The 57,671-nt window shown below is 30.3% G+C and carries 46 protein-coding genes and 1 pseudogene (2 of these 47 cut by a window edge); 28 read left to right on the forward strand and 19 right to left on the reverse strand.

Translation table 11 applies throughout. The features are described from left to right. Together carB and rpmH are read right to left on the reverse strand one after the other, a co-directional pair. Nucleotides 1–2,090, reverse strand: partial view of a carbamoyl-phosphate synthase large subunit gene (gene carB, locus ACSHW5_RS00480; protein ID WP_435674134.1) — the 5' portion only. The gene continues 766 nt to the left of window position 1, outside the view; only the first 2,090 of its 2,856 coding nucleotides appear in the window; it begins with the start codon at nucleotides 2,088–2,090; the stop codon falls past the left edge of the window. A 108-nt stretch (nucleotides 2,091–2,198) separates the two neighbouring features. After that, nucleotides 2,199–2,360: a 50S ribosomal protein L34 gene (rpmH, locus tag ACSHW5_RS00485; RefSeq protein ID WP_435674135.1), complete on the reverse strand. Its 162-nt coding sequence runs from the start codon at nucleotides 2,358–2,360 to the stop codon at nucleotides 2,199–2,201. A 231-nt stretch (nucleotides 2,361–2,591) separates the two neighbouring features. Here rpmH and ACSHW5_RS00490 point away from each other — a divergent pair, with 231 nt between their 5' ends. Both ACSHW5_RS00490 and yidC read left to right on the forward strand, forming a co-directional pair. After that, nucleotides 2,592–4,211 (forward strand): CTP synthase, encoded by a 1,620-nt coding sequence (locus tag ACSHW5_RS00490; RefSeq protein ID WP_435674136.1) that lies wholly within the window; start codon nucleotides 2,592–2,594, stop codon nucleotides 4,209–4,211. A 153-nt stretch (nucleotides 4,212–4,364) separates the two neighbouring features. Further along, nucleotides 4,365–6,260, forward strand: coding sequence for a membrane protein insertase YidC (gene yidC, locus ACSHW5_RS00495; protein WP_435674137.1), 1,896 nt, complete (start codon nucleotides 4,365–4,367; stop codon nucleotides 6,258–6,260). 104 nt (nucleotides 6,261–6,364) lie between these two features. Here yidC and ACSHW5_RS00500 read toward each other — a convergent pair whose 3' ends face one another. Then, on the reverse strand, nucleotides 6,365–6,835 hold the full coding sequence (locus tag ACSHW5_RS00500) for a hypothetical protein (protein WP_435674138.1): 471 nt from the start codon (nucleotides 6,833–6,835) through the stop codon (nucleotides 6,365–6,367). A 102-nt stretch (nucleotides 6,836–6,937) separates the two neighbouring features. After that, nucleotides 6,938–8,254, reverse strand: a complete 1,317-nt coding sequence (gene rimO, locus ACSHW5_RS00505; RefSeq protein ID WP_435674139.1) for a 30S ribosomal protein S12 methylthiotransferase RimO — start codon at nucleotides 8,252–8,254, stop codon at nucleotides 6,938–6,940. Between the two features lie 233 nt (nucleotides 8,255–8,487). On the opposite strand from rimO, the gene ACSHW5_RS00510 reads away from it, so the two are divergent. The 3 genes from ACSHW5_RS00510 to ACSHW5_RS00520 all read left to right on the forward strand — a co-directional run bounded on the left by ACSHW5_RS00510 (nucleotide 8,488) and on the right by ACSHW5_RS00520 (nucleotide 10,809). Further along, nucleotides 8,488–9,573 (forward strand): serine hydrolase, encoded by a 1,086-nt coding sequence (locus ACSHW5_RS00510; RefSeq protein WP_435674140.1) that lies wholly within the window; start codon nucleotides 8,488–8,490, stop codon nucleotides 9,571–9,573. A 187-nt stretch (nucleotides 9,574–9,760) separates the two neighbouring features. Next, on the forward strand, nucleotides 9,761–10,222 hold the full coding sequence (locus ACSHW5_RS00515) for a mobile mystery protein A (RefSeq protein WP_435674141.1): 462 nt from the start codon (nucleotides 9,761–9,763) through the stop codon (nucleotides 10,220–10,222). Continuing rightward, nucleotides 10,213–10,809: a mobile mystery protein B gene (locus ACSHW5_RS00520; RefSeq protein WP_435674142.1), complete on the forward strand. Its 597-nt coding sequence runs from the start codon at nucleotides 10,213–10,215 to the stop codon at nucleotides 10,807–10,809. Before ACSHW5_RS00515 ends, ACSHW5_RS00520 begins: the two co-directional genes overlap by 10 nt. 254 nt (nucleotides 10,810–11,063) lie before the next feature. Here ACSHW5_RS00520 and ACSHW5_RS00525 read toward each other — a convergent pair whose 3' ends face one another. The 3 genes from ACSHW5_RS00525 to ACSHW5_RS00535 all read right to left on the reverse strand — a co-directional run bounded on the left by ACSHW5_RS00525 (nucleotide 11,064) and on the right by ACSHW5_RS00535 (nucleotide 15,975). Continuing rightward, nucleotides 11,064–14,078: a hypothetical protein gene (locus ACSHW5_RS00525; RefSeq protein ID WP_435674143.1), complete on the reverse strand. Its 3,015-nt coding sequence runs from the start codon at nucleotides 14,076–14,078 to the stop codon at nucleotides 11,064–11,066. A 133-nt stretch (nucleotides 14,079–14,211) separates the two neighbouring features. Further along, complete coding sequence (ftsY, locus tag ACSHW5_RS00530; RefSeq protein WP_435674144.1) at nucleotides 14,212–15,186, reverse strand: signal recognition particle-docking protein FtsY; 975 nt, start codon at nucleotides 15,184–15,186, stop codon at nucleotides 14,212–14,214. 222 nt (nucleotides 15,187–15,408) lie between these two features. Beyond that, nucleotides 15,409–15,975: an L-threonylcarbamoyladenylate synthase gene (locus ACSHW5_RS00535; RefSeq protein ID WP_435674145.1), complete on the reverse strand. Its 567-nt coding sequence runs from the start codon at nucleotides 15,973–15,975 to the stop codon at nucleotides 15,409–15,411. Nucleotides 15,976–16,140: 165 nt separating this feature from the next. Here ACSHW5_RS00535 and ACSHW5_RS00540 point away from each other — a divergent pair, with 165 nt between their 5' ends. Continuing rightward, nucleotides 16,141–16,944: an alpha-1,2-fucosyltransferase gene (locus ACSHW5_RS00540; RefSeq protein WP_435674146.1), complete on the forward strand. Its 804-nt coding sequence runs from the start codon at nucleotides 16,141–16,143 to the stop codon at nucleotides 16,942–16,944. Continuing rightward, nucleotides 16,941–17,684 (forward strand): glycosyltransferase family 25 protein, encoded by a 744-nt coding sequence (locus ACSHW5_RS00545; RefSeq protein ID WP_435674147.1) that lies wholly within the window; start codon nucleotides 16,941–16,943, stop codon nucleotides 17,682–17,684. The genes ACSHW5_RS00540 and ACSHW5_RS00545 overlap by 4 nt, the downstream gene beginning before the upstream one ends. On the opposite strand, the gene ACSHW5_RS00550 is transcribed toward ACSHW5_RS00545, so the two are convergent. Beyond that, nucleotides 17,681–18,436: a glycosyltransferase family 2 protein gene (locus tag ACSHW5_RS00550; protein ID WP_435674148.1), complete on the reverse strand. Its 756-nt coding sequence runs from the start codon at nucleotides 18,434–18,436 to the stop codon at nucleotides 17,681–17,683. The genes ACSHW5_RS00545 and ACSHW5_RS00550 overlap by 4 nt on opposite strands. 13 nt (nucleotides 18,437–18,449) lie before the next feature. Then, on the reverse strand, nucleotides 18,450–19,265 hold the full coding sequence (locus ACSHW5_RS00555) for a 2,3,4,5-tetrahydropyridine-2,6-dicarboxylate N-succinyltransferase (protein ID WP_435674149.1): 816 nt from the start codon (nucleotides 19,263–19,265) through the stop codon (nucleotides 18,450–18,452). Between the two features lie 205 nt (nucleotides 19,266–19,470). On the opposite strand from ACSHW5_RS00555, the gene ruvX reads away from it, so the two are divergent. The 4 genes from ruvX to mazG all read left to right on the forward strand — a co-directional run bounded on the left by ruvX (nucleotide 19,471) and on the right by mazG (nucleotide 22,090). Further along, nucleotides 19,471–19,878, forward strand: a complete 408-nt coding sequence (ruvX, locus tag ACSHW5_RS00560) for a Holliday junction resolvase RuvX (RefSeq protein ID WP_435674150.1) — start codon at nucleotides 19,471–19,473, stop codon at nucleotides 19,876–19,878. 313 nt (nucleotides 19,879–20,191) lie between these two features. Next, nucleotides 20,192–20,782 (forward strand): peptide deformylase, encoded by a 591-nt coding sequence (gene def / locus ACSHW5_RS00565; RefSeq protein WP_435674151.1) that lies wholly within the window; start codon nucleotides 20,192–20,194, stop codon nucleotides 20,780–20,782. Between the two features lie 16 nt (nucleotides 20,783–20,798). Next, nucleotides 20,799–21,239 (forward strand): DUF5606 family protein, encoded by a 441-nt coding sequence (locus ACSHW5_RS00570; RefSeq protein ID WP_435674152.1) that lies wholly within the window; start codon nucleotides 20,799–20,801, stop codon nucleotides 21,237–21,239. Nucleotides 21,240–21,310: 71 nt separating this feature from the next. Beyond that, nucleotides 21,311–22,090: a nucleoside triphosphate pyrophosphohydrolase gene (gene mazG / locus ACSHW5_RS00575; RefSeq protein ID WP_435674153.1), complete on the forward strand. Its 780-nt coding sequence runs from the start codon at nucleotides 21,311–21,313 to the stop codon at nucleotides 22,088–22,090. A 105-nt stretch (nucleotides 22,091–22,195) separates the two neighbouring features. On the opposite strand, the gene ACSHW5_RS00580 is transcribed toward mazG, so the two are convergent. Further along, nucleotides 22,196–22,957: an NAD(P)-binding domain-containing protein gene (locus tag ACSHW5_RS00580; RefSeq protein ID WP_435674154.1), complete on the reverse strand. Its 762-nt coding sequence runs from the start codon at nucleotides 22,955–22,957 to the stop codon at nucleotides 22,196–22,198. A gap of 109 nt (nucleotides 22,958–23,066) precedes the next feature. Here ACSHW5_RS00580 and ACSHW5_RS00585 point away from each other — a divergent pair, with 109 nt between their 5' ends. After that, nucleotides 23,067–23,594 carry a DUF2911 domain-containing protein gene (locus ACSHW5_RS00585; RefSeq protein WP_435674155.1) on the forward strand — a complete coding sequence of 176 codons (528 nt, stop codon included), beginning with the start codon at nucleotides 23,067–23,069 and terminating at the stop codon, nucleotides 23,592–23,594. A gap of 136 nt (nucleotides 23,595–23,730) precedes the next feature. On the opposite strand, the gene ACSHW5_RS00590 is transcribed toward ACSHW5_RS00585, so the two are convergent. The 3 genes from ACSHW5_RS00590 to ACSHW5_RS00600 all read right to left on the reverse strand — a co-directional run bounded on the left by ACSHW5_RS00590 (nucleotide 23,731) and on the right by ACSHW5_RS00600 (nucleotide 29,275). Continuing rightward, the gene (locus ACSHW5_RS00590) at nucleotides 23,731–24,705 is read right to left on the reverse strand and encodes a Gfo/Idh/MocA family protein (RefSeq protein WP_435674156.1); all 975 of its coding nucleotides are present in this window, start codon (nucleotides 24,703–24,705) and stop codon (nucleotides 23,731–23,733) included. Nucleotides 24,706–24,708: 3 nt separating this feature from the next. After that, a complete protein-coding gene (locus ACSHW5_RS00595) occupies nucleotides 24,709–26,433 on the reverse strand; it encodes a sodium:solute symporter family transporter (protein ID WP_435674157.1) in 1,725 nt (574 codons plus the stop codon). Nucleotides 26,434–26,767: 334 nt separating this feature from the next. Further along, nucleotides 26,768–29,275, reverse strand: coding sequence for a PIG-L family deacetylase (locus ACSHW5_RS00600; RefSeq protein WP_435674158.1), 2,508 nt, complete (start codon nucleotides 29,273–29,275; stop codon nucleotides 26,768–26,770). A gap of 267 nt (nucleotides 29,276–29,542) precedes the next feature. Here ACSHW5_RS00600 and dnaN point away from each other — a divergent pair, with 267 nt between their 5' ends. From dnaN to ACSHW5_RS00660, 12 genes and pseudogenes are all read left to right on the forward strand, one after another. Then, nucleotides 29,543–30,661, forward strand: coding sequence for a DNA polymerase III subunit beta (gene dnaN / locus ACSHW5_RS00605; protein WP_435674159.1), 1,119 nt, complete (start codon nucleotides 29,543–29,545; stop codon nucleotides 30,659–30,661). A 245-nt stretch (nucleotides 30,662–30,906) separates the two neighbouring features. Further along, nucleotides 30,907–31,524: a hypothetical protein gene (locus tag ACSHW5_RS00610; protein ID WP_435674160.1), complete on the forward strand. Its 618-nt coding sequence runs from the start codon at nucleotides 30,907–30,909 to the stop codon at nucleotides 31,522–31,524. After that, complete coding sequence (locus ACSHW5_RS00615; RefSeq protein ID WP_435674161.1) at nucleotides 31,524–34,283, forward strand: TonB-dependent receptor; 2,760 nt, start codon at nucleotides 31,524–31,526, stop codon at nucleotides 34,281–34,283. Before ACSHW5_RS00610 ends, ACSHW5_RS00615 begins: the two co-directional genes overlap by 1 nt. Before the next feature lie 8 nt (nucleotides 34,284–34,291). Beyond that, nucleotides 34,292–35,503, forward strand: coding sequence for a DUF4249 domain-containing protein (locus tag ACSHW5_RS00620; RefSeq protein WP_435674162.1), 1,212 nt, complete (start codon nucleotides 34,292–34,294; stop codon nucleotides 35,501–35,503). Between the two features lie 10 nt (nucleotides 35,504–35,513). Beyond that, nucleotides 35,514–37,241, forward strand: a complete 1,728-nt coding sequence (locus tag ACSHW5_RS00625) for a hypothetical protein (protein WP_435674163.1) — start codon at nucleotides 35,514–35,516, stop codon at nucleotides 37,239–37,241. A gap of 39 nt (nucleotides 37,242–37,280) precedes the next feature. Beyond that, the gene (locus tag ACSHW5_RS00630) at nucleotides 37,281–37,871 is read left to right on the forward strand and encodes an ACP phosphodiesterase (protein ID WP_435674164.1); all 591 of its coding nucleotides are present in this window, start codon (nucleotides 37,281–37,283) and stop codon (nucleotides 37,869–37,871) included. A gap of 207 nt (nucleotides 37,872–38,078) precedes the next feature. Then, nucleotides 38,079–41,269: pseudogene (locus tag ACSHW5_RS00635) on the forward strand (WD40/YVTN/BNR-like repeat-containing protein). Nucleotides 41,270–41,282: 13 nt separating this feature from the next. Continuing rightward, complete coding sequence (locus ACSHW5_RS00640) at nucleotides 41,283–43,202, forward strand: alpha/beta fold hydrolase (RefSeq protein WP_435674165.1); 1,920 nt, start codon at nucleotides 41,283–41,285, stop codon at nucleotides 43,200–43,202. 91 nt (nucleotides 43,203–43,293) lie between these two features. Then, a complete protein-coding gene (locus ACSHW5_RS00645; RefSeq protein ID WP_435674166.1) occupies nucleotides 43,294–43,974 on the forward strand; it encodes a DUF2490 domain-containing protein in 681 nt (226 codons plus the stop codon). Nucleotides 43,975–43,976: 2 nt separating this feature from the next. Beyond that, nucleotides 43,977–45,284 carry a DUF819 domain-containing protein gene (locus tag ACSHW5_RS00650; RefSeq protein WP_435674167.1) on the forward strand — a complete coding sequence of 436 codons (1,308 nt, stop codon included), beginning with the start codon at nucleotides 43,977–43,979 and terminating at the stop codon, nucleotides 45,282–45,284. Nucleotides 45,285–45,321: 37 nt separating this feature from the next. Continuing rightward, the gene (locus ACSHW5_RS00655; RefSeq protein WP_435674168.1) at nucleotides 45,322–46,026 is read left to right on the forward strand and encodes a DUF4369 domain-containing protein; all 705 of its coding nucleotides are present in this window, start codon (nucleotides 45,322–45,324) and stop codon (nucleotides 46,024–46,026) included. Nucleotides 46,027–46,154: 128 nt separating this feature from the next. Then, nucleotides 46,155–47,582 (forward strand): FAD binding domain-containing protein, encoded by a 1,428-nt coding sequence (locus ACSHW5_RS00660; RefSeq protein ID WP_435674169.1) that lies wholly within the window; start codon nucleotides 46,155–46,157, stop codon nucleotides 47,580–47,582. A 29-nt stretch (nucleotides 47,583–47,611) separates the two neighbouring features. On the opposite strand, the gene ACSHW5_RS00665 is transcribed toward ACSHW5_RS00660, so the two are convergent. Continuing rightward, nucleotides 47,612–48,349 (reverse strand): hypothetical protein, encoded by a 738-nt coding sequence (locus ACSHW5_RS00665; protein ID WP_435674170.1) that lies wholly within the window; start codon nucleotides 48,347–48,349, stop codon nucleotides 47,612–47,614. Nucleotides 48,350–48,883: 534 nt separating this feature from the next. Here ACSHW5_RS00665 and lysS point away from each other — a divergent pair. The 4 genes from lysS to ACSHW5_RS00685 all read left to right on the forward strand — a co-directional run bounded on the left by lysS (nucleotide 48,884) and on the right by ACSHW5_RS00685 (nucleotide 52,981). After that, the gene (lysS, locus tag ACSHW5_RS00670; protein WP_435674171.1) at nucleotides 48,884–50,578 is read left to right on the forward strand and encodes a lysine--tRNA ligase; all 1,695 of its coding nucleotides are present in this window, start codon (nucleotides 48,884–48,886) and stop codon (nucleotides 50,576–50,578) included. A gap of 397 nt (nucleotides 50,579–50,975) precedes the next feature. Further along, a complete protein-coding gene (locus ACSHW5_RS00675; RefSeq protein WP_435674172.1) occupies nucleotides 50,976–51,572 on the forward strand; it encodes a hypothetical protein in 597 nt (198 codons plus the stop codon). 107 nt (nucleotides 51,573–51,679) lie between these two features. Then, nucleotides 51,680–52,597: a glutaminase gene (locus tag ACSHW5_RS00680; protein ID WP_435674274.1), complete on the forward strand. Its 918-nt coding sequence runs from the start codon at nucleotides 51,680–51,682 to the stop codon at nucleotides 52,595–52,597. 3 nt (nucleotides 52,598–52,600) lie between these two features. Next, nucleotides 52,601–52,981 (forward strand): DUF423 domain-containing protein, encoded by a 381-nt coding sequence (locus tag ACSHW5_RS00685; protein WP_435674173.1) that lies wholly within the window; start codon nucleotides 52,601–52,603, stop codon nucleotides 52,979–52,981. 146 nt (nucleotides 52,982–53,127) lie between these two features. Here ACSHW5_RS00685 and ACSHW5_RS00690 read toward each other — a convergent pair whose 3' ends face one another. From ACSHW5_RS00690 to ACSHW5_RS00710, 5 genes are all read right to left on the reverse strand, one after another. Further along, nucleotides 53,128–53,448, reverse strand: a complete 321-nt coding sequence (locus tag ACSHW5_RS00690; protein ID WP_435674174.1) for a hypothetical protein — start codon at nucleotides 53,446–53,448, stop codon at nucleotides 53,128–53,130. 170 nt (nucleotides 53,449–53,618) lie between these two features. Beyond that, entirely contained in the window at nucleotides 53,619–57,002 is a 3,384-nt protein-coding gene (locus tag ACSHW5_RS00695) for a T9SS type A sorting domain-containing protein (RefSeq protein WP_435674175.1), read from the reverse strand. A 12-nt stretch (nucleotides 57,003–57,014) separates the two neighbouring features. After that, nucleotides 57,015–57,176, reverse strand: a complete 162-nt coding sequence (locus ACSHW5_RS00700; protein WP_435674176.1) for a hypothetical protein — start codon at nucleotides 57,174–57,176, stop codon at nucleotides 57,015–57,017. A 75-nt stretch (nucleotides 57,177–57,251) separates the two neighbouring features. Further along, complete coding sequence (locus tag ACSHW5_RS00705) at nucleotides 57,252–57,419, reverse strand: hypothetical protein (RefSeq protein WP_435674177.1); 168 nt, start codon at nucleotides 57,417–57,419, stop codon at nucleotides 57,252–57,254. A gap of 130 nt (nucleotides 57,420–57,549) precedes the next feature. Then, nucleotides 57,550–57,671, reverse strand: the 3' end of a protein-coding gene (locus tag ACSHW5_RS00710) for a sensor histidine kinase (RefSeq protein ID WP_435674178.1). 2,770 nt of this gene lie beyond the right edge of the window; only the last 122 of its 2,892 coding nucleotides appear in the window; its start codon lies off the right edge, out of view; its stop codon occupies nucleotides 57,550–57,552.

Consider the following 57,671-nt stretch of genomic DNA (forward strand, 5'->3'; position numbering starts at 1 on the left):
GGAATTTTATTATCTTTTAACATTGTTGAAAATCTTCCTCTATCTTCTGCGATATCTAGCGCTTCAAAAGAAGTTCCAATAATTTTAATTCCGTATTTAGTTAACTTCTCTGCTAACTTTAAAGCCGTTTGCCCACCTAATTGTACTATAACTCCTTCTGGTTTTTCATGACGAATAATATCATAAATATGTTCCCAAAAAACGGGTTCAAAGTATAATTTATCTGCGGTGTCAAAATCTGTAGAAACCGTTTCTGGATTACAGTTAATCATAATAGTTTCGTAACCACATTCTGCAGCGGCTAATACACCATGTACACAACAGTAGTCAAACTCAATTCCTTGACCAATTCTATTGGGTCCAGAACCTAAAACAATTATTTTCTTTTTATCAGTTACAATACTTTCGTTTGCAATTGTAATTTGCCCGTCTGCAGTTTCAATTTCGTTTTCGAAAGTTGAATAATAATAAGGAGTTTTTGCCTTAAATTCTGCGGCACAAGTATCTACTAATTTAAAAACACGTTGTACTTTTAATTCTTCTCTCTTAGTGTATACTTGACTTTCTAAACAATCTAGCATGTGTGCTATTTGTCTATCTCCATATCCTTTTTGCTTTGCTTCTAACAACAAATCTCTTTGAATAGTTTCTATGGTATATTTAGAAATTTCTTTTTGAAGTTGAAATAACTCTTCATATTGCTTTAAATACCACATGTCAATTTTTGTGATATCATGAATCTGACTTAGAGGAATTCCGATAGCAATTGCATCGTAAATAGCAAAAACACGGTCCCAACTTGCATTGGTTAATTTATCTATAATTTGGTTATAATTAGTGTAGCCTTTTCCATCTGCACCTAAACCATTTCTTTTAATTTCTAATGATTGCGTTGCTTTGTGTAATGCTTCTTGAAAAGAACGTCCAATACCCATTACCTCGCCAACAGACTTCATTTGCAAACCTAAAGTTCTGTCTGAACCTTCAAATTTATCAAAATTCCAACGCGGTATTTTTACAATTACATAATCTAAAGTTGGCTCAAATAAAGCTGATGTAGATTTTGTAATTCCGTTTTCTAATTCATCTAAGGTATAACCAATGGCTAATTTAGTAGCAACTTTTGCAATAGGATATCCTGTTGCTTTAGACGCTAACGCGGATGAACGAGAAACACGTGGATTAATTTCAATGGCAATAATATCTTCTTTTTCGTCTGGCGAAACTGCAAACTGCACATTACAACCGCCTTCAAAATCTCCAATAGAACGCATCATGTGAATTGCCATATCACGCATTTTCTGAAAAGTAGTATCAGAAAGTGTCATGGCAGGTGCTACAGTTAAAGAATCTCCGGTATGAATTCCCATCGGATCCATATTTTCGATAGAACAAATAATAACCACATTGTCATTTTTATCACGTAATAATTCTAATTCGTATTCTTTCCAGCCCATCATCGCTTTATCAATCATCACTTCATGTATAGGTGATGCTTCTAAACCTCTGCTTAATAATTCGTCAAAATCTTTTGGATCATATACTATAGAAGCACCAGCGCCACCTAAAGTATATGAAGAACGAATTACTAATGGAAAACCAAATTCTTGAGCAATTTCTTTTCCTTTTAAGAAAGAAGTAGCTGTTGCTTGAGGCGCCATAGGCACATCAATCTTTATCATTAACTCTCTAAATTGTTCTCTATCTTCTGTTATATTAATGGCATCTATATCTACACCAATTAATTTTACATTAAAATCTTCCCAAATTCCTTTGTCATCTGCTTCAATACAAAGATTTAATGCAGTTTGCCCACCCATTGTTGGTAAAACAGCATCAATTTGCGGATGTTCTTTTAAAATTTGAATGATTGATTTTGTTGTTAAAGGCAACAGATAAATATGATCAGCCATAGAAGGGTCTGTCATAATTGTTGCAGGATTAGAATTGATTAATATCGTTTCTATTCCATCTTCTCTTAAAGAACGTAAGGATTGTGAACCAGAATAGTCAAATTCACATGCTTGTCCAATAACAATTGGTCCAGATCCGATAATTAAAACTGATTTGAGGTCTTTTCTTTTTGGCATTGTAACTTGTTGTATTTTATGAGTTTGTAATAATAATTGGGACTTAGATATAAAAAAAGGTGTTACTAAAAATTAGTAACACCTTAATTATTAACAAAATGTTAATCATTATCTTTTATGTCTTGATTCTGAAGATACAGAAACTTTCTTTCTTCCTTTAGCTCTTCTTCTAGCCAACACTTTTCTTCCATTAGCAGAAGCCATTCTTTCCATGAAACCGTGTTTGTTTCTTCTCTTTCTCTTTGATGGTTGGTACGTTCTTTTTGGCATTATTCTGTATTTTTAAATGTCTTCTTTATTATTTTGTTTTTTTTAACAATTTTTACCTCGTTAAAAGCGTGGGCAAATATACAACTGTTTTTATTTATAGCAAATACTATTTATAAAAAAAATGAAAATATTTTAACCGAAGGCAAAAGTAAACATTTTTTAATTATTTTATACTTTTTTTATTTGCAATAAAATCTAGTATTAGTACTTTTGCGCAAACCTAAAAACACCATGCACAATACTAAATACGTTTTTGTAACAGGAGGCGTAACTTCATCACTAGGAAAGGGAATAATAGCGGCATCTTTAGCTAAATTACTACAAGAAAGAGGGTTTTCTGTAACCATCCAAAAACTAGACCCATACATTAATATAGACCCAGGAACATTAAACCCATACGAGCATGGAGAATGTTATGTTACGGATGATGGTGCCGAAACCGATTTAGATTTAGGGCATTATGAGCGTTATTTAAACATTCCTACTAGTCAAGCGAACAATGTAACTACAGGTAGAATTTATCAATCTGTAATTAATAAGGAGCGTAAAGGAGAGTTTTTAGGAAAAACGGTTCAAGTAATTCCGCATATTACTGATGAAATTAAACGTAGAATTCAAATTTTAGGTGAAACTGGTGATTATGATATTGTAATTACAGAAATAGGCGGCACCGTTGGTGATATAGAATCTTTGCCTTATGTAGAGTCTGTGCGTCAAATGTTATGGGAAAAAGGAAATGAAAACGCAATTGTTATTCATTTAACATTGGTACCTTTTTTAGCAGCGGCAGGTGAATTAAAAACAAAACCTACACAGCATTCTGTAAAAATGTTAATGCAAAGTGGTGTAAGCCCAGATATTTTAGTGTGTAGAACAGAACATGAAATTTCAGATGATATTAAACGTAAATTAGCATTGTTCTGTAATGTTAAAAAAGAAGACGTTATACAATCTATAGATGCAGAAACTATTTATGATGTTCCTAATTTAATGTTAGAACAAGGTTTAGATACTGTTGTTTTAAATAAATTAAAACTTTCTTCTAAGGGAGAACCTGAATTAAAAGTTTGGAACAACTTCTTACAAAAACATAAAAACCCAAAACACGAAGTAGAAATTGCTTTAATTGGTAAATATATAGAACTACAAGATTCTTATAAATCTATTACAGAAGCTTTTATTCATGCAGGTTCTACGCATGAAACAAAAGTAAAAGTACGTTGGGTACATTCAGAAAGTTTAACTCCTAAAAATGCTGAGAAAAAACTATTAGGTGTTCATGGTATATTGGTAGCTCCTGGTTTTGGAGATAGAGGAATTGAAGGTAAAATTAGAGCTGTAAAATATGCTAGAGAAAACAACATTCCTTTTTTCGGAATTTGTTTAGGTATGCAAATGGCTGTTATTGAATTTGCAAGAAATGTGCTAAATTTAGAAAATGCCAGTTCTACTGAAATGAACAAAAGCACTAAAAATCCGGTTATTAATTTAATGGAAAGTCAAAAAAATGTTACCGATAAAGGTGGTACCATGCGTTTGGGAGCTTGGGATTGTGAACTAAAAAAAGGTTCTAAAGTGTTTAAAGCATACAATTCTGAATTGATAAGCGAACGTCACAGACACCGTTTTGAATTTAATAATGATTATTTAGCGCAAATTGAAAGCGCAGGAATGAAAGCAACAGGTTTTAACCCAAAAACAGGATTGGTAGAAGTTGTAGAAGTTTCTTCGCACCCATGGTTTGTAGGTGTACAATATCACCCAGAATATAAAAGTACCGTGCTAAAACCACATCCATTGTTTGTAGATTTTATAAAAGCAGCACTGAAATATTCAAAATTAAAAGTTTAATAATCAAGAATGAAAGCGGAATACTATTTGAACTAGTATAAGCTATTATATTAATCGCGGTAAAATCAATATTAAAACTGCTTTTTAACTACATTTGTCGCTTTTTTATCAAGGATTATTCTTGATATTATGACAAATTGACATTTAACAAACATGGAACAAAAAAAATTCGATTACAATACTTTTATTGGAATGATTTTATTAGGAGGACTTCTATTATACTGGATGAACACCAATAAACCAGATGAAGTAATCTCAGATACAGCTACAAATGAAATAGTTGTAGACTCTACAAAAAACATAAACACAGCTAATGCTATTAAAACTGCAACTCCAGATTTTGCTAATGATTCACTAAAACAAGTTGCTTTTACCAATAAATTAGGCATTCTTGGTTATAGTGCAATGCACGGTAAAGAAGGCGTTTCTGTTTTAGAAAATAATTTAGTAAAATTAACTATTGATAATAAAGGAGGTCAAATTATTGAAGCCTTAATTAAGAATTATAAAACGCATGATTCTTTACCTTTATATATGATAAAAGACAAGAACTCTTCTTTTAACATTAATTTTGGAACAACAGACAACCGCATTTTAAACACCACAGATTTACTTTTTGAACCAACCTTAACTAAGAATGGGGAAAACCAAGTATTGTCTATGAAATTAAAAGCTTCTGAAACAAAATACTTAGAATATAGATATGAAATTAAACCAAATAACTATATGGTTGGTTTTACTGTTAAATCGCAAGGTTATAACAACATTATCAATTCTTCTAACCCTATTAATTTAGATTGGACTTTAGACGGTTATAGACATGAAAAAAGTCTAAAAACCGAAAACACCATGTATACGCATTACTATTACAAAGCAGATGGTGATGTAGATTATATAAATGCTGGTAAGTCTGATATTGTAAATAAGGTTGATTGGGTTTCTTATAAACAACAATTCTTTTCATCTATTTTATTAACAGATACTCCTTTTGACAACGCTACCATTGCTGCTACAGATTTAGTGAAGAATGAAGAAATTGATAGTATATATACCAAGAAATTTGAGTTAAAAACACCTTTAGCTTTAGCAAACGGAGAATTAAATTATAATATGAAATGGTTTTACGGACCAAGTGATTATAATTTATTAAAAACCTTTAAAGAAACAGATTTAGACGAAACGGCAGATTTAGGTTGGGGAATATTCGGTTTCTTAAACAGAACTGTTTTTTATCCTGTTTTTAATTTCTTAAAAGGATTTTTATCTAACTACGGATTAATTATTATTTTAATGACCATTGTTGTTAGAATTATCATGTCTCCGTTAGTGTATAAATCTTATTTATCTAGTGCAAAAATGAAGGTTATTAGACCTGAATTAACTGCTTTAAATGATAAATATCCAGGAAAAGAAAATGCAATGAAGCGCCAGCAAGAAACCATGGCAATTCAGCGAAAAGCTGGAGTTAGCATGATGTCTGGTTGTATACCTGCTTTATTACAAATGCCTGTTTTCTTTGCATTGTTTAAATTTTTTCCAACAAACATTGCATTAAGACAAGAAAGTTTTTTATGGGCGCCAGATTTATCTTCTTATGATACTATATTTACATTGCCTTTTAAAATTCCTTTTTATGGAGATCATGTAAGTTTATTTCCAATTTTGGCTTCTGTTGCCATTTTCTTTTATATGAAAATGAACCAAAGTCAACAAGCAAATATGCAGCCACCAACGCAAGAAGGAATGCCAGATATGGGAAAAATGATGAAGTATATGATTTACTTCTCTCCTATTATGATGTTATTTTTCTTCAACAACTATGCAAGTAGTTTAAGTTTGTATTACTTTATTTCTAACTTATTAACCATTGCAATAATGTTGGTTATTAAAAATTATGTGATTGATGAAGATAAAATTCATGCACAAATAGAAGAAAACAAAAAGAAACCAGAAAAAGCAAAAAGTAAATTCAGACAAAGAATTGACACTGCAATGAAGCAAGCGCAAGAACAACAAGCGCAACAAGCAAAACAAAAGAAAAGCAAATAACTAGTTAAATTTGTATTGAATTACTATTTTAATTTAAAAACCGAAACTTAATTGTTTCGGTTTTTAAATTATGAAGATTTATTATGTTTTTTTATAAGTCCTTTTTAAAAATTAAAATGAATCCCTACCATTGGTTCTACTGCGCCAGCACCACCAGAGCCATATTTTACTTGTGCAAGTAAACCAAAACTTTCGCCTAGCTCATAAATTAATCCTCCACCAACATTAAAACCGGTATCGCTTACGGCGCCAAAACCGGTTACTTTTGTTGATAAAAAAGAAACTCCAGCCAATCCAAAATACTTTAAACTTTCATCTCCACCTAAATAATAACGTGCATCAAGATTTATAGCTGTTGAAGTAAAACCGCTTGGTGTAAAATAATAAGAAAAGCTAGGTGCTGCTGCCAAAGCTTCTGTAAATAGATACACTACACCTGCATTTGCCCCAATATCTGAGCCAGAAACAAGCGGATACGTTACACCTACAAAGCCTGAAAAATCTCCTTTTTCTTGTGCTAAAACAATACAAGAAAATAATAATGTAATTCCCAATACTAATTTTTTAAGTTTCATAATTTTATGTTTTTGGTTAATAAGGTATAATATTAACGTAAAAATGAAACAAAAAAAATACGGCGATTGCCGTATTTCTATCAATTTAAAATTTTATGCTTATTATTTTTTTACCGGAGTTCCATACAAATCATAATCTCCAGCTTCATGAATTTCTACCTCTATAAATTCTCCTATTTTTATATAATGTTCTTTTGCATCTACCAAAACATCATTATCTACGTCTGGTGAATCAGATTCTGTTCTTCCATAGAAATATTCTCCATCTTTTCTATCAAACAAACATGTAAACGTTTTTCCTATTTTTTGTTGATTCAATTCCCAAGAAATTTGAGATTGAACTTCCATAATTTCATTTACACGTTTAAATTTAACATCCGCAGGAACATCATCTTCTAAAACATACGCGCCAGTATTTTCTTCATGAGAATACTCAAATGCACCCAAACGTTCAAAACGCATTTCTTCTACCCAATCTTTTAATTCTTGAAACATTTCTTCTGTTTCTCCTGGATAACCCACAATTAACGTAGTTCTAATGGCCATTTCTGGAACTGCTTCTCTAAACTTATGAATTAATGCTGTTGTTTTTTCGTGTGTTGTACCTCGTTTCATAGATTTTAACAACTCAGTATTAATGTGCTGCAACGGAATATCTAAATAATTACACACTTTTGGCTCACGTTTCATTACATCTAAAACATCCATCGGAAAACCTGTAGGAAAAGCATAATGCATTCTAATCCATTCTATTCCTTCTACTTTTGCTAAGGCTTCTAATAATTGAGCTAATGCGCGTTTTTTATAAATATCTAATCCATAATAGGTTAAATCTTGTGCAATTAACATGATTTCTTTAATGCCTTTTTCTGCTAATTTAGTAGCTTCTGTTACAATATCTTCAATAGGCGTAGAAATATGTTTACCTCTCATTAAAGGTATGGCACAAAAAGAACAAGGTCTGTCGCAACCTTCTGCAATTTTTAAATATGCATAATGTTTTGGCGTAGTTGTTAAGCGTTCTCCTATTAACTCGTGCTTGTAATCTGCTTCTAAAACTTTTAATAAATTAGGCAAATCATGTGTACCAAAATACTGATCTACATTCGGAATTTCATTTTCTAAATCTGGCTTATAACGTTCACTTAAACAACCAGAAACAAAAACTTTGTCAATTTCACCAGCTTCTTTACGTTGTGCATAATGCAAAATAGTATCAATAGATTCTTCTTTGGCTTTTCCTATAAATCCACAGGTGTTTATGACAACAATGTTACCATCATCTTCAGGATCTTCATGTACCACATTTTTACCATTGGCTTTTAATTGTCCCATTAACACTTCACTGTCGTAAATATTTTTAGAACATCCTAAAGTAACAACGTTAATCTTATTTTTTTTGATGGTTTTTGTACGCATATTTATAGCTTTTCGCCTTTAGCGAATTCGCTTATGGCTGTAAATCTTGATTAATGTATGTTTCAATTTAATAAAATCAAAACGAGTGCAAAAATAACCTTTTCATTATTATTCTATCAATTTCTTTACTGATATTTTTTTTATTGTATTTTTACTTTAAACAATTGATTTTCAAATAGAATTTTTTAAACTTTTTGTGAAAAATGGGGTCTAACATTACAAATATCTTATCAATGAATTCATCCAAAGTATATTCGTTATTACTTTTATTTTTCTTAATATTTTCTTTTTGTTCAAAAAAAGATAATGAAGAAGAAATTATAGTAGTAGAGCCAACAGAAAAAATCTACTTTCCCTCTATAACAACCAATACTTGGGAAACAATTACTCCTGAAGATTTACAGTGGAACCTGAACAAAATTGAAGATTTAAAAACTTTTTTATCAGAAAAAAACACCAAAAGTTTTATAGTACTTTACAACGGAAAAATTGTGATAGAAGAATATTTTAACAATCACACCTCTACTTCTAATTGGTATTGGGCAAGTGCTGGCAAAACATTAACTTCTACCCTTTCCGGAATTGCACAAGACGAAAATCTTTTAAATATACATGATAAAGTTTCTGATTATTTAGGAACTGGTTGGACAAGCGCTACTTTGGAAAAAGAAAACTTAATTACCTGCAAAAACCTACTCTCTATGACTGCTGGTTTAGATGATTCTTTAGGTGATGATGTTTCTGCTGATAACTTAAAATACGTTGCTGATGCGGGCACACGTTGGGCATATCATAATGTGTATGTAAAAATGCAAGAGGTTGTTGCAAAAGCAAGCAATACAACTTGGACAAACTACTTCAACACCAAATTACGAGATAAAATTGGCATGAATGGCGTTTGGACAGATATAGGAAGTTTAAATGTTTATTGGAGTACAACAAGATCTATGGCGCGTTTTGGATTGCTAATTTCTGCCAACGGAAAATGGGAAAATACACAAATTGTTTCTGAAAACTTCATAAATGAAGCCACAAATACGTCTCAAAACATTAATAATTCGTATGGTTATTTTTGGTGGCTAAACGGAAAACCGAATTATCATTTACCACAAAGTCAGGCTCAATTTAATGGAGAATTAATACCAAATGCTCCGGCAGATCTTTTTTGTGCTTTGGGTAAAAATGACCAGAAAATATATGTTGTTCCCAGTAAAAAAATAGTAATAATTAGAATGGGAGAAGCAGCAGAAAACGTAAATTTTGCCTTGTCTAATTTTGATAACGATTTATGGGAAAAGATGAATGATGTGATTGAATAGAATTCTTTTTAAGTAAAACATTAAAACACCGTATAAACATTGGCTTTAGTTTACAAAAAGTATAAAAAGTAAACTAAAGTCTTTACTTTTTATACTTTTTGTAAACATATACCATTACTTTTAATTATATTTGTAAACACATACGTTTACAAATATTTTTTTTGTAAACAAAAAAGTTTACAAAAAAATGAGAAATAAGCAAAAACTTGTAATTGAGCAATTGGACAAAAAACTTCAACCATATTTTGAAACTAGAAAAGTACTAATTCCAGAACGTGGATGGGTAAGTACAATACGGACAGCACTAAATATGACAATGGCCCAACTTGGCGACAAATTAAATATAACAAGACAAGGTGTAAAAAAAATTGAGGAAAGCGAAGCTAATGGAAGGATAACACTCAATTCATTAAAAGATGTAGCTCATGCAATGGACTTAAAATTAGTATATGGATTAGTGCCAAAAGAAGGAACAATCAACGATTTAATACAAAGTAAAGCAGAGAAACTAGCTAGAAAAATTGTTTTAAGAACCCATCAAAATATGAAATTAGAGAATCAAGGAATTGGAGATGAAAAGATAGCTGAAACAATTAAAGAACTTGCTTATGAAATAAAAAGAGAAATGAAAAAATCATTATGGGATTAAAATTCGATTATAAAATTGGACAAACACCTTTAGATGAGAATGAAAAAGAAGGCCTTAAAATAAGTTCAATTTCTACTCAAGGAGAACTAGATGAATTTGAACAATTAAATATAGAAAAAGCAGTAGAATGGACTATTCATACAAGATTGAAACTTGAAAAAATTTTAACGGAAAAGTTTATAAAGGACTTGCATAAAAAAATGTATGGTGATGTTTGGAAATGGGCTGGCAAATTCCGAAACACTGAAAAAAACATTGGAATTCCAAGGATACAGATTGGAATTGAATTAAAAAACTTACTAGAAGACACCAAATATTGGATAGAAAATATAACTTTTTCTCATGAAGAAATAGCTATAAGATTTAAACATCGCCTAGTATCCATTCATTGTTTTCCCAATGGAAATGGAAGACACTCTAGAATAATGGCAGACATTATAATGGAATCAATATTTAAAAATGAAATATTTTCTTGGCATCAATCAAATATGGTTAAAGCTAACGAAACCAGAAGACAATATATAAAAGCCTTAAAAGAAGCTGATAATGGTAATTATACAACACTAATTGAATTTGCAAAAAACTAGTAATGATTAGAATTAGAGAAGCAGCAGAAAACGTAAATTTTGCCTTATCTAATTTTGATAACGATTTATGGGCTAAAATAAATGCGGTTATGGAATAGGAATATTCCAAAACGACACCCTCATAATACGAAAGAATCATATAGTTTTAATAAAACCACAAGAAATATTTATAATAATTAAAAATAGTTTTCTAAAAACATTACGTAAATTTAGGGAAGAGTAAGTATTTTTTAGAGCAACATAAAAAACTTATATTACAACAAACTCTGTGCAAAATCTTTTGAACTTTTTAACGGGTCTTTAAAATTAATAGTAAATTTTTCATCCAGAGGTTTTCCTGCAAAAGTACCTTTCATGCGCACTAAAATAGCACCTCCGTGTGCTGCATTTAATTTAGCTTCAAAATGTGCATAAGTAATATTCACAACACTTGTGGGACCGTTTTCTACAATCCATTTTGCAGCACCTAAAGTACCAACACCAACTATTTTTGCACCCTCAAGAATTCCTTTACCCGCAATCATTGCTGCATTAGCTGTTTCTTTAGAACCTATTAAAGCTACAATTCTAGGATCTGCATCTATTGGAGTTTTACTTCCTAAAGTATGCACTAAACCAACACTTTCTTCTGCAGCTTTTAAAGCAACTTTTGCTACTTCTCTATAACCTTGTTGCGTTACTTTAGCAGTTTCTTGAGTTGAAATAATAAAAGCTTGCTCTGTAAAATAAGGAGTGTATTTTAAAGCTAGCGCGGGCTTTTCAAAAACATTGGCGTTTGCAATTTCTTTCTTTTTTTTGGCTATTCCTGCATGAGCAGCATTTACTTTACGATTTATGCTATTAATATTATTAACAATATCATTAAAATGTTTTCTTTTTTCATTCACAACACTTTGTCTTGCGTTTTTAATATTATCCAAATCTCTTTTACGTTCTGCTTTAACCGTATTACGCATATTCGCAATATTGGTGTTTAAACTATTAAGTTTTAACTGCGCGTTAGAAATTTTATTTTGAGCTGTAGTAATATCTTGTTGTGTTTTTTTTGTAGCCTTATCAATTTCATCTGATGCGTGTTTTGTTAAATACTTCATAAAATCCTGCTCCATAGTAGCAGCAATTCTAAAACTTCCACCATCTTTAACTCTACTTCCCGTAACTTCTAATTTCGCATTAAAGACATTAAAGATTTTACCATTCATATACAAATCAAAACCTTTATCATTTAAGAGTAAATCGGTTTCAGAATTCAAGCCTAATAAAGTAGCAGAACCAGAAATTACCACTTTAGATTCAGTACTAGCTTTTGCTAAAATTCTAATAATTGGATCTTCTTTACCACGAGCTCCTTTAAGTTCAAAGAAAGGTAAGTGGCTTATTTTTTTAATGCCTGCTGTGGCATCAATACCTTCATAACCCACCTGAACATCTAATTTAGCACCTGCTATTTCACCAATATTAGCAGTTCCTTTTATTCTAAAACCAGGATCAAAATCTTTTTCCATAATTGTTAAAGGTCTTGCTGCAATTGTTAATCTTGCGTCTTCTAGATTCACATCTAAAATTGTTTTTCTAATATCTGAAGGAATTTTTCTTAATGTTTGTTGATCACAAAATTCTTCTAAAATTGCTTTTAAACTCACTCTATTAAAACCAGCATCAATAGCACTTTCTGATGGATTATTGGCATTTAAATAAACCAACAGATCTCCATTAAATTCTTTTATTTGTAATTCTCCTTTAATACCAATTTCTGGTAGCGGAATTGGTGTGGTTCTAAAACTTACCCCTAAAGTTGCCCCTAAATTTGCGATAGCGACTCCTTTTGCTCCAAAAGGGTCATTCCATTTTCCGTTCATTAAACCAGTTATAAAAATTGCTTGATCTGTGATGTCAACACCCATTTCTGCACTAAAAGCTAATACATCTTTATCTACTTTTACTTCAAGTACACCTCCCATAGAAATTTTAAAATTTGTTGGAGAGGGTTTTACTCTAAATAATACTTTTTTAAAAGTAGCAGATTTTCCTAAATTAATATTTGTATTTAATGCGCCTTCTAATAATAAATCAGATAATTTATTACTAACAACGGCCCTGATCATAACGGATTCTAAACCAATTAAATCGTCTAAGTTTGTTGGTTTTAAATCAAAGGCACCAATAAAATTAAAACCTCTACCAATACTACTTTCTCCTCCTAATTTCTTAAAAACATCTAAGTTCCCTTTAGATGATGAATAAGAAGATAAAACCAGTCCAAAATTTGTGATTTTTAAATCATCCAAAATTTTTAAATTAGGATCTATGTTTGCCATTTTAAAGTCAGAACTGGGACTAATTCCCACCATAAAACCTAATTTAGAACCTTGTTCAGGAGCAATTTTTAGTTGAAGTTCTCCTATTTTAGTTCCAGAAACAGCACCAATTCCTGTTAATGAAAATGATTTTTTTGAAGGTATAACAGTAAACGAAGAATTATTTATGTTTATATCAATCACTTTATCCGGCATTGGTAAAGTCCCAATGGAACCAACTACAGATTTTAAAACATTTGTAAGACTTAAATTTTCTAATTCACCTTTAAAAGCCCAATCTTCTGAAGAACTACCAACCGATGCAGTAGATTTTACAACTGTTGGTCCAATATTAAATTCACCCGTTAATGAAGCAGAAACCTTTGCACCACTTACAGGATTTTTAGTAGTAACTGTACCTATTATATTGTTAAAATTTAAAGGACTATTTTCTATAATTTTAAATCCATTAACAGTTGCAATACTGACTGAAATTTCTGAAGGTTTTTTACTATTTTCATCAAAAGAAATCGCAAAATTATCGAATGTAATATTCTTTTTCATCACTTTTGGAAACCAATTTTCTAAATCAGAATTTCCTTTTGTTAGTTTCTTAAACTGTCTAGAAGTGAACCCTTTTGAAGGGTTTAATAATCGTCCAGTAAGTGATTTAAGTTCTTTATTGGTATCAAAAATAACTTCTAATTTAATTTTAACCCTGTAAAGTACAAAGGTTCCAGTAAATAAAATTTCGTCGTTACTTTTAGTAGCATTAAAATCTTTAAAGTCTATTTTATTGCTTTTATAAATTGACGCTAACGATGTTTTTAATTTTTGAAGTAATTCATCATCTAAACTTATTTCTGAAGAAGGAATAGTGTGTTTAATAGTTGAAGTATCATGAAAAGCGAGAACATTTTTATTGTTTAAAAATAAAGTCAATAAAAAAAGTAGAATGTATTTTTGAGTCATTTTAAAAGTGTTTGATTTAGAGCAGGTTAGTACCAAAGCTAACATTAATTATTTAATAAATAAAAAAATGTAAAAAAAAAACTCCTTTTACAAGAGCGTAAAAGGAGTTTATATTTTGAAAAATTAAATAGTATTACTTAAAAAAAGAATCTACAAATTCGTATTTGTTAAAAACTTGTAAATCGTCTATGCCTTCTCCCACACCAATATATTTTACGGGTATTTTAAACTGATCTGAAATACCAATAACAACGCCGCCTTTGGCTGTACCGTCTAATTTTGTAACTGCTAATGAAGTAACTTCTGTTGCTAAGGTAAATTGTTTTGCTTGCTCAAAAGCATTTTGTCCTGTAGAACCGTCTAAAACTAACAAAACATCGTGTGGAGAATTGTCTACAACTTTTTGCATTACACGTTTTATTTTTGTCAACTCATTCATTAAATTAACCTTGTTATGCAATCTACCAGCGGTATCTATAATTACAACATCTGCATTTTGAGTTACCGCAGATTTTAAGGTATCAAACGCAACGGAAGCAGGATCAGAACCCATTTCTTGACGCACAATTGGTACATCAACTCTGTCTGCCCAAACTTGTAATTGATCTATTGCTGCTGCTCTAAAGGTATCTGCGGCACCTAAAACAACTTTTAATCCTTGTTTTTTAAATTGTGCTGCCAACTTACCAATGGTAGTTGTTTTTCCAACTCCGTTTACACCTACAACCATTAAAACATACGGCGTTTTATTTCCATTTTTATCAGCTGGTAAGTCTGGTATTGTAAATTCAGTTTCATTGCCAACATTGGTTTCAGAAAGTAAACCTGCAATTTCTTCTCTAAGAATTCTATTTAATTCATCTGTACCCACATATTTGTCTTTGGCAACTCTGGCTTCAATTCTATCAATAACTTTAAGAGTTGTATTTACACCAACGTCTGAAGCTACTAAAACTTCTTCTAAATTGTCTAAAACAGCATCATCTACTTTAGATTTTCCTGCAACGGCTTTAGAAAGCTTGTCAAAGAAATTAGTTTTTGTCTTTTCTAATCCTTTGTCTAAGGTTTCTTTTTTATCTTTTGAAAATATTTTTTTAAAAAAACTCATTTTTATATTTTATACTAAATAACAGTACGCTAAAAAACGTGCCATTGTTTGGGTTTGGTCAAATTGTCATTAAAGTTGCCCGCGTTAGGGATTGAAATGGCATCCTTTTTTGTTTTTTTTACAAAAAAGATACAATGGAAAGCCCGACCTTTAGGTAACGCCCAAAAATACATAATTCTACGTTCATAGAAAAGTGCCGTTAAAAGTACAAATTACACCTGGTTACGCTCTTAAAACAATAAGGTTTTCTCCATCAATTTTTAAAATAGTAGATGATTTTGTAGCAATTGTATCTTCTTCTAAATTTACCACATAATGTACGCCTTTTAAAATAATATCACTAATTTCTGAGAAAGATTTTGGCGTGGGCGTTTCACTAACATTTGCCGATGTAGAAACAATAGGTTTGCCAAATTTTTTAATTAATTTTCTACAAAAATCATGTTGTACAATTCGTATTGCAATGGTATGATCTTCTGCAATGGTGTTTTTTGCAAATCCCTTTGGATTCTTGTAAATTATGGTGGTGGGTTGGTTTGATGATTTTAAAATATCTAAAGCTTTTTTAGGTACGGAAACATATTTTTTTAACATATGTACAGAACTTACCAAAACTATTAAACTCTTACTTTCTACTCTGTTTTTTAATTTAAAAATTGATGAAACTGCGTCATAATTTGTGGCATCGCAACCCAAACCCCATACAGTATCTGTAGGATATAAAATAGTTTTTCCGTCCTTTAAATATTGATTTGCTTTTGCAATTTCTGAACCTATTTTTGTTTTCAAAAGGTTGAATTTAGAATTAGTACAACAATTATTTGTATTTTTACAACTTGTGGTGTGTGGCCAAAATATGGTTAAATTGAAACTATTTATTTTTTACTAAAATTAGCCTATTTTAAACCAAACACTAAGTGCAAAAATAGTATTTTCAAAAAGAATAAACCTATAATGATTGTTGTTAGAATTCTTGGTGGCTTGGGAAACCAAATGTTTCAATATGCTTATGCAAAAGCGTTGTCTAAAAAAGGTTATGAGGTACAATTAGATATTTCTGCTTTTAAGAAATATAAATTACATGGTGGTTATCAGCTAGATAAATATAAAATAAATTTAGAAACTGCGAATCCATTGGCTATTTTTTTAGGCAAAATTGGGCTTAAAAAGAATCTAAAAGAAAAAAGTTTACTTTTTGATAAAAAAATGACTTCCTTAAAAGGAAATGAATATACCAAAGGTTATTTTCAGACAGAAAAGTATTTTAAAAAAATAAGGGCAATTTTATTAACTGAATTTGTTTTAAAAAATGAGCTAGCTACTTCTACAAAAGAAATTTCTAAAGAGATTTTATCCTTAGAAAACACCTGTTCTTTACATATTAGAAGGGGTGATTATGTTTCTGATAAAAAAGCAAATAGTGTACACGGAACTTGCGATTTAACATATTATAAAAAAGCCATTGAAACCATTAATAAAAAATACAATAACACTCATTTTTATATTTTTTCTGATGATATTTCTTGGACTAAAGAAAATTTAACTATTGAAAATGCAACTTTTATAGACCATAAAACCATACCACATGAAGACATGTATTTAATGAGTTTATGCAAAAACAATATTACCGCAAATAGCAGTTTTTCTTGGTGGGGCGCATGGTTAAATAACAACAAAAACAAAACAGTAATTGCGCCAAAAACTTGGTTTGTAGAAAAAGAAAATGAAATTGTTGCTGCTAATTGGATACAACTATGAGTTCTTACAAAGTATATTATATAAACCTAGACAAAAGTACTGATAGAAAAGACTTTATGGAGAATCAATTTAAAAAATTGAATATTCCTATTGAAAGAATTAGCGCTATTTATGGCAAAGAATTAGATGCAGAAATCTTAAGAAAAGAGAAAAAAAAGCACAATGTTTTTGCCCATTTTCCGTTGCCTAATAATGGTGAAATAGGCATTTGCCTAACACACTTTAAACTTTGGGATTACCTTGCCAAACAACCTGAAGATTTTTCTATTATTTTAGAAGATGATGCTTTAGTACATGAAGATTTTTTTAAAGATTTAGATTATTTGCTAGCACAAATTACTGTGGATGATTTTTTAGATATTTCTGGTAAAAAAGGATTTTTTACATTCGAAAAAAAAGAACTTATTACCACTTATGTAATTCCGCCTGTGTTAATGATTGGACAAATTATTGGTAAAAATGCTGCTAAAAAATTATCCGACAATTTAAGTGATTATTATGCGCCAATTGATGTTATGAAACAGGATGTTTACAAACATAAAGTAAAGCTGTTTTCTACCAATAAGCAGTATGTAAAAAGCATTGATAAACAAATGGGAGGTAGTACAATTCAGCAAAACAACATGATTATTTGGAAAAAAGTGGCCCGAGAAATTATGCGTCCTTTTTGGCAAATAATTACGCTCTTTACGTTTAAATTACACCGATGTATAAAGAATTATGTTTTTTACAAAAACTAATTTTCATTAATTCCTTTATTTAACAACCACAGTTTTATATATCTTGTATACACGCCATAAGCTTGGGTTTTTGCAAAAATATATCCTGGAAAGCCATCTAAAAAACCTAGTCTAATAAAATAATGAATTATAAATCTTGCCGGTGGTTTTACTAAGATGTGAAATAAATTTACTTTTTTCCCTTTGGCAAAATATTCTTTCCCTCTTAAAGCACCATAATGATTCATTTTAGAAATATAATGATCATAGTTTTTGTAAGAATAATGTTCAATTTTATTTTTAAAAAAGCCTAATTTACCTTTTGTAGCAATTGTTTCATGCACCAAACCTGCATATCTACAATGTTCTTTTAAAAATAAACGTACCACTTTATCTCTTTGGCAACCGCCATAATTAATCTTTTTACCACAAAAATAAAAGCTTCTTCTTACATAAAACCCAACAAAATCTTTTGGATTTTTAACTGCCTCTAAAATTTCTTGTTTCACTTCTGGAGTTACCCGCTCATCAGCATCTAAAATATAAATCCAATTATGGGTTGCTAAATCAATGGCAAAGTTTTTTTGAGAAGAAAAATCATCAAACCTACGTTTGATGATTTTTACTTGTAACTTCTCTGCAATCTTTAATGTTTTATCTTTACTGTAAGAATCTATTACAATAATTTCATCTGCAAAACTTACAGACTTTATAGCATCAGCAATATGAATCTCTTCATTTAAAGTTGGTATTATTGCAGTAATTTTGGTCATAAAGTTATTTTCTCTAAACAGCTACATCATATTCACGCAAAGCATCGTTTAAAGATGTTTTTTTGTTGGTACTTTCTTTTCTTTTTCCAATGATTAACGCACAAGGTACATTGTACTCTCCAGCTGCAAATTTTTTGGTATAACTACCAGGAATTACTACAGATCTTGCAGGAACTATACCTTTCATTTCTATAGGTTCATCACCAGTAACATCAATAATTTTAGTACTCATTGTTAAGACAACGTTTGCGCCTAAAACTGCTTCTTTTTCTACTCTTACACCTTCTACAACAATACATCTAGAGCCAATAAAAGCGCCATCTTCTATAATTACCGGCGCCGCTTGTAACGGTTCTAAAACACCACCAATACCAACACCACCAGAAAGGTGTACGTTTTTACCAATTTGTGCACAAGAACCCACTGTTGCCCAAGTATCTACCATTGTTCCTTCATCTACATAAGCACCAATATTTACATAACTTGGCATTAAAATAGTACCCGGAGAAAGATAAGATCCTTTACGAGCAGATGCACCAGGCACTACACGAACTCCTTGTGCAGCATAATCTGTTTTTAAAGGCATTTTATCATGATATTCAAAAATACCAGCTTCTAAAGTTACCATTTTCTGAATAGGAAAATACAAAACAACTGCTTTTTTTACCCATTCATTTACTTGCCAACCACCTTCAATTGGTTCTGCAACTCTTAATTCTCCTTTGTCTAATAAATCTATAACTTCTCTAATGGTCTTTATTGTAGTTTCTTCTTTCAATAATTCACGATTATCCCAAGCAGATTCAATAATTTTTCTAATATCTTTCATTCTAAAATTTAATTTCAGCAAATATAAATCTATCTATAAAAACTAAAGCGAATATACATTTTTTAAACATATTATCTATACTTGTTTAAATTCTTAAAACATCCTATAATTACAATTCAATCACTCTTTTAACTTATTGATATTATTTAAGTTAATACTTCATTATTAAAATTTAACCCTTATTTTTGCAAACAAATTAATAATTTTGGGAAGAATTTTAGCAATTGATTACGGTAAAAAAAGAACAGGAATAGCTGTTTCAGACGAAATGAAAATTATTGCTTCTGGTTTAACAACGGTTCTAACAGATGATTTATTACTTTTTTTGAAAGAATATATTTCAAAAGAAAATGTAGAATTATTTTTGATAGGACAACCAAAACAAATGAATAATACCGATAGTGAAAGCGAAGTACTTATTCTTACTTTTATGAAAAAATTATCGAAAGAAATTCCTCAAATTCCAATACAAAGAGTTGACGAGCGTTTTACCTCCAAAATGGCTTTTCAAACAATGATTGATAGCGGCATAAAAAAGAAAAAACGCAGAAACAAAGAATTGGTTGATGAAATAAGTGCCACCATAATTTTGCAATCTTATTTATATAACTAAATTAAAAACGTGCAATAAAAAGCACTTATAGTTACTTTAAACACCTAAAAAAAGAAAACTTTACATAAATATTGCATACTTAATTATATCGCGTATTTTAAAATAATAGAATTTTTTAATTGCTTTTTTTATTTTCAAAAATAAGTCATTGAAAAAGTTATATCTCTAAAATATTTATAAGAATGCTACCTAAAGTTTTTTTTAAAATAGTAGTAACATAATTTTTATTGAAAAATTAACAATAAAATTACCAAATCTAATTTTATCCTTTTTAATTAAAATCAGTACTTTTGCAAAACTTAAAAATAAAGAAATGATATTACCAATTGTAGCTTACGGCGATCCTGTTTTACGCAAAGTTTGCAAAAAGATAGATGCAGATTTCCCTAAATTAGATTTGCTAATTGCAAACATGAGAGAAACCATGTACAACGCGTCTGGTGTTGGTTTAGCAGCGCCACAAATTGGCAAACCTATTCGTTTATTTATCATAGACGCTTCGCCTTTTGGAGAAGATGAAGATTTTTCGGAAGAAGATAGAGAAATCTTAAAAAACTTTAATAGAGTTTTTATTAACGCACAAATTCTTACAGAAGAAGGAGATGAATGGGTTTTTAATGAAGGTTGTTTAAGTATTCCTGATATTAGAGAGGATGTTTTTAGACAAGAAAAAGTGCACATTGAATATGAAGATGAAAATTTCGAAAAACATACTGAAGTGCTAACAGGAATTGCTGCCAGAGTTTTTCAACATGAATATGACCATATTGAAGGAATATTATTTACAGACAAATTGTCTACTTTGAAAAAAAGAATTCTCAAAAAAAAATTAGAAAACATTTCTAAAGGGAAAATAAATGCAGATTATAGAATGCGTTTTCCTAAATTAAAAAATAAAAAATAAGTATTTAAAAAAACATATGGAATTTAACAAAATAATTGCCGTTACCGGTAAACCAGGTTTATACCAAGTAGTGTCTCAATCTAAAAACGCTATCATTGTAGAAGCTTTAGCAGACAAAAAAAGATTAGCTATAAACACTACACAAAATGTAAGTTTACTAGAAAACATTGCTATTTACACTTATGAAGAAGAAGTGCCTTTATTAAAAGTTTTTAAAATTATTGCAGATAAAACAGCAGGTAAAGAGGCTCTTTCTCACAAAGAAAATGGTAAAAAACTAGAAACTTTCTTTACGGAAATATTACCAGATTATGATGAAGAAAGAGTGTACACTTCTAATATTAAAAAAGTTATTCAATGGTTTAACATTTTAATAAAAGCTGGTTTAGACTTTTCTAAAATAGAAGCAACAGCTACTGAAAAGATTGAAGAAGAAGTTGAAAGTGAAAATAAATAGTTTTAAATAACCACGTTTAACTTGAAAACTTTGTAAGTCTGAAACTGAGAAATTTTGAAACTCAATAAAAAATGAATACTAGAAAAGATCAGTTAGCTGCTTTTAACCGTTTGTTAGATATTATGGATGAACTTCGAGAGAAGTGTCCGTGGGATAAAAAACAAACACTAGAAAGTTTGCGCCATTTAACCATAGAAGAAACCTATGAATTGGCTGATGCTATTTTAGATAATGACTTACAAGAAATAAAAAAAGAATTAGGCGATGTGCTTTTGCACATCGTTTTTTATGCTAAAATTGGAAGTGAGAAAAAAGCTTTTGATATTGCAGATGTTGCCAATGCTATTTCCGACAAATTAATAGACAGACATCCTCATATTTATGGCGATGTAAAAGTTAAAAATGAAGAAGATGTTAAACGTAATTGGGAACAATTAAAACTAAAAGAAGGAAATAATTCTGTCTTAGAAGGCGTTCCTAAAGGTTTACCTGCTTTGGTAAAAGCAAATAGAATTCAAGATAAAGTTGCTGGAGTTGGTTTTGATTGGGAAAAACCAGAACACGTTTGGGAAAAAGTACAAGAAGAACTTACAGAACTTAACGAAGAAATTAAAAAAGGCAATAAAGAAAACACCGAAAAAGAGTTTGGCGATGTCCTTTTTTCTATGATTAATTACGCTCGTTTTATTGATGTAAATCCAGAAAATGCATTAGAAAAAACGAATAGAAAATTTATAAATCGCTTTCAATATTTAGAAACAGCTGCTAAAAAAGAAGGCAAAGAACTTTCTGAAATGACGCTTGCTGAAATGGATGTTTATTGGGAAAATTCTAAAAAATTTTTTAAATAAACCTTTAGTTACCAGAATTCAAAAGAGTTTTTTTTTATTATTCCCATCCTATTTTTTATGTAGTAAAGTATGTAAAAATTCTTATGCACTATCAAGATTTGAAACTTAAAAAGAAAGTAAATCATCATGAATAAAAGTATAACCTAAATGCTCTTGTATTTTTTTAGAGCTAATAATTTTCCATTCATAAACCTCATTAGTTTCAAATTCAGGAATTTCAAAATCGCTACTTAATTTTGCTAGCGTATAAAATTCTCTTCTTGTTGGATGATGATTAGAACAAGCATTAAAAGTTTCATTCCAACAATTTTGATTGATGACTTCATGAATAATTTCTATACAATCTTCTTTGTGAATCATATTTACAAATCCTTTTGGCTGTGGAATTTTTCGTCCGTTTTTAAACCAATTTGCAGGTTGTCTAACATCTCCAAACAAACCAGCAAAACGAATTATTGTGGTTTCAAAAAAAGTATTCTCTCTAAATAAATTTTCAATTTCTGTTAAAGGAGTTTTTAACACTTCATCTTCTTCTGTCATTACTTTATTTAACCTACCATACACAGAAGTAGAACTAATAAAAATTACTTTTTGAATCTCAGAGTTTTCGATTTGAGAAATTAAGTTTTCAAATCCGTCTACATCTTTAGAAGTAATTGCAATAATTAAAATATCAGCATACAAGAAGTCATCATATTCTTCAAAATCAGAAATATTAACAAGATAGGGCGCTATAGTATTCATTTCCAACAGTTCTAATTTTTCTTCACTTGTAGTAGATCCTTTTACAGCAAAGCCTTCATCCAAAAGAGAAATTGCCAAAGATTTTCCTAACCAACCACAACCTAAAATACTTACATTTTTCATTTAAAACTTGTCTTAATTTCAACAAAGATACAATCCATTAATTTAAGATTTTGTTAACAATTCTCATTTTTTGAAATCGTAAATTTATCAAAAATAAAACCATAAAAACATGAAAAATTTATTACTAAGCTTATTTGTAGTTGCCATCTCTTTCTCTACAACTGCGCAAAAAAAAATACCTGCAAGTCCGTCTCAAAAAGTTGAACAAACTGTAGGTTTATCAACAATAACTGTAGAATATTCTAGACCAGGAGTAAAAGACAGAACCATTTTTGGAGATTTAGTTCCTTTTGGAAAAGTTTGGAGAACGGGTGCAAATCAAAATACAAAAATAACTTTTAGCTCAGATGTAACTGTTGCAGATGTTACATTAAAAGCGGGAACTTATGCGATATACACAATACCAAACAAAGAATCTTGGGATGTTATTTTTTATACAGACGCTACAAATTGGGGAAATCCGAAAGAATGGGATGAAGCTAAAGTTGCAGTAAAAGTTTCTGCGGAAGTATACCCAGTTCCTGACACTATTGAAACATTTACAATTTTATTTGATGACTTAAAAAATACAAGTGCAGTTTTAGGTTTCCTTTGGGAAAGCACGTATGTTGGTGTACAAATTAATGTGACTAACTAAATTACAAAATATATAGTATTTAAAAATCTCAAGTGAAAGCTTGAGATTTTTTTGTTTAAATAAGAGATGTTTTTAATTTATTTATGAAATAAAAAACACAAACTGCTAAACTCAAAATATTCTTAAATTAAACAATTTAAGAATACTCTAAACCAATAATACATCTTACTTTATCTAAGGTTTTCATCAAGTTTTTAGAGAACTCAAAAGTCATAATATCACTTTCTTTTTTATCTTCTCTTAAAAGATTATTAAAGTGTTCAGTTTCAAAATTATAACCAATGGTTTTGTAACCGAAATCGATAATTTCTTCTTTACCATTTTCAAAAACTGTTACTGTTGAAGGCGCATGAAATTGTTTGTTTATTTTTACTGTTGCTTTTTCAAAAATATAAACAGCTTCTGTTGGAGTTTCTGATAACAAGCTACTTTTTAAGACCGCTTTTGCATTCTTATAATTAAAAACCATGTTGCATTCAGCATCTGCTCCGTTTTCAAAAAAAGTTGCATTTGCTTCTATATTTTCTGGATTTCCTAAAGTAGCCAAAGCAGCAAAAATTGGATAAATTCCAATGTCTAATAAACTTCCTCCTCCAACTTCTTTTTTAAAAACTCTGCTATTTTCATCATATAAAGGATAAAAACCAAAATCTGCTTCCAAGCTTTTAATTTTTCCAAATTTTTCACTTTTAACAAGCTCTAAAACGTAGTTAAAATGTGGCAAAAAAAACGTCCATAAAGCTTCCATTAACAAGACATTATTTTCTTTTGCAACTGTTATCATTTCGGTAACCTCTTTCAAATTCATTGCAAAAGGTTTTTCACATAAAACTGCTTTTTTATGTTGCAAACAAAGAATAGTATGTTCTTTATGAAAACTATGTGGAGTTGCAATATAAACAGCATCTACATCAGCATCTTTTGCCAAAGCTTCATAAGAATTATATGCTTTTTTCGACTTGAATTTCTTTGCAAATTCATCAGCATTCTTTTGACTTCTAGAAGCAACAGCAACTAATTCTGTGTTTTCTATAGTGGCTAAATCTGTTGCAAATTTGTTGGCAATTTTTCCAAGACCAATAATTCCCCAACGTATGTTTTTCTTTTTCATAATTTACTCAATTCCTATTGTTTTTAAATTTTCACTCGTATTGTCATTTGAAGGAATAAAAAACTGCAATATAATTGCGATTCCCATCACCAAAGCACATCCTAATAAGTTCAGCCATAAATACGGCAACCAATCAAGTAAAAATACGATAATAATTAAGGCTTGAGTTATTAATGCTGCTACAAAAACTGCATTTCCTGTAACAAATTTAACAAAAAACGCCAACAAGAAAATACCTAAAACATTTCCGTAGAAAATAGACCCAATAATGTTTACCAACTGAATTAAATTATCAAATAAATTAGCTACACAGGCCACAGAAATAGCAATAATTCCCCAAGCAAGCGTAAACCATTTAGATGCTTTTACATAATGCTCTTCACTTTTATCATCCTTCACATTGCGCTTGTATAAATCAATGGCAGTGGTACTTGCCAAAGCATTTAATTCTGACGCTGTAGAAGACATTGCTGCCGATAAAATTACCGCCAACAAAAGACCTATTAATCCTCTTGGCAAATTGTTTAAAATAAAATGAATAAACACATAATCTTTATCATTAGATTCTATTTTTTTTATCGATTTTTCATTCACTTTTTGAATGATTTCTTTTGCGGATTCTTTTAAAGCTAAATCTCTTTTGTTTAATTCCTGAATTCGTTCTTTTTCTTCAACTTGAAATCCATCAGAAAACAACAATCTTTTATCATTTTCTATAATTGTATGTTCTTTTTCTAATTCTTGATAAGCTGCCACAAATTCAGAATTCTGAACAGCATCATTTGCTGTAGGATTAAAATTTAAAGGCGATGCATTAAACTGATAAAAAACAAACACCATTACCCCTATTAATAGAATAAAAAACTGCATTGGCACTTTTAACAATCCGTTAAAAATTAACCCCAACTGACTTTCTCTAACAGATTTTCCAGACAAATAACGTTGCACCTGACTTTGGTCTGTACCAAAATAGGATAACATTAAAAATGTACCACCTAAAATACCTGTCCAAACGGTGTATCTATTACTTAAATCGAAAGAAAAATCTAGCACTTTCATTTTATCACTTGCTCCTGCAATTTCTAATGCATTGGTAAAAGTAATATTTTCTGGAAGTTGACTCATAATCATAAAAAATGCGATGAGCATTCCTATAAAAATAATTATCATTTGTTGTTTCTGAGTTACGTTTACCGCCTTTGTTCCTCCAGAAACTGTATAAATAATCACCAAAAAACCAATGATAATATTTAACGTTAGTAAATCCCAATCTAACACCGCGCTTAGAATAATTGCTGGCGCAAAAATGGTAATTCCTGCCGCCAAGCCACGTTGAATTAAAAATAAAATTGCCGCTAAACTTCTTGTTTTTAAATCGAATCTTCCTTCTAAAAACTCGTACGCTGTGTATACTTTTAATTTGTGATAAATGGGGATAAAAACCACGCAAATAATAATCATTGCAATGGGCAAACCGAAATAAAATTGCACAAACCCCATTCCGCTATGAAACGCTTGTCCTGGTGTTGATAAAAAGGTAATTGCACTGGCCTGAGTTGCCATTACAGACAAACCAATAGTCCACCATTTAGAGTCATTTCCTCCTTTAATATAATCGGTAACATTGTCGTTTTTTCTGGTTACATACGTACCATAGGCAACAATAAAAATAAGGGTTATAGATAGAATAATCCAATCTATATAATGTAATTTACTTGCAATTTCCATGGCTTAAACAGTAAAATAATTTGTAATAAAATAAAACGCAATTATGTAAATAACATTTGCTATTAAAACCAATGAATATTCTTTTTTCCAACTATATTTTTGTCCTTTCAAATTCTCTTTTTTTTTGAAGCTATTTCCTGCTTTCCACTATATCTTTTTTCTTCTGTTCTCGATGAAAATTTGCAAAAAAGCAAATTCACTCGAACTGACAGAAAAAAGGATGCCGTTTCAATCAGGGCTATAACTGTTTGCTAACTCAATATTATCACGTAAAATAAAGCAATCTTTACCATTGGCTATGAGATTGCTTTGTTCTTAGTAATGACAAAATTTGTTATTCTGAAACTTTGTTACTTTCTTTTCCTACAGACAACATATTTGCAAATAATTTATACGCTCCAGAAACTCCAGCCGGCAATTCTCTAAAGAAACTTAAACCTGTATAAATATAATTTCCTTGTCCATACTTTGCTATTAACAAACTACCATTTTTAGCAGATTCTCCTTTATCATGCATAGATAAAACTGGGGTAAACGCTTTATCCCAAGAATTTGGAAAATACAAACCACGTTCTTGTACCCAACCTTTAAAATCTTCATCAGTAATTTTATTAGGGAAATTTAAAAGCGAATGCTCTGCTTCTAAAACAGTAACCTCTGCAAATTCATCTGTAACTCTATCTCTAGAAAGATTTAAAGAAAAAGGTGCGGCAACATCTACACCTCTATTGGTATTGTATTGCACAATCATATTACCTCCTTTTTCTACATATTCTAGTAAAAATTTTTGTTTAAATTTTAATTCATCAACCACATTATAAGCCCTAATTCCTAAAACAATGGCGTCATATTTTAATAAATTTTTACCATTAATTTCTAAGGGATTTATATTCTCTACGGTATAACCAATCTGTCGTAAACTTTCTGGAACAACATCTCCTGCGCCTTTAATATATCCAATTTTATTACCTACTTTTTTAATATTTAAACGCACAATTTTTGCTTCAGAATTTAACAAAACAGATTGTTTAGGAATGTGATTGTAATGAATCTCTACCAATTCTTTGGTATAGCTTTTTCCACTAGAAATTGCTAGAACTTCTAACTTTCCTTCTGATGGATTTTTTGGTGGAGTTACTAAAAATGTTACCGTTTGTTTATCCTTTTTCTGAGCAATATTAAACGGAATTTCTTTAGGCGTTACCGTCCAATTTTCAGGAACCTTTAAACTCACTTTTCCATTCACATAACTTGCTCCTGCCCTAATTTCTACAAAAATACTTTTAGGGATGCTATCTGAAAAAATAAGTACTTTGTTTTTTATTTTTGTTGTTATTTGTGGCAACACTTCAAAAGGTTCATAAATTTCTCCTTGATCTCTTTCTGCATATCTCATTACAACGTTCTTTGAAATGGTAATAGGCAAGTAATTTACAACAAGGTTAAAATCTATTTTTACCGTTCTTGGGGTTTCTGGTTTCCCAATTAATTCTTGATTATCTACAGTATACATTCCTAAAGAAGGTTCTTTTTTTAACCAATAAGGATCTGTAAATTCATCTGTTTTTAGTAAAATAGTTTCTTTGAAGTTCAATTTTTTATTCGGTTTTAATTCAAAACCTTTAAAGATGGTGTTTTTATCAAGCGTAGTTGTTATTGAAGTCAACATCATTTGATAATCACTTCTATTTAGTACTTCAAAATTTACAGCAATATTAGAATTTGGTGTTCCGGAAGCACTTATTGCAGAAACTTCTATATACAAACCTATACAGGCTTCAATAATTTCTTTTATTTGTTTTGTTTTTATTGTTCGCCAATGAACATCTTCTAAATCTTTAATTAATTGATAGGCATTCATTAATTTTGGCAAATGCTTAAACGGGTTTACAAAATCGAAATTCTGCTCTATTTCATATAAAATATCACCAATTTCGCCTCCATTTTCTAAACGATTCCAGGTAGTATTTATTCCAGAAAAAATATCATTTTTATCTTTAGGCTCGTCTCCTTTTAAAAACTCAACATATTCCATTTCCTCTCCTCTTGTAGACAATCTACCAAAACCTTGACATAAATGTTGGCTACTTGCCAAAGAAGCCAATTCATTATTAGAAACTCCTTTTAGCGGATAATAGACACCAATATCAAATTTTGTAAAATTTTTAGTAGCTTCTTTAAACGCCGTCTCTCTACCTCTAAAAAACCAAGAAGACGTATTCTGAAAAAGTCTTTTTGGCGCCCATGTTGCTGTATATTCTAGTTGCGTTGCATACTTTGTAGAATCTTTAGCCAAATCAAAAGCGGCTACACTTAAAATTGCAGAAGCGGTATGATGCCCGTGTGTTGTACCTGGAGTTCTATGATCAAATCTATTGATAATTACATCTGGTTTAAAGGTTCTAATAGCCCAAACAACATCACTTAAAACTTCTTCTTTATTCCAAATTTCTAAGGTTTCATCTGGATGTTTAGAATATCCAAAATCATTAGCTCTTGTAAATAGTTGCTCTCCTCCATCTACGCTTCTTGCCGCTAATAATTCTTGAGTTCTAATTACGCCTAACAATTCTCTAATTTCCGGACCTATTAAATTCTGACCTCCGTCTCCTCTTGTTAATGACAAATAACCTGTTCTAGCTTTTACATGGTTTGCTAAATAAGCAATTAATCTAGTGTTTTCATCATCCGGATGCGCTGCTATATACAATGCTGTTCCTAAGAAATTTAGCTTTTGAATTTTCTCATAAATCTGATTAGAGGTTAATTTTTGAGGTTTTTGAGCGAATACTGAAACAGACATCAATAAAAACGTTGCAGTAGCAAGTAAAAATTTCTTCATATATATAAATTAATCAAATCTTGTTAGGCTGAACGCAGTCTAAACCTTGTATAAACCTCTCGACTGCGCCCGAGGATACAATCTTTAACAAAAATAGAGATTGATATAAAAACAAATGTAGTTTTTTATCAGGTTCCTTATAGATTGTTAACATAATTATAACGTTTTAAAACTCATCAACAAAATGCTTATAACCTGTTAATAAATTAATTTTTAAAGTCACTTATTTAGAATATATTTGTAAAACAAACTAAGAAAAAATATTACATGAAATTTATTGTATCTAGTTCGCAATTATTAAAACAATTACAAGTTTTAGGAGGCGTTATAAATAGCAACAACACATTACCAATTTTAGATAACTTTTTGTTTGAATTATCTGAAAATCAACTAAAAGTTTCAGCATCAGATTTAGAGACAACAATGAGTTCTGTAGTAGATGTAGAAAGTGATAGTTCTGGTTCTATTGCTGTGTCTGCACGTTTATTATTAGATACTTTAAAAACGTTTCCAGACCAACCTTTAACCTTTAAAACAGAAGGTGACAACGCTATAGAAATTAGTTCTAATCAAGGAAAATATGACATGGCTTATTTTGGTGGAGATGAATTTCCGAAAGCGGTTTCTTTACCATCACCAAGCAAAACTATTGTACCTGCAGGTATTTTAGGAACTGCTATTTCTAAAACAATTTTTGCTGCCGGAAACGACGATTTGCGCCCAGTAATGAGCGGTGTGTTTTTTCAATTTAGTTCACAAAATTTAACTTTTGTTGCAACAGATGCGCATAAATTAGTAAAATATTCTAGAACAGATGTTACTGCAGATCAAACGGCAGAATTTATTATGCCAAAAAAACCTTTAAATTTATTAAAAGGAATTTTAGGGGGTTCTGATAGCGAAGTTACTATTGAATATAATGACGCAAATGCAAAGTTTACATTTGATAATATTGTTTTAGTTTGTCGTTTAATTGATGGAAAATATCCTAATTACGAAGCTGTTATTCCTAAAGAAAATCCTAATAAATTAACTGTTGATAGAGCTTCTTTCTTAAACTCTGTAAGACGTGTTTCTATTTTCTCTAGTAAAACAACGCATCAAATTCGTTTAAAAATGGCAGGAACAGAATTAAACATTTCTGCAGAAGATATAGATTTCTCTAACAAAGCAGACGAACGTTTGAGTTGTGATTATCAAGGTGATGATATGCAAATTGGTTTTAACTCTCGTTTTTTAAGCGAAATGTTAAACAACCTAAGCTCTAACGAAGTTTTAATTGAAATGTCTTTGCCAAATAGAGCAGGAATTTTAACACCTATTGATGGTACCGATGAAGGAGAACAAGTTACCATGTTAGTAATGCCTGTAATGTTAAATAGTTAATACACGCAGTATAAAGTAACTATTAAAATTCTATACCTTTCTTGTAATATCAAGAATTTATCATATTTAAAAAACCACAATTGGTTCTAGAGCAATTCTAGAATTAATTGTGGTTTTTTGTTTACATTTACTCATACAAATTTCAACACTTCTTTATGAATTAAAGAAATACACCAATTGTATATTGCATGAAAAAAATCACTCTTTTTTGTTTGCTATATTCAGCAACTTTTTTTTCACAAAATGTGACAAATAAAGAAGCTTTTATATGGTTAGACTCCATGATAGGTAAACATAACTTACCCATAAATAATGGCGTAATTTATATAGAACAGTACAGAACTCTTAAAGACAATCATCATTTTTTAATAGACCATAATTTTCATAATGGAGACGTTGAATATGACGGACAAACGTATTACAATATTCCTATAAAATATGATGTTTTTGAGGATAATCTTATTGTAAAGATACCTTCGGTAAATGAAAATTATCCGTTGGTTTTAGCCAAAGAAAAAATTAGTGCATTCTATTTAAATAGTAATTCTTTCATAAATACTAAGGAAAACGGTTTTATGAGTCAACTCTCTAAATACAAAGACTTTATTCTTTATAAAAAATATTTTAAAAAAAGGTTGAGCAAAACTTCTACGAGGTTTTCTTATCATAAATTTATACCAGAAAACACGTATTTTATAGGTAAGAACGATGTCTATACCAATATCAATAAGAAAAAATATTGGTTGCAATTATTCCCAAATAAAAAAAACATCATACGGGGTTATTTTAAAGAAAACGCTCAGAAACTAGAACATAAGCCAGATGCTTTTATGATTGAATTGCTAAAAAAATGCATGAACTAATGAAGAAAATAATACTACTTATCTTTCTCTTTTTAAGTGTCAAATTTTATGCTCAAGAAAAAGAAAAAATCACTATAAAGTTTAACAACTTAACCCAATTAGAAGCTATTAAATTCATAGAAAATACTACAAAGTATAGATTCTTTTTTATTGATAAATGGGTAGATAAAAAGACTACTATCAATTTTAATTTTACAGACAGTTCTATCTCTAAAATTTTAGATACTCTTTTTGAAAACACCAATCTAAATTATTATATCATAAACAATGTAGACATCATTTTAACACAAAATAGCTTGATTTATGAGAGCGTTTATCAAGAAAATTTAGACACTATTACTACTAATAAAAATAATTTTGATGATAAAAAAACTGTTCCTTTACTTTTATCAACAAATACACCTAACAATGCTACTGATACAAAAACAGTTAAAATTGGTAAAGAAAACCATCATGCTAAGCAAAAAAATTACACACTTTCTGGTACCGTAAAAAATGGGATTACCTCAGAAACAATTCCAAATTTAGTTTTATTTGTTAGAGATAAAAACCTACATACTACTACAGATAAAAATGGTAAATTTACATTTAGCCTCCCTTATGGCGCCAATAGTATAGAAACTATTTTATCTGGAATACAAAAAACGAAAACCAAGGTAATTATGTACGGAAACGGTACATATAACTTTATAGTAAATGAAGTTGCTGAACAATTAGAAGGCATTGAAATAGCCTCTAACGCTAGAAAAAATATTACAAGTACAGAAACTGGTATTACACAAATTAAGGCAGAAGACATAAAAACAATTCCGCAAGTTCTTGGAGAAAGAGATATTTTAAAAATAGCAACTACTTTACCAGGTATACAAAGTGCTGGTGAAGGTGTAGACGGTGTAAACGTTAGGGGCGGAAAGTCTGATCAGAATTTATTTCTTTTAGATAAAAGTGTATTGTACAATCCCACCCATTTTTTAGGGTTATTTTCTGCTGTAAACCCTTTTACTACGGATAATTTAAAAGTTTACAAAGGCAATATTCCCGCTGAATTTGGTGGCAGAATATCTTCCGTTTTTGATATTACTACCAAAGACAATGATGCTAAAAAGTTTACCGGAGAAGCCTCTATTGGGCCAGTAACTAGCAATCTTAGTATAGAAACACCCGTTATAAAAGAAAAATCTACTTTGTTATTTGCTGTAAGAAACACGTATTCTAACTGGTTGTTAAAAGCATTAAATGATAAAAATCTAAAAAATAGTAGTGCTTCTTTTTTTGACTTGAATGCCAAATACAAACATCATATCAACAAAAATAATATTGTTAGAATTTCTGGTTATTATAGTAAAGATAAATACAGTATTGCTTCAGACACAACAAACGCTTATGGTAATAAAATTTTAGCCATAGATTGGGCTCATACATTTAATAACAAAAGTTCTGGAAATCTGCTGCTGTCTAACAGTAACTATTCCTTTAATATCGATTTAGACGGAGATGCCAATAATAATTTTACCTTAAAATATGTTATTGATGAAGTTAATTTAAAGTTGAAAATGAAATACCTATATTCTAAAGAGCATAAATTAGATTATGGTATTGCTTCTAAATTATACAATGTAAAACCAGGAAGTAAAAATCCGAAAGGAAATAATTCTATTATTACCCCGTTTAGCGTACAAAAAGAAAGAGCTATAGAAAATGCTATATTTATTACAGATAATTACACTATTTCTAAAAAATTAGCCATCAGTTTAGGCGCACGTTATACGCTCTTTTCTGCTTTAGGCAACTCTACACAAAGAACTTATGCTGCCAATAATCCTAAAAGTGATGCTACTGTAATTAGCATTCAAGAATATGAAAATAATGAAATTTATAAAACCTATAACGGATTAAGTTTTCGATTTTCTTCTAGATATTCTATTAATGAAGACTTGTCTGTAAAAGCAAGTTTTAACAACTCATATCAATTTATTCATCGTCTTACCAACAACACTTCTGCTTCACCCACAGATACCTGGAAACTGTCTGATTTAAACATTAAACCACAAGAATCTGTACAAGCATCTATCGGAATTTATAAAAACATCAATGAAAATAATTATGAATTTAGTGTAGAAAGCTATTACAAAACTTATAAAAATATTCTTGATTATAAAGTGGGAGCAGCTTTTTTATTAAATGAATATATAGAAACGGAAGTGCTTCAAGGTCCAGGAAAATCTTATGGAATTGAATTGTTAGCAAGAAAAAACAAAGGAAATTTAAACGGTTGGATAAGTTATAGCTACTCTAGGTCTTTTTTAAAACTAGACAGTAATTTTTTAGAAGAAAGAGTAAATAATGGCAACTATTTTCCTACCAGTTATGACAAACCACATGATTTTAACCTTATTACAAATTACAAGTTAACAAAAAGATTTAGTCTTTCTGCTAATTTTGCTTACCAAACAGGAAGGCCAATTACTTACCCAACCGGAAAATATATTTTACAAGGAAATGAGTATTTACTTTATAGTGATAGAAATAAATTTAGAATTCCAGATTATTATAGATTGGATGTAGGTTTAAATATAGAAGGAAATCATAAAATAAAAAAAGTTGGTCACAGTTTTTGGAACATTTCGGTTTACAATCTCTTGGGTAGAAACAACCCAAATGCTATCTTTTTTGTTACAGAAAACGGCAAAGTACAAGCCTACCAAAGTAGCATATTTTCAAAACCAATTCCAACCATTACGTATAACTTCAAATTTTAAAGAAACTTATGAAAACAATAAAATTACTTTTCTTTTTAATCATTCTTACAGGAGTAAACAGTTGTGTAGAACCCATTGAAATTAATAACATTACCTACGAAAACTTTTTAGTTGTTGAAGGCAATCTTACCAATGAATTAAAAAACCATACGATAAAACTATCTAGAACTTTTTCTATAGAAGAAACCCAAACAAATCCAGAAACAAACGCTTCTGTACTAGTAAAAGATAACAATGGCAGTACATTTATATATTCAGAAACTACACCTGGCGTGTATACATCTACACTACTTTTTAAAGCCGAAGTTGAAAAATTATATACTTTAGAAATTACCACTAAAAACGGAAATACCTACCACTCTACGCCACAAAAAATTGTAGGTTTTAGTGAAATTGAATCTGTTGAGTCTAAAAAAATAACAAAACCAAATGGAGATGAAGGAATTGGAATTTTTGTAAAAAGCAACAATTCTACTGATGGCGCCAATTATTATAGATACACGTATGAAGAAACCTATAAAATTATTGCCCCAGAATGGTCTCCTTTAAAATTAGAAATTGTTTCTAACACGCCAAGATATAAAGTTAAAACAGTTTTAAAAAACAATACAGATGGTCAAGTTTGTTACAAAACAATTAATGGTACCAATATTGTACAAACAGAAACTTTTTCTCTTTCGGAAAACAAAGTAGATTTAAATGTGAGATTTCTAGATAAAAATGATTTTATTATTTCTCATAGATACAGCATGTTATTAACACAACACGTAGCATCTTTTGAAGCCTATTCTTACTATAAAACTCTTGATAAAATATCTACTTCACAGGGTACATTTACTCAAAATCAACCGGGTCTTTTGTCTGGAAATATTATTTCAGACACCAATATTAACGATAAAGTTTTAGGTTATTTTGATGTAACAACTGTTTCTAAAAAAAGAATGTTTTTTAATTATGCAGACTATTTTCCGAACAATGTTGTTGATTATATTGAAGAATGCGTGTTTATAAATCCTTTGCTAGAAGACCCAAATGATCCTTTTGAAGGCACATCTCCACTAATAGATGAAATAAATAGAGGCAATTATCTCTATAACCAAATATATGAGCCACCACCGCTTACCATTAGACCTTTTGGTCCATACTTATTGGTTGCAAAAGTATGTGGAGATTGTAGAGTTTTGGGAGATGGAAATAAACCACCTTTTTGGGTAGATTAAAAAAAGAATTATGAAATTTAAAACAATTGTCTTTTTTGCTTTTTTGATGTGTTGCAAATCCTTTTTAGGTCAAATCAAAATATCTGATCAAGCGTACAATGTATATCAAAATATAGCTCAAGAAAAAATATACATTCACACCAATTCTAATTTTTTGTTAACAGGAGAAACTTTAACCTATAAAGTATATTGTTTAAAGTATGACTCAAATTTATTTAGTAATTTTAGTAAAATAGCCTATTTAGAACTGATCAATTCTGATAAACAAAGTGTTTTAAAACAAAAAATTAATTTAGAGAAAAGTGTTGGTTTTGGCGATGCTTTTATTCCTACAAACTTGGCATCCGGCAACTATAAATTAATTGCCTATACAACTTGGATGAAAAATAAAAATTATTTTTTTGAAGAATCTATCAACATTATAAATCCATTTATTGATAAAATAATTGCAGAAACCAGTAAAAACACAAAAAATACTGAGTCAGATTCGAAAAAAAACATACCTACTTACACCGCTAACAATGGCCTTTTAAAAACAAACAAAACACAATATTCTAAAAGAGAACAAGTACATATTAAGGTTAGTGAAAATTTTAAAAATAGCATTTCTGGTGACTTTTCACTATCTGTTCGAAAAATAATGCCCAACTTCTCCACTAAAAAAACAAATCCCTTAAATTTTAATCAACCAAAAAACAATCAAAATACAGCGAATCAGAACACTGAAAATAACGTCTTTTTCCCGGAATTAAGAGGAGAACTCATACAAGGAAAAATTGTTGCACTTACTAATTACATCTCACTAGAAAACATACCAATAAGTTTATCAATCATTCAAAAAAACGGTATTTACAAAATAGTAAACACCAATAAAAAAGGTGAATTCTACTTTAATCTTCCTGAAGAATATTCATCAAACAAAGCCATTATTCAAATTTTGAATAAGCATAAAAATAGCTTTAAAATAATTATTTCAGAGCCCAATCCCGTAAATTTAGATGCTTTAAAATTTACAGCTATTCATACAAATCAAGAAATAAATAAAAGCATTAAAGAACGTGCTATTTATGTGCAAATAGAAAATGGATACAACGAATTAAACAAAGACACTATTCTACCTAGCAGACATGTAGTTTCACCATTCAAAAACCACTTAATAATCTATAATTTAAACGATTACACACGTTTTAAAACCGTAAAAGAAACTATTGTAGAAGTTGTTAAAAACACATGGATAACAAAAGAAGCAGACAACTATACATTTCATGTAAGAGATATTGATTTACTTACCAATTATGATAATAAACCCCTTGTTTTAATTGATGGTTATACTGTTTACAATCACAACGAATTGGTAAATCTTAATCCAAAAAAAATAAAACAAATTGCTATTGTTAGAAATAAATACAAACACAACACCAACATTTATCAAGGTGTTATTTCAGTAAAAACCTTTGAAGGAAATTTTACTCCAGACCCCAATGAAAACTCAGTATCTGTTGCTCTTGAAAAACCTTTACCAAGAAAAAAATATTTTTTAAAAAATTATAATCAAAGCAATTTTAAAAGAATTCCAGATTATAGAACGCAACTTTATTGGAATCCAACCATCAACCTAAAAGAGGAAAATATTTCTTTTTTCACTTCAGATGTTACAGGAAATTTTGAAATAGTTTTAGAAGGTTTTTCTGAGAATGGAAATCCTATGTATGAGAAAATATTTTTTACAGTACAATAAAGTAAATTGCAATTAGGTTTTTTGTTTACTTTTACCTTCATGAATTTTCTAGCTCATTTATATTTATCACAAAACAATAAAAATATTATGATTGGTAATTTTATTGCAGATCATATAAGAGGTAATAATTACGAAAGGTTTTCTAAAGAAATTCAGCAAGGTATTTTCTTACATAGAGAAATAGATACATTTACAGATGCTCATCAAATTGTAAGAAAAAGTAAAAGACGATTACACGAACGCTACCGGCATTATGATGGCGTTATTATTGATATTTTTTACGATTATTTCTTAGCAAAAAACTGGGCAAACTATTCTACAATTCCCTTGGATGTTTACGCAAATTCCGTTTATAATTTATTTGATGAAATTAAAATGGAATTGCCAATAAAATCTCAAAACTTTATCAAATACATGATTGAGTATAATATTCTTTTCAATTACAAATACAAAGATGGTATTGAAAAAGTTTTAAATGGGATGAATCATAGAACAAAAGGAAAATCTCAAATGAATTTAGCAATTGAAGATTTGCGCAATTTAGAGGTTGAGTTTCAAGAAGATTTTACACTCTTTTTTGATGATTTAAAAGCGTTTACAAATAAAAAGTTAGCAGAAATGCGTCATTAAATTAACTTTTATGTACACAAAAGATATTTTTATGAGTTTTACTTTCATCCACATAAAAACAGACAATTCTACCTACAATTAAGATACATTTCATAAATGAATACCATTTTTTTTCCTGATTGCTAATAGTAAGAATGCTTCCTAGATTTTTATTTTTGATTTTTATAATTTGTATATTACTCCCTACTACTATAAAAACCAAACTCAATGAAAAAATTATGTACCCTACTTTTTTTGTGTGCTACTTCCCTACTCTTTTCGCAAGAGTTTTCTATGGACATCTTAAAAAACATGAAACCAAGAAATATTGGTCCAGGAGGAATGTCTGGACGAGTAACTGCAATTGATGTTGTAGAAACAAATACTGCAATAATGTATGTTGGTACTGCTTCTGGTGGTATTTGGAAATCTACTTCTGGCGGAATTACTTGGTCTCCAATTTTCGAAAAAGAACTAACAGCTTCTATTGGCGCTGTGGCCATACAACAATCTAACCCAAGTGTTATTTGGGCAGGAACAGGAGAAGGAAACCCAAGAAATAGTTTAAACGGAGGTTTCGGAATTTACAAATCTTTAGATGCTGGTAAAACTTGGAAATCTATGGGATTGGAAAAAACAAGACATATACACAGAGTTATTATACACCCTACAAACCCAGAAATTGTGTATGTTGGTGCCATTGGTTCTCCTTGGGGAGAGCACAAAGAACGTGGCGTTTATAAAACAATGGATGGTGGAAAATCTTGGAAACAAATTTTATTTACCAACATAAAATCTGGAGCTGCAGATTTAATTATGGATCCAACAAATCCTAATAAAATAATTGCCACCATGTGGGAACACAAACGAGACCCTTGGTTTTTTAAATCTGGAGGAAAAGGAAGTGGTCTTTACATAACGCATGATGGAGGCGAAAATTGGAAACAAATTACAGAAAAAGAAGGTTTTCCAAAAGGTGAATTGGGTAGAATTGGCGTTGCAATTGCGCCTAATAATCCAGCTATAATGTATGCCTTGGTGGAAGCCAAGAAAAATGCATTGTATAAAAGTGAAGATGGTGGTTTTAATTGGAAAAAAATAAACGACAAACCCGGAATTGGAAATAGACCATTTTATTATTCAGAAATTTATGTAGATCCTGAGAATGAAAATAGAATTTACACGGTGTTCACCTATATAAATGTATCGGAAGATGGTGGTAAAAACTTCAAACAATTAATGCCTGCTTACGGCGTAGATAATGGTGTTCATCCAGATCATCATGCTTGGTGGATTCATCCTAAAAACGGTAAATTTATGATTGATGGTAATGATGGAGGATTAAATATTACCAAAGACGGAGGAAAATCTTGGCGCTTTATTGGCAACTTACCGGTGGCTCAATTTTATCACATAAATGTGGATCATGAATTTCCATACAATGTGTATGGAGGCATGCAAGATAATGGTTCTTGGAGAGGTCCCGCCTATGTTTGGAAAGCACAGGGAATTAGAAATTCTTATTGGCAAGAAATTAGTTTTGGTGATGGTTTTGATGTGGTTCCCGATAAAGAAAACTCTCGTTACGGTTGGTCTATGAGTCAACAAGGTTCTGTGAGTAGATATGATTGGAAAACTGGAAATAATTATGGTGTAAAACCTACACATAAAGATGCCTCTATAAAATTACGTTTTAACTGGAATGCCGCTATCAACATAGACCCTTTTAATTCTTCTACACTATATTTTGGTAGTCAATTTGTTCATAAATCAACAGATAAAGGGTTAACATGGCATGTAATTTCTCCTGATTTATCTACCAACAATCCAGAAAAATTAAAACAAGCAGAAAGTGGTGGTTTAACTATGGATGCAACAGGTGCAGAAAATCATTGTACAATTTTAGTGATAGAACCTACCGTTTTAGAAAAAGTTGTTTTGTGGGCGGCAACTGATGACGGACAAGTACACATTACAAAAAATGGAGGAACAAGCTGGACAAATGTTGCAAAAAACATAAAAGATTTACCAGAAAATAGTTGGATTACACAAATAAAAGCATCCAACAAAAACAAAGGAGAAGCCTTATTAGTGGCCAATGATTATAGACGATTTAATTATACGCCGTATGCTTATAGAACTAAAAATTATGGTAAAACCTGGCAAAGAATTGTAAATGAAAATAATGTACAAAGTTATGCTTTGTGTATAATTGAAGACCCAATAAATAGCAACTTATTGTTTTTAGGAACAGATGATGGTTTGTACATTTCTATAAATGCAGGACAAACTTGGACAAAATGGACACAAGGTTTTCCTACAGTTCCTGTTAAAGATTTGGTTATTCATCCAAGAGAACACGATTTAATAATTGGAACCTTTGGACGAGCTGCTTGGGTTTTAGATGATATTAGACCTTTAAGAGACATTGCAAACGGAAATATTACAGCAAAAAAATTACATCTGTTTGAACCTCCTACAGCCTATCAAAGTGCATATCAACAACCAACAGGAAGTAGATTTGGTGCTGATGCCATGTATCAAGGAGAGAATAGAAAAAGCGGTGCAATTATTTCTTACTATATACAAACGCCTCTTAGTGATAAAAAAGAAGAAAAAAATGATGATGAAAATGATGAAACGCTAAAAAAAGTAAAGAATAATGCTAAAAAAAGTGATTCTATAAAACTTGAAATATTTGATGGAAAAAGACTCATTAGAACCTTAAAATTCAAAACCCCAAAAGAGAACGGAATACATAAAACAACATGGCATTTAAGAGAAAAAGGAGTTGCAAGGCCATCAAGAAAGAGTACAAAATCTAACAAAGAACCTTCTGGAATTTTAGTAAAACCTGGCATTTACACTCTAAAAATGACTTTTGATAAAGTTATTTCCGAACAAAAAATAAAAGTAGCATTTGATCCAAGATTAGAAATTTCTGATGAAGCTATCAATCAAAAATATGAAGCCAGTAAAGAATTAGAAAAGTATCAAGAGAAAATTACCGCTATTGTAAAACAATTGGTAGAAAGTAAAAATACTGCAGAAATTATTAAAACGCAATTAACAAAAGAAGACCAGAAAAAATACACATCAGAAATAAAAGCGTCATCAGAAATCATTAAAAAAATTGATACTTTAATTGCAATTTATTTAGGCAAGGTTGATAAAAGACAAGGAATAACAAGAAACCCAGAAGTTACCGTAACCCAACGTTTTCGCTAGCACAACGCTATGTTAATTCTAGATTTGGAACGCAAACAGCCACAGAAACTCAATTAACAAATCAGTTTAAAAATGCATTTCATAAGGCCGTTTCTGAGACAAATTTATTTTTCAGTAAAAATTGGTTAACTTACAAAGCAACTACAGAGAATATACAAATATCTCATTTCAAAGAAATTAACCAGTTTTAAACTAAAAAAAGCTATGAAAAAACTACTAGTATTACTCTCAATTTCCTTATTGATAATTGGCTGTAAATCAGAAAAAAAAAATGCTAAAGAAATTTCAAGTACCCTCAAAGAATATTCCATTGAACAAATAATGGACAATGAAAGTGTTTTTGGTGGAAGTTTTTCTTTTGATAAGTCTAAATTATTAGTAACAAGTAACCGTTCTGGAATTTATAATATGTATACTGTTTCTACTTCAGACGGAACTTTTACACCTGTTACAGCGTCTGATAGCACTTCTGTTTGGGCAACTTCATTTTTCCCTAATGATAACAGAATATTGTTTAACAAAGACAATAATGGCGATGAAATTGACCATCTTTTTGTAAAAAACACAGATGGTAGTATCAAAGAATTAACGCCAGATAAAGGTGCTAAAGCTGGTTTTTATGGTTGGTCTAAAGATCAAAAAAGCTTTTATTATGCATCCAACAAAAGAGACAAACGTTTTATGGATATTTATGAAATGGAAATAGAAAACTTTACCTCTAAAGTAATTTATGAAAATAAAGAAGGTTATGATGTTTCTGCAATTTCTAACAACAAAAACATTTTAGCATTAAGCAAAGTTATTAATACAAATGATTCCGATCTATTTTTGTTTAACAGAACTACTAAAAAAACTACAAAAATAAATAAAACACAAAGTAGTAATTCTGGTTCAAGTTTTTCTATGAACGACAAAGAATTCTATTATACCACGGATGCAGATGGTGAATTTAACACTTTAATGAAGTATCATATTCAGTCTGAAAACATAGAAAAAGTACTGCAAAAAAAATGGGATGTTACTGGATGTAATTTTACAGAGAATGGAAAATACAGAGTTACCTACATAAATGAAGATGCAAAAAATGCAATTGAAGTTTATGATATTGCAGCAGGTAAAAACATAGAATTACCAAATGTTGAAGGCAAAAGTATTACCAACGTAGGTTTTTCTAGAGATGAAACAATGATGCGTTTTTATGCAGGTGGTTCTCATACGCCATCAAACTTGTATGTATATGATTTAGAATCTAAAAAACAAACACAATTATCTGATGTTTTAAATAATGAAATTGATCCTTCTCACATGGTAAATGCAGAAGTAATTCGTTTCCCTTCTTTCGATGGAGTTATCATTCCTGCAATTTATTATGTACCACATCAAGCAGCTGCAAATAATAAAGTTCCTGCATTGGTTTGGGTTCATGGTGGTCCTGGAGGTCAAACTAGACAAAATTTTTCATCAACAATTCAATATTTAGTAAATCATGGTTATGCCGTTTTAGCTGTAAACAACAGAGGTAGTAGTGGTTATGGAAAAACTTTTTTTCAAATGGACGATTTAAACCACGGAGAAAAAGATTTACAAGATTGTATTGAAGGCAAAAATTGGTTAGCAAAACAACCAAATATTGATAGTGAAAAAATAGGAATTATTGGTGGTTCTTATGGTGGTTATATGACCATGGCCGCCCTAACTTTTGCTCCAGAAGAATTTGCTGTTGGTGTAAATCTATTTGGAGTTACTAATTGGATGCGTACTTTAAAAAGCATTCCTCCTTATTGGGAATCTTTCAGAGAAGCTTTATACAAAGAATTAGGAGATCCTTTTTCTGCAGATTCTGTTCGTTTAAAAGAGATTTCGCCTTTATTTCATACTGATAAAGTAACCAAACCCTTAATTGTTTTACAAGGCACAAAAGACCCTAGAGTTTTACAAATAGAATCTGATGAAATTGTTGCCGGAGTTAAAAAAAATGGGGTTCCTGTAGAATATGTTTTATTTGAAGATGAAGGTCATGGTTTTGTAAAAAAGGAAAATCAAATTGAATCTAACAGCAGAATTTTAAAATTTTTAGATAAATATTTAAAGAAAGAAGTACCTTTAAAAAAAGGTGATTTATAATAAGTACAAGAATCATAAACTTAAAAAATCCTTTGTAAAGATTACAAAGGATTTTTTATTTTAATACTTTAGCACAAATAATATATTTAGTATGCAAAAAATAAGTTTGCTTTTGTGTTTTTGTCTATTTTACTTAAATATTCAAGCGCAAAAAGCCGCAAAAGATCAATTAGGAACTTGGTATATGTACAATGCATCTCATAAAATCTCTAATAAATTTGCCTTAAAAACAATGGCGCATTTTAGATATTATGAAATTGCAAGCGAGTTTCAACAAGAAATATATAGACTTGGTGTAAATTACACCTTTAACCCAAAAACAAATTTAACGGTAGGAACTAGTTATTCTACTGGCGATTTAGAATATGATGCTTCTTCTGTAGGTTTGTATGAATATCGATTTTATGAAGATTTGAATTTAAAAACTACGTGGGGCAAGTTTAAGGCAAGTCATCGTATTCGGTTAGAACATCGTTTTATTCATAAAGATATTACTATTGATCAAACAAGAAATTGGGTACGTTATAATTTGAATGTTAATTATCCGCTTTCAAAAAAGTGGAGCGCTTACATCTTTAACGAATTATTTATAAATCTAGACAGAGCCAAAAGGTTTGCTCAAAACTGGACAGGAACTGGTTTTCTGTGTAAATTGAATAAAAACATCAAACTAAAAATGGGCTATTTTCAAATAAAATCTTCAACAGTAGTGCTTAAAAGACTGCAATTAGGTGCAATAATACATACAGACTTTACTAAAAAAACTTTTTAAATATGAATGAACCAATTTTTACAAACGATGCTATTGTTTTTGGAATTTTAATGCTTTCCTTAGGATTTGTATTTTACACAGAAAATATAAAATCTGGTTTTTGGCCTAAATTTTATAAAATTATTCCAGGTTTATTTATGGCATATTTTATACCTGCAATTTTTACAACTTCTGGCATTATTTCCCCAGAATGGGAAACCACAAACTCCTTAGGAGAAGTTGTGAGCGGAAACTCTCAATTGTATTATGTATCTAGTCGTTTTTTATTACCAGCAGCATTAGTTTTAATGACCTTAAGCATTGATTTAAAAGCAATTTTTAACCTAGGTTCTAAAGCATTAATTATGTTTTTTACCGGAACTGTAGGAATTATAATTGGAGGACCCATTGCCATTTTATTAATCTCAATTTTCTCTCCAGATACGGTTGGCGGCGCAGATTTTGATGCCGTTTGGCGTGGACTTTCTACCTTAGCAGGAAGTTGGATTGGCGGTGGTGCAAACCAAACGGCCATGTTAGAAATATACCAATACAATCCGCAAAAATATGGAGGAATGGTTTTTGTTGATATTGTAGTTGCCAATGTTTGGATGGCAATTTTATTAATAGGAATTGGTAAAAAAGATAAGATAGATAAATGGCTTGGTGCAGATACTTCTGCCATTGAAGATTTAAAAAAGAAAGTATCAGAATTTTCTCAAAAAGTAAAAAGAAATCCTACCCTATCAGATTTAATGATAATGTTGGCTATTGCTTTTGGAACCGTTGGTTTTGGACATTTTGCTTCTGGTTTTTTAAGTACTTTTTTTAGTAATTTAGTTACAAAAATTGAATCTGAAACTTGGAGAAACATCTTTACGTTTTTAGGTTCTAGTTTCTTCTGGTTGATAAGTATTTCTACAATTATTGCTATTATTTTATCCTTTACAAAAGCAAAAAATTACGAAGGAGCGGGCGCCAGTAAATTAGGTAGTGTTTTTATTTACATCTTAGTAGCTTCTATAGGAATGAAAATGGATTTGGCTATGATTTTTGACAACTTAGGTTTAATTGCTATAGGCTTTGTATGGATGTCTATTCATGCAGGGTTGTTAATTTTAGTTGCAAAGTTAATTAAAGCACCCTATTTCTTTTTGGCAGTTGGTAGTCAAGCAAATGTTGGTGGTGCAGCTTCTGCCCCAATTGTAGCACAAGCTTTTCATCCTTCATTAGCCACAGTAGGAGTTTTATTGGCTGTTTTTGGGTATGCAATTGGTACGGTTGGTGCAATTTTGTGTACTATTTTAATGGAAATATCATCAAAAATTTAAATAAAAAATAGCATATTTGCACAAAAAATATAGATTTATGAAAAAAATCATAACCCTTTTAGTACTCTCAATTTTAATTGCCGCATGTTCTTCTAAAAAGGAAGGAAACATGATTGTAAATGGGCAAATTAAAGGCCTTAAAAAAGGGACTTTATACCTACAAAAAATGAAAGACACCTTATTAGTGTCTGTAGATTCTGTTGCTTTATTAGGAAATGATACATTTGTTTTAACGGATAATGTAGATTCACCTGTGTTGTATTATTTAACTTTTGATGGAAATACAACCAACAAAAGAATACTCTTTTTTGGTGAACAAGGTAGCATTACCATTAATGATAAAGTAGAACAATTTGGTTTTAATCCTGAAATTATTGGTTCTAAAAATCAAGAAATTTTAGACAATTATAAAGAATATAGTCAAAGATTTCAAAATGAACGTCTAGAGTTTATGAAAAAAGATTTTGATGCAAAAAAAGCGAAAGATCTAGAATTGGTAAAACAATTAGAATTAGACTACCAAAAACTAGCGAGAAGAAGAGTGCTATTTACTACGAACTATGCTATTAATAATGCAGGATTTGAAGCTTCGCCATATATTGCACTTACAGAAATGTATGATGCTAGTTTAAAAATGTTAGATACCGTAAACAATTCTTTTACAGCAGACATTAAAAAATCTGAATACGGTATACGTTTTCAAGAATATCTTGATAATATTAAAAAGAATGAAGAAAAATAATTTTCCGTTTTTCTTAAACGATACTAAACCATTGTAAAAGCAATGGTTTTTTTGTATCCTAAAGTTTTTCTACAGACAAAATAAGGTATTTAAAATGAATACTTTTTTTTGTATCTTGCTATTCAGCTATGATACAATTTATACTCAATAACACCCAGATAACTACTTCTGAAAATGCAGGCATAACGTTGTTAGATTTTATTAGAGAGCAACAACAACTTAAAGGTACAAAAATTGGCTGTAGAGAAGGAGATTGTGGTGCTTGTACTGTATTGGTTGGAGAATTAAACGGAAACACCATACAGTACCAAAGTATTACTTCGTGTATTTCTCCTTTAGGCAATGCACATGGCAAACATATTGTTAGTATTGAAGGAATCAACCTGTCAAAAAAATTAACCACTGTACAAAATGCAATGGCTCATAATTTTGCAACGCAATGTGGTTTTTGCACACCTGGTTTTGTGGTTTCCATGACAGGTTTTTCGCTTGAAACTTCAAAGGAGTTTCAAGGTGATAAAAAAGTATGTAATGATGCTATAAGCGGTAATATTTGCAGATGTACAGGTTATAAATCTATTGAAAAAGCAGGATTAGAAATTGAAGAAAAACTAACAAAAATAGATCAGGAAAATGCGATACAATGGTTAATTTCTGAAGGATTTATTCCCGATTATTTTGAAACTATTCCTGAAAAATTATTAGAACTTAAAAATAAAAATACTACATCTAAGAATAAAAAAGGAACTATTGTTGCCAACGGAACAGACTTGTATGTTAGACACGCAGACAGCTTATCTGAAAAAAAAGTACACTTAATTGCAGATAAAGATTTCTTAAAAGGAATTCATTTTAAAAATGAAACTTTTACAATTGGTGCTAACACAACGGTTACAGAATTATTAGAAAACACAGCACTAAGAAAGAATATTCCTAATTTAAAAGCCTTCATAAAACTAATTTCTTCTGAACAAATTAGAAACATGGGTACTTTGGGCGGTAATTTTGTAAACGCCTCTCCTATTGGAGATATGTCTATTTTCTTTTTAGCCTTAAATTCTAGTGTTACAATTCAGCATAAAAACGGGTCAGAAAGAACAATTCCTTTTCAAGAATTTCATCAAGATTATAAAAAATATGATTTGCAAAAAAAAGAAATTTTAAAATCGATTTCTTTTCAAAAATTGAATAAAAACACATTCTTTAACTTTGAGAAAGTGTGTAAAAGAACTCATTTAGATATTGCAAGCGTAAATTCTGCCGGAAAAATTGAAGTTGAAAATAACATAATTTTACAAGCACATTTTTCTTTAGGAGGCGTTGCTGCAATTCCTAAATACGTATCTAAAACCTGTGCTTTTTTAATAGGAAAAAGCGTAAATTCTGAAACTGTAAAAAATGCTGTAGCAATTTTACAATCAGAAATTTCACCCATTAGTGATGTTAGAGGAACAGAAACCTATAAACGTTTGCTTGCCAAACAATTGTTTTGGGCACATTTTATAGTTTGGTTTCCTCAGAAGATTAAGATTAAAGATTTGATAGTTTCAGTATAAATATTTTAATAATAAAAAATATTCTTTTTTTACTTTAACTGAAAATGAATATGATCATCATGTCTGACGGCTTTACAACCGTGAAACCTTACTTTTTGATGTTGAATATTCATTCTCGTTTTTAAATGAGGTTCTATAAATAATTTACCTATACTTTTTTGTTTCAAAATACTATTTACCAAATCTCTTGTTGCTGATTTTGAAAACCGAAGGTTTTTATTGCTTCCTAGCGTAATGTATTTGGTAAAATCGTATTGCCAGTTTCCTCGGTTTTTACAGACTTCACTTTGATTGTATTCCTTTTTTGTGGCCTCGGTAAAAACACCATATCCACTAACGGATGGCTTTTTATTGGTTATTTCTCCGTTGGAATTTTCATAAATTAGAGAAACATCAATTTTTTTGCCATCATTATGACTTATATGTGGTAAAAGTGGGAAATTATTAATGAATGGAAAATTAGCATCGAGATATACCAGTGTAATTCCGGGGTGTTGCTTTGCAAATTCTGTTGAAATTTGTTTCAGTGCTTTTTGAAGTTCTGGTTGTACATAGTTTCTGTTTGCTACTGTATAAAAGAAAGAATGTGCTTTTAAAAATGGGCTATCTTGTATTTTTTCTCGACCAAAAAAAGGTGCAACATACGGAAGAATTAAAAAAGTGGAAAAAAGATATAGACTGATAAAAACGAAACTCCTTTTTAATACTTTTTTTTTGGTTTTTTTATGAATCAACAAAAGTGATAGTACATATACAATGCCGCCCACTTGGGTTGTTATTGTTAAGAGAATGATTATAAAAATATGACTCAGTATTTTCAAAGGTGTTGTAGATAATTACGTAGGTAAATATAAGAAATACCTATCAAAAAAAGTTTAGCCCGGATTGAAATGGCATCCTTTTTATGGCTTACTGGTTTCAATAGCGTACGTAAATACTAAAAAAATGATAGGTAAAACAGCTGCTTACCTATATATTGCCCCATAAAAAGATATAATGGAAAGCCGGAAATAGCTTCTAAAAAACAATAGAATTAAGTAACTACCGAAAATATTGAGCATAAAAAAAAGCGTCCCGTTTCAGGGAAGCTTTCCATTGGTTAACAAAACCAAGACACTTTTACGAAAGTGCCAAAACAACACAACTAATACTGCTCTAACAAAAAGCAGTCTGCAAATATACAACGATTTCGTAAATCTGCAATCATTTCTTTTTATTTTATTAAAATCTGTAATTGTTTAGTAATTTTATTGATTGTATCTTTGCGCTCTTTATAAAAATCATCAATAATACTGTAGAAAATGCAATTATCAGAACAAGAAGTTGTACGTAGAGAAAAGTTAGGCAAATTACGTGCTTTGGGCATCAATCCTTATCCGGCAGATTTATATCCTGTAGATACGAATTCTAAGGAAATAAAAAAGGATTTTTCTGAAGGAAAAAGGGTAATTATTGCGGGTAGATTAATGTCTATAAATATTCAAGGAAAGGCTTCTTTTGCACAATTACAAGATGGAGAAGGTAGAATACAAGTGTATTTTAATAGAGATGAAATTTGCGCAGGCGAAGATAAAACCTTGTACAATGATGTTTTTAAAAAATTACTAGATTTAGGTGATTTTGTAGGAATTGAAGGCGAATTATTTACCACGAAAGTGGGTGAAAAAACAGTGCGTGTTAAAAACTTTACCTTGTTAAGTAAGTCTTTAAAACCATTGCCATTGCCTAAAGAAAAAGATGGTAAAATTTATGATGCTTTTACAGATCCTGAATTAAGATATAGACAACGTTATGCAGATTTAGTTGTAAATCCGCATGTGAAAGAAGTGTTTATTAAAAGAACAAAATTGTTTAATGCAATGCGTTCTTTCTTTAATGATGCTGGTTATTTTGAGGTTGAAACTCCGGTTTTACAACCCATTCCTGGTGGCGCTGCGGCAAGACCTTTTATTACACATCACAATTCTTTAGACATTCCGTTATACATGAGAATTGCAAATGAATTGTACTTAAAAAGACTAATTGTTGGTGGTTTTGATGGTGTGTATGAATTCTCTAAAAACTTTAGAAATGAAGGAATGGATAGAACGCATAATCCTGAATTTACAGCCATGGAAATCTATGTTTCTTACAAAGATTACAACTGGATGATGGATTTTGCAGAGCAACTTTTAGAACATTGTGCAATTGCTGTTAACGGAACTTCGGAAGCTACTTTTGGAGAACACAAAATAGACTTTAAAGCGCCTTATGCTAGAGTTACAATGGCAGATTCTATTAAACATTTTACTGGTTTTGATATTACTGGTAAAACAGAAGATGAAATTAGAACGGCTGCAAAAGGTATGAATATTCCTGTGGATGAAACTATGGGTAAAGGGAAATTAATTGATGAAATTTTTGGTGAAAAATGTGAAGGAAATTACATTCAGCCAACTTTTATTACAGATTATCCGAAAGAAATGTCTCCACTTTGTAAAGAACACAGAGACAACCCAGAATTAACAGAGCGTTTTGAGTTAATGGTTTGTGGTAAAGAAATTGCGAACGCATATTCTGAATTGAATGACCCAATTGACCAACGAGAGCGTTTTGAACACCAACTTAAATTGGCTCAAAAAGGTGATGATGAAGCTACTGAATTTATAGATGAAGATTTCTTAAGAGCATTAGAATACGGAATGCCGCCAACGTCTGGAATGGGAATTGGAATGGATCGTTTAATTATGTTTTTAACCAACAACCAATCTATACAAGAAGTTCTTTTCTTCCCTCAAATGAGACCAGAGAAAAAAGCCACAGCTGTTGAATTGAATGCTGATGAAAAAGCTGTTTTGGCAATTATAACCAAAGCTGAAAAGATAGATTTAAACGACTTAAAAATAAAGGCTGGTTTGTCTAACAAAAAATGGGATAAAACTATTAAAGGCTTAACAAAACATAAAGTTGCCAAAGTTTCTAAAACAGACGAAGGTTTGTTTGTAGAGCTTGTTTAAAATAAACTTGTTATTCTGAACTTGTTACAGAATTTTATTTAGAAATTATTAGAAAAGGAATTACAGCAATGTAGTTCCTTTTTTTTATGATGACTTTTAAATAACAAAATGAAAAATCAAGTAATATAGTATTCTGAAAAACTATTCTATTTAATGGATAAAAGAGTTAGGCTTTTTATTAGGATAGTATCTACTATTGATTAAATAAATTTAATAATAACATTATGTATTCTAGCTTAGAATATACCTGCACCTGCTAAAACCAATAAACAATTGTTTATGCATGCAACCCGCATACACACCCCAAAACAACTGCCATGTTATTAGCTAAATCATAAAAACCATAAAATATTTTGGCATTCCAATAAAAAAAGTACTTTTGCTAACAAAAAAACTTATGAAACTTAAAATCAATATTATAATTGTATTTTATCTTTTAATATTTAGCGCTCATGCTTCCGAAATTACTAAAAAATCAACATTTTTAGCATTTTCTTCTGTTAGTTCTGGAGTACTAGAAAGTCCTAATTTTACCAAATTTGAAACCATAAAAAGAGATACAACAGTAAAAAAATCTTTTTTAAAAAAAGTTTGGGGAAACACTTTAAAGTCTTCTATCACTTTTATGCCAGTTGCCACACACACTAAAGACCCAGACATATTTGGTGCTTGGTATACTGCGTATAATTATAAAAGTATTGAAGTTGCCGCATTTTCAAATTCTTATAGAGAATTAACTTTTGCTATCATATACAAAAGAATTATACCTATCTCTGAAAAATTTTCAATTTTATATGGCCTTGGAGCTATGTATGGATATCATGGTAGATTGAAAGATGTTGGAAATATACCCTTTAGAAACTCGTTTTTAATGACTGGAGAAATTAACCCAATTGCTGGCATTGAGTTAGATTATAAAATTTCAAAAAGATTTTCTTTACATTCTAATGTTACCCATGCTGTACTAGTTTATGGTGTGAGATATTTACTGTAAGTAAAAAGCTATTATTTTCTGAATTGCATGTTATTAAAAATTAAAATTATTTGTTGATGAAAGCTTATTTAAGTGAAACTACTACCCTTTTGTCTGAAGAAACCAATATGGAGAATTATAAAAAAATAATTAATGACATTTATTTAGAGATAAAAAACATTGATGATATTGGTAAAGTCGCTAGGTACATTCCAGAATTGGCAACGGTGTCTCCTGATAATTTTGGGGTATATATTACAACCATTCAAAAAGATTCTTTTGGAGTTGGAGATTGCGATAAAAAGTTTTCTATACAAAGTATTTCTAAGGTTTTATCACTAACATTGGCCTACCGATTTGAAGGAATAAAACTATGGGACCGTGTAGATGTAGAACCTTCTGGAAACCCTTTTAATTCTTTATTGCAATTAGAAGCAGATCTTGGAAAACCTAGAAATCCGTTTATAAATTCTGGAGCCATTGTAGTGTGTGATGTTTTGGTAAGTCACCTTAAAAATCCGAAAAAAGATTTTTTAGACTTCTGTAGAGAAATTGCCAACAATCCTACTCTAAATTACAATGAGAAAGTAGCAGAATCGGAAAAAATTACGGGTTATAGAAATATTGCACTCTGTAATTTTATAAAGTCATTTGGAAATATTAAAAATAACGTAGAAGATGTTTTAGATTTTTATTTTCATATCTGCTCTTTAGAAATGAGTTGTAAAGAGCTCTCTGAAATAGCACTTTTTTTAGCGAATGATAATTTTACCACCCATAAGGGTAACAAAGTACTTACCAATAGCCAAGCAAAAAGAGTAAATGCAATTTTACTTACTTGTGGTTTCTATGATGAATCTGGCGAATTTGCTTTCCGAGTTGGTTTGCCTGGAAAAAGTGGTGTTGGCGGCGGTATTTTAGCTATTCATCCTGATAAATATTGTATTGTAGTTTGGAGTCCGAAATTAAACCTAAAAGGAAACTCTTATAAAGGAATGTTATTTTTAGAAAAGTTTACAACAAAAACAACCTCTTCAATTTTTTAATACATGAATCAATTAGCCCTTTTATTTGGTGCTTTCTTTGGATTAACAGCAGTTATTTTTGGCGCTTTTGGAGCTCATTTTTTAAAGAAAAAATTATCCGCAGAACAATTAATTAGTTTTGAAACAGGTGTTAAATACCAAATGTATCATGCCATTGTATTGCTTCTTTTGGGTTTTCAATTACATCAGCAACTTACACTAGATAACTATATCATTTACGCGTTTATAATTGGTATTTTTTTATTTTCATTTTCTATTTATGGTTTGGTTATTTCATCTGCACAAAATAAAAAGATTAAAATTTTGGGCCCAATTACACCATTAGGAGGTTTATTTTTAATTATAGGTTGGGGCTTATTACTCTACAAGTATATAAATCTCTAGAATTGTTTTTTCTAGAGATTTATGTAAGATTAAAAGAAATTAATTATAACAATACCTAAAACACTATATATTATTAGCAACAATAGTTCTAGCCGATATTCTTGTAAATATTTCATATTAAAAAATTCATTAGATCACATTATACCTTAATCCATCATTTTAGATAATTTAAGTGTTTTTCCACAATGCTTAGATTCAATTTTAAAAATTACTTTGCCTTTTTTTCCTTTGTTTGCCCAACGTACTTCTTTCCCTAAATTACAACCAACACTTGTACTAGAACCTTTATTTAATGATACAAAACCAGTACCGGTATAAATACTAACTTTGTCTTTGGTATCGTTTATCAATTTAAAACTACTACCAATTACAACTTCTACTTTTGGTGAAATTTCTTCTGAAACATGCTCCTTTTCAGCAAAAAACAACAAAGAAAACAAACTGAATGCTACAATTACTACTTTCATAATTTTTATATTTTATGTGTTATATACCCTAAATATAAAATTAATGAATAACATATAAATCACCTAATTTCTGAAATGTGCTTTTGAACTTCTAAAAAAAATCTCGTAAGTTATTTACTTACGAGATTTCATAAAACTACTAAATTCACCCTTTCATAAAATTATTGATGCTATTGAATAATTACTTTCTTAGTTATTTTACCTTTTGAAGTTTCTAAGTCTACACTATAAATACTTCCCTTCGTAAACTTTATTGTAGAAATTTCATACATATTTTTATCAGTAAATCGATCTTTCAAAATTACTCTACCCAAAAGGTCATATACAGTAATATTTGTTTCTCCTAAAGAAATTCCTTTTACCTGAATACTGTTTTTGACACTATAAATTAACACCTTAGTTAAGCTAGTAACATCTGTAGTTAAAACAGCTTTAGTAGTATGTAAATAGAAACGCCCTACTCCATTTGCACTGCAAATAGTTGTATAATTAACTCCATTATCTACTTGTGTAAACGTATTTAATTCCCTGTCTTCTAAGTAAAGCATATAACCTTCAGGCAAGTCTTTATGGTTAAAATTAAACGTTATTTCTGTGTTTGTTGGAGCGTTTACTCCTAAAGGAATTGTCATATTTTCATTTCCTAAGGTTGGTAATGTTTGCGTATAAAAATCTTCGGTTGCATAAGAACCATCTACCAAATTAGAATAAAGATTAAGGTCATAATCAGTAAATACAATTGCATCATTATTATCCATTCCTTTAGCACCACTTTCATGAAAATATACATTGGATTTTCTAGTAAGAGTACCATCTGTAATACTCATTTCAATTCTGGTTATTTTAGAAGAATTTCTACTTAAAGCACCTCCTGTTTGATGACTTTGCAAAGATTCTGGTATTGAAATTGTACCGCCATTAGCATCTGTTCTTATTAAAAATCCTTGCCCAGGTACTAAATAGGTGTCTAGCGATAAATCTGAAACTCCAACATAAACACCAGTACCATCAAAATTATAAATATAAACTACTTTATGCCCTGGTAATAAAGCACTGTCATTTAACGTTAAAAAATTAGTACCAGCTACATTTAAATCCATAAAAGATGAATAAGGATTACCTAAACTTCTATAACCTAAAGAAGTACCCGTTGCAGGAGTTACTGTTGCACTGACATCTACATCTCTATATTTACCTGTAAACGCTACGGTTCCTGCCACATCTCTTTTTAAACTATACCCTATAGCTTCACCAAAATCTCCGGCAGCAACAATGTCTGAAGAAGAATAATATATCCAACTATTTGCCCCTTGAGCGTAAGTACCTAATGCATATTTGGTATCAGTACTTCCAGCAGGAATATAATTAGTTATCTTATTTGCTGCATTTGTAACAAAATCATTTAAACTTTGGTCTGTAACCATTGATGAAATAATATGCCAAATACTAGTTACATATCTATTATATGTTATGTCACCTATAGCGCTACCTTTTACAATGCAAGAACCACTTGCAGAAGCATCAGAGTTTATGGTTAAAGTACCACTTTGAGTTAAATTACCTTCTATTGTTAATTTTTGCTCTGGTAAAATACTTAACAAACCTCCAGACTGAATTTCTAAATCTTTTGTAATAAATAATTGTGAACTCATTGTAGGATAAAAAGGAATTGGAATAATTGCATTTAATGATGCAGTAGGTATTCCGTTGCTCCAATTTGCAGATAAATGCCATTCATTATTTGTGGTACCTAACCACGTTGTACTTGTTAAATTAGTACATTGTTGTTGAGTAGTTACATAATGCATTTGTGCATCTTTCTGTGTCCAGTTTTGAGTAGAAGTGGTTGCATTGTCTACAAATACACAAACTAAATTTGGGTTACCCGTAATATCAAAAATATTAGCATCTATTTGTGGGTTGTTACCATTGCGTAAGTCTAATGCATTTAAATTATTCTGACTTAAATCTACAGCAACAAGATTTGTGTATGTGGAAAAATCAATATTTTGAAAGTTATTTCCACTTAAATAAACATTTTCAATACAAGAAGCAGGAAATACAATAGATGCTAACGCAGGATTGTTTTCTATGCGAACAGAAGACAACGCAATTTTTGTACTAAGATTGATACTTGAAAAATTATTATTGCTAGCTTCTAACCCCGTTATCAAAGGAAAGTTAATAAGAACTTTTAAATCTGTTAATCCAAGATTGTCTAGGTTTAAGGTGCCTGTAAAATTTTTAGCTTCGTTTTCCTCAATAATTCCATCTCCATTGGTATTTAATAATGAGTTACTTAATAAATGTGTTTTAACAGCTGCCGAATAATAGGTAATTTCTGGAGAGCTTATAGTATTATTGTAAAATTGAATTTTACCTGCATTATTACCATTGGTGTCATCATCTCTCTCGCTAACCGCTAAAATACTTCCAGTTGCATTCATAGACATTCCTAACCCCGCGTAATTCTCTGGAGCAGCGCCAATAACAGGCAAGCCATTTTGTTGATATCCAGAAGGTTTTCTTGTTAACGAGTAAAAGCTTCCATAATCTGCACCACAACCAACATCGCGCCCTTGTGCGCTAATAGCAATGAGTGATCCGTCATCATTTGTTGCTGTATTAAATCCTAATTGATCTTCTGCATTTTCACCTTTTATGTTATGTACTAATGAAAAACTACTGCCAGAATTTTCATAAATATAAGTAGCTCCAGCATTATTGAATCCATTTGCATTTTCTAACGGCGCTCCTACAATTAGTGTACTACCATCACCACTAAAATTAACATGACGACCAAACCTGCCTCCTGATACCGAACCATTTATAGTTTGTAAAATTGCTGTTGCGCCAGTAGATTTATTAAAACTAAACAAACGAACAAGCCCTGTAGTACCATTATAATCAGGTGCTCCTACAGCAAACATATCTCCTGCACTATTGCAGGAAACAGCATAACCAAAAGCTGAATTATTTGCTAAATTACGTAAAGCTCTTAAGGTCCAAGTACTTCCTGACCTTGTATAGAATTTTGCTTCAGGCCCCCAACCTTGAGTAGAAGTTGGCGCACCTGCGATAACTACATCCCCAAGGCCATTCATATCTAAACTTATTCCCAATCTACCATTTGAGGATCCAGTATCTGTAAATCTCAAGACCCAATCGTTATTTACAAACTCATATAAATACAATCTACCTCTATTACTTGTACCTTGCTGAAAAGCTGATGCACCAACAGCTAAATGATTACCATCATTGCTAATTGCCACTGAAATACCAAAAATCATTTGGTTTGCAGAACTTGATCCAGATCCTAATAAAATACTACCTTTAGCAACCCATGAACCACCAATTTTCTCTAAAACTCTAACGCGTCCTTTATTGTTTGAAAAATTAGGGCTCCCGATGGCAATTATTGTTCCTGTATCATTTAAATCTACCACCCTTTCTCTATCATCTGCATTTAATCCTAAAATATGTTCTGTTGGCGTTTGACCGTGACAAACTAACGTCATCACAATTAATAACTGTGTTATAATATATTTTTTCATAAGGTATATCGTTTATTTCTTAATAAATCTTTTAGAAGAAGAAACTCCATCTTTAGATTGAATTTTAATAATTAAATCAGATAATACTGAGTTTGGATACACTATTACTTCATTTTCTAGTAGGCTAAAAACCTCAGTATCTAAAGGCGGCCCATCAAACTCATAAGATCCCATATCTACTGTCGTATTAAAAAATCGAATGTTTCCTTCTAAATCTTTAGTTTTACATGTTGGAATTTTAGAATTATCTCAAGTATCAATTGCTAGTGAACCAAGAGCCAAAGTAAAATTGTTATTTGCAACATCTGTGAAACTTCCTCCTGTAAATTCATACATTGCTTGTAAACCTGAAGTAGGTATTTGTGCAAAAGAGATACAACTTACTAAAAGGAGTATTAAATATATTTTTGTTTTCATAATAAAAGTTTTTAGTTAATTTTATGAAACAAAGATGATAAAGAAGTAAAGTTTTTTATGGAGTCAATTTCTGAAACAAGCATTTCAACTTCTAAAGTACATACTTCATGTAAATCTAAAAGCTAAAAAATTAAGGTGAAACTTTAAGGATCGGAATTTTTAATAATACTCTAGTACCCAAAACATTTTTATCATTATCTAGAATATCTATGATATGAACACCAATTTTATTTTCGCTTCCGTAATTTAATA

Source organism: Polaribacter sp. (genome assembly GCF_051251875.1).
GTDB lineage: Bacteria > Bacteroidota > Bacteroidia > Flavobacteriales > Flavobacteriaceae > Polaribacter.

What these genes read in the sequence shown, in the direction of transcription:
- ACSHW5_RS00680 (WP_435674274.1), top strand. Translation starts at nt 51,680, where the DNA reads ATGGAGAATTATAAAAAAATAATTAATGACATTTATTTAGAGATAAAA.
- ACSHW5_RS00580 (WP_435674154.1), bottom strand. Translation starts at nt 22,957, where the DNA reads ATGAAAAATGTAAGTATTTTAGGTTGTGGTTGGTTAGGAAAATCTTTG.
- lysS (WP_435674171.1), top strand. Translation starts at nt 48,884, where the DNA reads ATGCAATTATCAGAACAAGAAGTTGTACGTAGAGAAAAGTTAGGCAAA.
- ACSHW5_RS00550 (WP_435674148.1), bottom strand. Translation starts at nt 18,436, where the DNA reads ATGACCAAAATTACTGCAATAATACCAACTTTAAATGAAGAGATTCAT.
- ACSHW5_RS00655 (WP_435674168.1), top strand. Translation starts at nt 45,322, where the DNA reads ATGAAAAAAATCATAACCCTTTTAGTACTCTCAATTTTAATTGCCGCA.
- ACSHW5_RS00650 (WP_435674167.1), top strand. Translation starts at nt 43,977, where the DNA reads ATGAATGAACCAATTTTTACAAACGATGCTATTGTTTTTGGAATTTTA.
- ACSHW5_RS00630 (WP_435674164.1), top strand. Translation starts at nt 37,281, where the DNA reads ATGAATTTTCTAGCTCATTTATATTTATCACAAAACAATAAAAATATT.
- rimO (WP_435674139.1), bottom strand. Translation starts at nt 8,254, where the DNA reads ATGCGTACAAAAACCATCAAAAAAAATAAGATTAACGTTGTTACTTTA.
- ACSHW5_RS00590 (WP_435674156.1), bottom strand. Translation starts at nt 24,705, where the DNA reads ATGAAAAAGAAAAACATACGTTGGGGAATTATTGGTCTTGGAAAAATT.
- ACSHW5_RS00595 (WP_435674157.1), bottom strand. Translation starts at nt 26,433, where the DNA reads ATGGAAATTGCAAGTAAATTACATTATATAGATTGGATTATTCTATCT.
- mazG (WP_435674153.1), top strand. Translation starts at nt 21,311, where the DNA reads ATGAATACTAGAAAAGATCAGTTAGCTGCTTTTAACCGTTTGTTAGAT.
- ACSHW5_RS00640 (WP_435674165.1), top strand. Translation starts at nt 41,283, where the DNA reads ATGAAAAAACTACTAGTATTACTCTCAATTTCCTTATTGATAATTGGC.
- dnaN (WP_435674159.1), top strand. Translation starts at nt 29,543, where the DNA reads ATGAAATTTATTGTATCTAGTTCGCAATTATTAAAACAATTACAAGTT.
- ACSHW5_RS00705 (WP_435674177.1), bottom strand. Translation starts at nt 57,419, where the DNA reads ATGAAAACAAAAATATATTTAATACTCCTTTTAGTAAGTTGTATCTCT.
- ACSHW5_RS00615 (WP_435674161.1), top strand. Translation starts at nt 31,524, where the DNA reads ATGAAGAAAATAATACTACTTATCTTTCTCTTTTTAAGTGTCAAATTT.
- ACSHW5_RS00675 (WP_435674172.1), top strand. Translation starts at nt 50,976, where the DNA reads ATGAAACTTAAAATCAATATTATAATTGTATTTTATCTTTTAATATTT.
- ACSHW5_RS00585 (WP_435674155.1), top strand. Translation starts at nt 23,067, where the DNA reads ATGAAAAATTTATTACTAAGCTTATTTGTAGTTGCCATCTCTTTCTCT.
- def (WP_435674151.1), top strand. Translation starts at nt 20,192, where the DNA reads ATGATATTACCAATTGTAGCTTACGGCGATCCTGTTTTACGCAAAGTT.
- rpmH (WP_435674135.1), bottom strand. Translation starts at nt 2,360, where the DNA reads ATGCCAAAAAGAACGTACCAACCATCAAAGAGAAAGAGAAGAAACAAA.
- ACSHW5_RS00545 (WP_435674147.1), top strand. Translation starts at nt 16,941, where the DNA reads ATGAGTTCTTACAAAGTATATTATATAAACCTAGACAAAAGTACTGAT.
- ftsY (WP_435674144.1), bottom strand. Translation starts at nt 15,186, where the DNA reads ATGAGTTTTTTTAAAAAAATATTTTCAAAAGATAAAAAAGAAACCTTA.
- ACSHW5_RS00570 (WP_435674152.1), top strand. Translation starts at nt 20,799, where the DNA reads ATGGAATTTAACAAAATAATTGCCGTTACCGGTAAACCAGGTTTATAC.
- ACSHW5_RS00695 (WP_435674175.1), bottom strand. Translation starts at nt 57,002, where the DNA reads ATGAAAAAATATATTATAACACAGTTATTAATTGTGATGACGTTAGTT.
- ACSHW5_RS00555 (WP_435674149.1), bottom strand. Translation starts at nt 19,265, where the DNA reads ATGAAAGATATTAGAAAAATTATTGAATCTGCTTGGGATAATCGTGAA.
- ACSHW5_RS00515 (WP_435674141.1), top strand. Translation starts at nt 9,761, where the DNA reads ATGAGAAATAAGCAAAAACTTGTAATTGAGCAATTGGACAAAAAACTT.
- ACSHW5_RS00500 (WP_435674138.1), bottom strand. Translation starts at nt 6,835, where the DNA reads ATGAAACTTAAAAAATTAGTATTGGGAATTACATTATTATTTTCTTGT.
- ACSHW5_RS00645 (WP_435674166.1), top strand. Translation starts at nt 43,294, where the DNA reads ATGCAAAAAATAAGTTTGCTTTTGTGTTTTTGTCTATTTTACTTAAAT.
- ACSHW5_RS00600 (WP_435674158.1), bottom strand. Translation starts at nt 29,275, where the DNA reads ATGAAGAAATTTTTACTTGCTACTGCAACGTTTTTATTGATGTCTGTT.
- ACSHW5_RS00620 (WP_435674162.1), top strand. Translation starts at nt 34,292, where the DNA reads ATGAAAACAATAAAATTACTTTTCTTTTTAATCATTCTTACAGGAGTA.
- ACSHW5_RS00525 (WP_435674143.1), bottom strand. Translation starts at nt 14,078, where the DNA reads ATGACTCAAAAATACATTCTACTTTTTTTATTGACTTTATTTTTAAAC.
- ACSHW5_RS00700 (WP_435674176.1), bottom strand. Translation starts at nt 57,176, where the DNA reads ATGGGATCTTATGAGTTTGATGGGCCGCCTTTAGATACTGAGGTTTTT.
- ACSHW5_RS00685 (WP_435674173.1), top strand. Translation starts at nt 52,601, where the DNA reads ATGAATCAATTAGCCCTTTTATTTGGTGCTTTCTTTGGATTAACAGCA.
- ACSHW5_RS00520 (WP_435674142.1), top strand. Translation starts at nt 10,213, where the DNA reads ATGGGATTAAAATTCGATTATAAAATTGGACAAACACCTTTAGATGAG.
- ACSHW5_RS00540 (WP_435674146.1), top strand. Translation starts at nt 16,141, where the DNA reads ATGATTGTTGTTAGAATTCTTGGTGGCTTGGGAAACCAAATGTTTCAA.
- ACSHW5_RS00510 (WP_435674140.1), top strand. Translation starts at nt 8,488, where the DNA reads ATGAATTCATCCAAAGTATATTCGTTATTACTTTTATTTTTCTTAATA.
- ACSHW5_RS00690 (WP_435674174.1), bottom strand. Translation starts at nt 53,448, where the DNA reads ATGAAAGTAGTAATTGTAGCATTCAGTTTGTTTTCTTTGTTGTTTTTT.
- ACSHW5_RS00625 (WP_435674163.1), top strand. Translation starts at nt 35,514, where the DNA reads ATGAAATTTAAAACAATTGTCTTTTTTGCTTTTTTGATGTGTTGCAAA.
- ACSHW5_RS00490 (WP_435674136.1), top strand. Translation starts at nt 2,592, where the DNA reads ATGCACAATACTAAATACGTTTTTGTAACAGGAGGCGTAACTTCATCA.
- yidC (WP_435674137.1), top strand. Translation starts at nt 4,365, where the DNA reads ATGGAACAAAAAAAATTCGATTACAATACTTTTATTGGAATGATTTTA.
- ACSHW5_RS00660 (WP_435674169.1), top strand. Translation starts at nt 46,155, where the DNA reads ATGATACAATTTATACTCAATAACACCCAGATAACTACTTCTGAAAAT.